Source organism: Burkholderia sp. DN3021 (assembly GCF_049805555.1).
Taxonomy (GTDB): Bacteria; Pseudomonadota; Gammaproteobacteria; order Burkholderiales; family Burkholderiaceae; genus Burkholderia; species Burkholderia pyrrocinia_C.
Window position 1 is genome coordinate 1 of sequence record NZ_JBNCAB010000054.1, and the last position, 48,196, is coordinate 48,196.

Annotated in this window: 38 protein-coding genes and 2 riboswitches; of the genes, 17 read left to right on the plus strand and 21 right to left on the minus strand. The window is 69.2% G+C overall.

Translation table 11 applies throughout. The features are described 5' to 3' along the window. The 8 genes from ACPUER_RS24035 to ACPUER_RS24070 form a co-directional block, all read left to right on the plus strand. On the plus strand, positions 1–625 hold a 625-nt coding region (locus tag ACPUER_RS24035; protein WP_425132313.1), incomplete at its 5' end, for an SGNH/GDSL hydrolase family protein. Between the two features lie 232 nt (positions 626–857). After that, entirely contained in the window at positions 858–1,910 is a 1,053-nt protein-coding gene (locus ACPUER_RS24040) for an oxidoreductase (RefSeq protein ID WP_425132314.1), read from the plus strand. Positions 1,911–2,063: 153 nt separating this feature from the next. Further along, positions 2,064–2,426 (plus strand): hypothetical protein, encoded by a 363-nt coding sequence (locus ACPUER_RS24045; protein ID WP_347064609.1) that lies wholly within the window; start codon positions 2,064–2,066, stop codon positions 2,424–2,426. Between the two features lie 114 nt (positions 2,427–2,540). Next, positions 2,541–2,643, plus strand: a riboswitch (glycine riboswitch). A gap of 32 nt (positions 2,644–2,675) precedes the next feature. After that, positions 2,676–2,809: riboswitch (glycine riboswitch) on the plus strand. 84 nt (positions 2,810–2,893) lie between these two features. Next, complete coding sequence (gene gcvT / locus ACPUER_RS24050; protein WP_425132315.1) at positions 2,894–4,012, plus strand: glycine cleavage system aminomethyltransferase GcvT; 1,119 nt, start codon at positions 2,894–2,896, stop codon at positions 4,010–4,012. Positions 4,013–4,129: 117 nt separating this feature from the next. Further along, on the plus strand, positions 4,130–4,510 hold the full coding sequence (gcvH, locus tag ACPUER_RS24055; protein ID WP_175962709.1) for a glycine cleavage system protein GcvH: 381 nt from the start codon (positions 4,130–4,132) through the stop codon (positions 4,508–4,510). 64 nt (positions 4,511–4,574) lie between these two features. Further along, positions 4,575–7,502: an aminomethyl-transferring glycine dehydrogenase gene (gcvP, locus tag ACPUER_RS24060; protein WP_175962708.1), complete on the plus strand. Its 2,928-nt coding sequence runs from the start codon at positions 4,575–4,577 to the stop codon at positions 7,500–7,502. A gap of 151 nt (positions 7,503–7,653) precedes the next feature. Then, the gene (locus ACPUER_RS24065) at positions 7,654–8,790 is read left to right on the plus strand and encodes an alginate lyase family protein (RefSeq protein WP_425132316.1); all 1,137 of its coding nucleotides are present in this window, start codon (positions 7,654–7,656) and stop codon (positions 8,788–8,790) included. Positions 8,791–8,820: 30 nt separating this feature from the next. Then, positions 8,821–10,209: an L-serine ammonia-lyase gene (locus ACPUER_RS24070; RefSeq protein WP_072445307.1), complete on the plus strand. Its 1,389-nt coding sequence runs from the start codon at positions 8,821–8,823 to the stop codon at positions 10,207–10,209. 66 nt (positions 10,210–10,275) lie between these two features. Here the strand turns inward: ACPUER_RS24070 and ACPUER_RS24075 are convergent, their stop codons facing one another. The 4 genes from ACPUER_RS24075 to ACPUER_RS24090 form a co-directional block, all read right to left on the minus strand. After that, the gene (locus ACPUER_RS24075) at positions 10,276–10,677 is read right to left on the minus strand and encodes a type II toxin-antitoxin system VapC family toxin (RefSeq protein WP_310139354.1); all 402 of its coding nucleotides are present in this window, start codon (positions 10,675–10,677) and stop codon (positions 10,276–10,278) included. Then, complete coding sequence (gene vapB / locus ACPUER_RS24080) at positions 10,677–10,913, minus strand: type II toxin-antitoxin system VapB family antitoxin (RefSeq protein ID WP_072445316.1); 237 nt, start codon at positions 10,911–10,913, stop codon at positions 10,677–10,679. The genes ACPUER_RS24075 and vapB overlap by 1 nt, the downstream gene beginning before the upstream one ends. A 252-nt stretch (positions 10,914–11,165) precedes the next feature. Next, positions 11,166–11,450 (minus strand): type II toxin-antitoxin system RelE/ParE family toxin, encoded by a 285-nt coding sequence (locus ACPUER_RS24085; RefSeq protein ID WP_175962704.1) that lies wholly within the window; start codon positions 11,448–11,450, stop codon positions 11,166–11,168. Beyond that, the gene (locus ACPUER_RS24090) at positions 11,447–11,908 is read right to left on the minus strand and encodes a hypothetical protein (RefSeq protein WP_175962703.1); all 462 of its coding nucleotides are present in this window, start codon (positions 11,906–11,908) and stop codon (positions 11,447–11,449) included. Before ACPUER_RS24090 ends, ACPUER_RS24085 begins: the two co-directional genes overlap by 4 nt. A 291-nt stretch (positions 11,909–12,199) precedes the next feature. Here ACPUER_RS24090 and ACPUER_RS24095 point away from each other — a divergent pair, with 291 nt between their 5' ends. Both ACPUER_RS24095 and ACPUER_RS24100 read left to right on the plus strand, forming a co-directional pair. Then, a complete protein-coding gene (locus tag ACPUER_RS24095) occupies positions 12,200–13,903 on the plus strand; it encodes a thiamine pyrophosphate-binding protein (RefSeq protein WP_425132317.1) in 1,704 nt (567 codons plus the stop codon). Further along, the gene (locus ACPUER_RS24100) at positions 13,900–14,994 is read left to right on the plus strand and encodes an ADP-heptose--LPS heptosyltransferase (protein WP_425132318.1); all 1,095 of its coding nucleotides are present in this window, start codon (positions 13,900–13,902) and stop codon (positions 14,992–14,994) included. Before ACPUER_RS24095 ends, ACPUER_RS24100 begins: the two co-directional genes overlap by 4 nt. A gap of 36 nt (positions 14,995–15,030) precedes the next feature. Here ACPUER_RS24100 and ACPUER_RS24105 read toward each other — a convergent pair whose 3' ends face one another. The 3 genes from ACPUER_RS24105 to exaC all read right to left on the minus strand — a co-directional run bounded on the left by ACPUER_RS24105 (position 15,031) and on the right by exaC (position 18,679). Further along, the gene (locus ACPUER_RS24105; protein ID WP_310139338.1) at positions 15,031–16,065 is read right to left on the minus strand and encodes a helix-turn-helix domain-containing protein; all 1,035 of its coding nucleotides are present in this window, start codon (positions 16,063–16,065) and stop codon (positions 15,031–15,033) included. A 211-nt stretch (positions 16,066–16,276) separates the two neighbouring features. After that, on the minus strand, positions 16,277–16,816 hold the full coding sequence (locus ACPUER_RS24110; protein ID WP_425132319.1) for a hypothetical protein: 540 nt from the start codon (positions 16,814–16,816) through the stop codon (positions 16,277–16,279). A 336-nt stretch (positions 16,817–17,152) separates the two neighbouring features. Continuing rightward, positions 17,153–18,679 (minus strand): acetaldehyde dehydrogenase ExaC, encoded by a 1,527-nt coding sequence (exaC, locus tag ACPUER_RS24115; protein ID WP_175962698.1) that lies wholly within the window; start codon positions 18,677–18,679, stop codon positions 17,153–17,155. Positions 18,680–19,014: 335 nt separating this feature from the next. Between exaC and ACPUER_RS24120 the strand changes: the two genes are divergently transcribed. Continuing rightward, positions 19,015–19,443: a pyridoxamine 5'-phosphate oxidase family protein gene (locus ACPUER_RS24120; protein ID WP_175962697.1), complete on the plus strand. Its 429-nt coding sequence runs from the start codon at positions 19,015–19,017 to the stop codon at positions 19,441–19,443. Positions 19,444–19,542: 99 nt separating this feature from the next. Here the strand turns inward: ACPUER_RS24120 and ACPUER_RS24125 are convergent, their stop codons facing one another. Then, on the minus strand, positions 19,543–21,153 hold the full coding sequence (locus ACPUER_RS24125) for an MFS transporter (RefSeq protein ID WP_425132320.1): 1,611 nt from the start codon (positions 21,151–21,153) through the stop codon (positions 19,543–19,545). A gap of 154 nt (positions 21,154–21,307) precedes the next feature. On the opposite strand from ACPUER_RS24125, the gene ACPUER_RS24130 reads away from it, so the two are divergent. Then, positions 21,308–22,192 (plus strand): LysR family transcriptional regulator, encoded by an 885-nt coding sequence (locus tag ACPUER_RS24130; RefSeq protein WP_425132332.1) that lies wholly within the window; start codon positions 21,308–21,310, stop codon positions 22,190–22,192. 30 nt (positions 22,193–22,222) lie between these two features. Here ACPUER_RS24130 and eutC read toward each other — a convergent pair whose 3' ends face one another. The 4 genes from eutC to ACPUER_RS24150 all read right to left on the minus strand — a co-directional run bounded on the left by eutC (position 22,223) and on the right by ACPUER_RS24150 (position 27,623). Further along, positions 22,223–23,017: an ethanolamine ammonia-lyase subunit EutC gene (gene eutC / locus ACPUER_RS24135; RefSeq protein ID WP_425132321.1), complete on the minus strand. Its 795-nt coding sequence runs from the start codon at positions 23,015–23,017 to the stop codon at positions 22,223–22,225. After that, positions 23,014–24,411 (minus strand): ethanolamine ammonia-lyase subunit EutB, encoded by a 1,398-nt coding sequence (locus ACPUER_RS24140; protein ID WP_425132322.1) that lies wholly within the window; start codon positions 24,409–24,411, stop codon positions 23,014–23,016. Before ACPUER_RS24140 ends, eutC begins: the two co-directional genes overlap by 4 nt. A 95-nt stretch (positions 24,412–24,506) precedes the next feature. Then, positions 24,507–25,919: an ethanolamine permease gene (gene eat / locus ACPUER_RS24145; RefSeq protein WP_175962693.1), complete on the minus strand. Its 1,413-nt coding sequence runs from the start codon at positions 25,917–25,919 to the stop codon at positions 24,507–24,509. A gap of 240 nt (positions 25,920–26,159) precedes the next feature. Next, positions 26,160–27,623 (minus strand): mechanosensitive ion channel, encoded by a 1,464-nt coding sequence (locus tag ACPUER_RS24150; protein ID WP_310139313.1) that lies wholly within the window; start codon positions 27,621–27,623, stop codon positions 26,160–26,162. A gap of 275 nt (positions 27,624–27,898) precedes the next feature. Here ACPUER_RS24150 and ACPUER_RS24155 point away from each other — a divergent pair, with 275 nt between their 5' ends. Then, a complete protein-coding gene (locus tag ACPUER_RS24155) occupies positions 27,899–28,777 on the plus strand; it encodes an AraC family transcriptional regulator (protein ID WP_425132323.1) in 879 nt (292 codons plus the stop codon). Between the two features lie 115 nt (positions 28,778–28,892). Here ACPUER_RS24155 and ACPUER_RS24160 read toward each other — a convergent pair whose 3' ends face one another. Then, positions 28,893–29,249, minus strand: a complete 357-nt coding sequence (locus tag ACPUER_RS24160) for a zinc ribbon domain-containing protein (RefSeq protein ID WP_425132324.1) — start codon at positions 29,247–29,249, stop codon at positions 28,893–28,895. Between the two features lie 10 nt (positions 29,250–29,259). Then, positions 29,260–31,827, minus strand: a complete 2,568-nt coding sequence (locus tag ACPUER_RS24165) for a heavy metal translocating P-type ATPase (RefSeq protein ID WP_425132325.1) — start codon at positions 31,825–31,827, stop codon at positions 29,260–29,262. Positions 31,828–31,908: 81 nt separating this feature from the next. On the opposite strand from ACPUER_RS24165, the gene cadR reads away from it, so the two are divergent. Both cadR and ACPUER_RS24175 read left to right on the plus strand, forming a co-directional pair. Then, positions 31,909–32,340: a Cd(II)/Pb(II)-responsive transcriptional regulator gene (gene cadR, locus ACPUER_RS24170; protein ID WP_152860574.1), complete on the plus strand. Its 432-nt coding sequence runs from the start codon at positions 31,909–31,911 to the stop codon at positions 32,338–32,340. A 68-nt stretch (positions 32,341–32,408) separates the two neighbouring features. Next, positions 32,409–32,981, plus strand: coding sequence for a PadR family transcriptional regulator (locus tag ACPUER_RS24175; RefSeq protein ID WP_096472151.1), 573 nt, complete (start codon positions 32,409–32,411; stop codon positions 32,979–32,981). Between the two features lie 45 nt (positions 32,982–33,026). On the opposite strand, the gene ACPUER_RS24180 is transcribed toward ACPUER_RS24175, so the two are convergent. The 4 genes from ACPUER_RS24180 to ACPUER_RS24195 all read right to left on the minus strand — a co-directional run bounded on the left by ACPUER_RS24180 (position 33,027) and on the right by ACPUER_RS24195 (position 37,348). After that, entirely contained in the window at positions 33,027–34,457 is a 1,431-nt protein-coding gene (locus ACPUER_RS24180; RefSeq protein WP_425132326.1) for an FAD-binding oxidoreductase, read from the minus strand. Positions 34,458–34,472: 15 nt separating this feature from the next. Further along, on the minus strand, positions 34,473–35,261 hold the full coding sequence (locus ACPUER_RS24185; RefSeq protein WP_034183849.1) for an ABC transporter substrate-binding protein: 789 nt from the start codon (positions 35,259–35,261) through the stop codon (positions 34,473–34,475). A 52-nt stretch (positions 35,262–35,313) separates the two neighbouring features. Next, positions 35,314–36,468, minus strand: a complete 1,155-nt coding sequence (locus ACPUER_RS24190; protein ID WP_347064589.1) for a pyridoxal phosphate-dependent aminotransferase — start codon at positions 36,466–36,468, stop codon at positions 35,314–35,316. Positions 36,469–36,679: 211 nt separating this feature from the next. Beyond that, on the minus strand, positions 36,680–37,348 hold the full coding sequence (locus ACPUER_RS24195) for a TetR/AcrR family transcriptional regulator (protein WP_425132327.1): 669 nt from the start codon (positions 37,346–37,348) through the stop codon (positions 36,680–36,682). Positions 37,349–37,468: 120 nt separating this feature from the next. On the opposite strand from ACPUER_RS24195, the gene ACPUER_RS24200 reads away from it, so the two are divergent. Together ACPUER_RS24200 and ACPUER_RS24205 are read left to right on the plus strand one after the other, a co-directional pair. After that, positions 37,469–39,121 carry an acyl-CoA dehydrogenase family protein gene (locus ACPUER_RS24200; protein WP_425132328.1) on the plus strand — a complete coding sequence of 551 codons (1,653 nt, stop codon included), beginning with the start codon at positions 37,469–37,471 and terminating at the stop codon, positions 39,119–39,121. Positions 39,122–39,171: 50 nt separating this feature from the next. Continuing rightward, a complete protein-coding gene (locus ACPUER_RS24205; RefSeq protein WP_425132329.1) occupies positions 39,172–40,680 on the plus strand; it encodes a class I adenylate-forming enzyme family protein in 1,509 nt (502 codons plus the stop codon). Between the two features lie 110 nt (positions 40,681–40,790). On the opposite strand, the gene ACPUER_RS24210 is transcribed toward ACPUER_RS24205, so the two are convergent. The 3 genes from ACPUER_RS24210 to ACPUER_RS24220 form a co-directional block, all read right to left on the minus strand. Further along, positions 40,791–41,930 (minus strand): branched-chain amino acid ABC transporter substrate-binding protein, encoded by a 1,140-nt coding sequence (locus tag ACPUER_RS24210; protein ID WP_105390381.1) that lies wholly within the window; start codon positions 41,928–41,930, stop codon positions 40,791–40,793. Between the two features lie 83 nt (positions 41,931–42,013). Continuing rightward, a complete protein-coding gene (gene putA / locus ACPUER_RS24215; RefSeq protein WP_425132330.1) occupies positions 42,014–45,946 on the minus strand; it encodes a trifunctional transcriptional regulator/proline dehydrogenase/L-glutamate gamma-semialdehyde dehydrogenase in 3,933 nt (1,310 codons plus the stop codon). A gap of 370 nt (positions 45,947–46,316) precedes the next feature. Continuing rightward, positions 46,317–48,196 (minus strand): primosomal protein N' (locus ACPUER_RS24220; RefSeq protein WP_425132331.1); only part of this gene is annotated, 1,880 nt, incomplete at its 5' end.

Sequence of the window (48,196 nt, forward strand, 5' to 3'; positions counted from 1 at the left end):
GCCCGAGGCGGCCGGCCCGCGCGACGGCGTGGCCGGCGACGGCCCGCCGCTGCGTGTGCTGGTGGTCGGCGATTCCGCCGCCGCGGGCGTCGGCGTCGCGACGCAGCGCGACGCGCTGTCCGGGCAACTGGCGAGCGAACTGGCGGCCACGCACCGCGTGAGCTGGAAGCTGCTCGCGCGCACGGGCCTGACCACCCGGGATCTCGTCGATTGGCTCGCCGCCGAGCCGGCCGAGCCGTTCGACGTTGCCGTGACGTCGCTCGGCGTCAACGACGTGACGGGCGGCGTGCCGCCGGCCCGCTGGCAGGCGGCGCAGGCCGAACTCGTCCGGACGCTCGCCGCGCGCTTCCGGGTCGGGCACGTGATCCTGTCGGCAGTGCCGCCGATGGAACGCTTTCCGGCGCTGCCGCAGCCGCTCGCGTGGTATCTCGGACTGCGCGCGAAACGGCTCAACGCGGCGCTCGCCGGCTGGGCCGCCGCGCAGCCGCATTGCACGTTCCTGCGGGTCGCGCTGCCGCTCGAACGCCATCTGACGGCTGCGGACGGCTTCCACCCAAGCGAAGCGGCATGCGCCGTGTGGGCCGCACAGGTTGCTGCCGCCGTGCGGCAGCGGGCGGGCGCATGACACGGCACAGCGCTCGCGCGCCGGCCGTTTGCCTCGAAGCCGGACAGGCAGCCACGCGCGCACGGTGCGCGGTCCCGCGCAAATGCCGGCTTCCTTTGCGCATGCGCCGCGTCTCCCCGCGCATTTCGCCCAACGCGCCAGTACAAGCGGCGGCGCCATGCCAAAATAGCCGGTCGTCCTCGCGCCGCCTCGGCGCGCCATCCTTTAATTTCCTTCGCAGCCAGGAATTGCCATGTCGTCATTGCTCAGGATTGGTTTGATGGGTTTCGGTTTCGCCGGCGCGACGTTCCACGCGCCCGTGATCGCCACGAGCGGCCGCACTGAAGTCGCCGCGATCGCGACGGGCCAGCCCGATCGCGCACAGGCTGCGTATCCGGGCGCGCGCGTCGTGCCCGACCTCGACACGCTGCTCGGCCTCGACGACATCGAATGCGTGGTGATCGCCACGCCGAACGACACGCACTTCGCGCTCGCGCGCCAGGTGCTCGAAGCCGGCCGTCACGTGGTCGTCGACAAGCCCGTCACGCTCACCGCCGACGAAGCACTTGCGCTTGCGCGGCTCGCGAACGCGCGCAGCCGGCTGTTCGCTCCGTTCCACAACCGCCGCTGGGACGGCGATTTCCTCACCGTGCGCCGCATCGTCGAATCGGGCGAGCTCGGCCGGCTGACCTGCTTTGCGTCGCACTTCGACCGCTTCCGGCCGACGCCGCGCACGCGCTGGCGCGAGGAGCCCGAACGCGGCGGCGGCCTGCTGCTCGACCTCGGCCCGCACCTGATCGACCAGGCGCTTGCGCTGTTCGGCGTGCCGGAAACGGTGAGCGCGACCGTCAAGACGCGCCGCGACAACGGCACGGCGCCCGATTTCGTGCACCTGCTGCTCGGCTATCCGGACAAGGACATCGCGCTGCATGCGAGCGCGCTGGCGGCGATCGAGCCCGCGCGCTTCACGCTGCACGGCACGCGCGGCAGCTACCAGAAGTTCGGGCTCGACACGCAGGAAGACCAGCTCAAGGCCGGCCTCACCGCGGACGACGTCGAGTTCGGCGGCGGCAACCCGCCCGGCCTGTTGCGCGTGCTCGACGGCGAAGTCGAAGTCGAGCGCCCGGTGCCGACGCTCGACGGCCAGTACGCGGAGTTCTACCGCGCGCTCGCCGCGTCGATCCGCGACGGCGCGCCGTTCCCCGTCACCGCGCAGGACGCCGTCGACGTGATGACGATCATCGAGCTCGCCGCGCAAAGCGAGCACGACGGCCGCCGGCTGCCGTTCGTGCGCCGCACGGTCTGACACCGCGCGCCGGCCGGTTGCGGCCGGCACGCGTGTGCCGGAGCAACCGGAACATTCGGTTACAAATGCCGGGGGAACGAAAGTCAGCGGTAGACCTGTCTGACGCGTTTCTCAAAAAAGTCGATCCGACACCAATCCGTCAGGAGAATGTTGATGCAACGGTTGATTCGCGCGGCGGCATGCTGCGTGCTGGTTTCCTCGCTCGCGGCCTGTGTCGTGCAGCCGCAGCGGCCTGCCCGGCAGGCGCCCCCGCCGCGGCCGAATCCGCAGGTCGTCGCGAACGAGCGCATGCAGGAGGTCCAGGGCCGGATCGACAACCTGCACCGCCGCATCGATGCGCGCGTGAACGGCGGCTACTACCCGCCGCCGTATGGCGCGCAGCTTCACCACCGCCTCGACGTGATCCGCCAGGAAGCGAACGACATGGCCGCGCAGCACAGCGGCGGCCTGTCCGGCGACGAGCAGCGCGTGCTGAACCAGGAACTCGACACGGCCGCGCGCGCGATCGGCGAGTAACGCGCCGGCGCCCGCCGGAGTGGAAAAAAGCGGCGGCACGGGTTGCCGCCGCTTGTCGCGAAGCGACATTCTTTTGCTCAAATTGACAAGGTCCAACCGCTCGCGTACAGTCGCCCGCACGCGTCGGGAGAGCGTGTGACCGCGTTGCTGAAACGCCGGTCGCGCCGCCGAAGGGGCACACCCGCAAACTCTCAGGCAAAAGGACCGACCGCGTCGGGGAATCCCGTCCGCGCATTGCGCGGGCCGCACTCCCCGCACTCTGGAGAGCGGCAGTAGCCCGCTGCGCACATGCTGCGCGGGCAAGCTGCCCACCGAAGGGGCGCGCGCTCGCCGGGCTTTGCCCGCAGTGCAATCTCTCAGGTATCGAGGACAGAGGGGCATGTACCGGATCGCTCGCAGCCCGTCGGCCGCGGCGGTCGGCACATGGCCGTTCTGATCCGCGCGCAAGCGCCTTGCCTGAGGCCTCGATGACTGCACTGAATCACACCCCGCTCAACGCCGCGCACCGCGCGCTCAATGCCCGCATGGTCGACTTCGGCGGCTGGGACATGCCCGTCAACTACGGCTCGCAGATCGAAGAACACGAAGCCGTGCGTACCGACGCCGGCATGTTCGACGTGTCGCACATGTGCGTCGTCGATTTCACCGGCAGCCGCGTGCGCGCGTTCTTCGAGCACGCGATCGCGAACAACGTCGGCAAGCTCAAGACGCCCGGCAAGGCGCTCTACTCGTGCCTGCTCAATCCGCAGGGCGGCGTCATCGACGACCTGATCGTCTATTACTTCACCGAAGAATTCTTCCGCGTCGTCGTCAACGCCGGCACCGCCGAGAAAGACATCGCGTGGTTCAACAAGCTCAACGAACAAGGCGGCTACGGCCTCACGATCGCGCCGCGCCGCGATTTCGCGATCGTCGCCGTACAGGGCCCGAACGCCCGCGAAAAGGTCTGGACGACCGTGCCCGCCGCGCGCGCCGCGACGAGCGAGCTGAAGCCGTTCAACGCCGCGCAGGTCGCCGGCACGCCGTTCGGCGATCTCACCGTCGCGCGCACCGGCTATACCGGTGAAGACGGCTTCGAGGTGATCGTCCCGGCCGTGCATGTCGAAGCGCTGTGGAACGCACTGCAGCAAAACGGCGTGCGCCCGTGCGGGCTCGGCGCGCGCGACACGCTGCGCCTCGAGGCCGGCATGAACCTGTACGGCCAGGACATGGACGACACCGTGTCGCCGCTCGACGCGGGCCTCGCGTGGACGGTCGACCTCACCGCACCGCGCGACTTCGTCGGCCGCGCCGCGCTCGAGCGCGACGGCACGCGCGCCGCGTTCGTCGGCCTGATCCTGCAGAAGGAAAACGGCAAGGCGGGCGGCGTGCTGCGCGCGCACCAGAAGGTCGTCACGCCGCACGGCGAAGGCGAGATCACGAGCGGCACGTTCTCGCCGTCGATGCAGGAATCGATCGCGTTCGCGCGCGTGCCGACGGCCGTCCAGGTCGGCGACACGATCCAGGTGCAAATTCGCGACAAGAATCTTCCCGCGCGCGTGGTAAAACTGCCGTTCGTGCGCAACGGCAAGGTCCTCGCTGCGTAACGGCCGGGGGGCCTCCTCCCGGGAAGCCGGGAGATGGCGCCCGGCGCAAACCACATCCGGCGCGCCCCGGCGGCGCGCCAGCAGAACGAATCACACCCTTTTATCCAGGAGCATCCGATGAGCAACGTCCCGGCCGATCTGAAATACACCGAAGAACACGAGTGGATCCGCACCGAGGCAGACGGCACGCTGACGGTCGGCATCACCGATCACGCGCAGAGCACGCTCGGCGACATCGTCTTCCTCGAACTGCCCGAAGTCGGCAAGTCGGTGACCGCGGGCGACGCGGTCGGCGTCGTCGAATCGGTGAAGGCGGCATCCGACATCTACTCGCCGGTGTCCGGCGAGATCGTCGAAGTCAATGGCGCGATCGTCGACGCGCCGGATCAGGTCAACGGCGACGCGTACGCAAGCTGGCTCTTCAAGATCAAGCTCGCGGCCGGCGCATCGACCGACAAGCTGATCGACGCTGCCGCCTACACCAAGCTGATCGACTAATTTCCTTACCCGAACCGCGCGGGGCCGGCCAGCCGCCCGTCCCGCGCGGGACCAGAGTCACGCCATGAAGCTCGAACACCCGGACCGCCTGATGAACCGCACGCCCCTCTCGCTCGCCGCGCTCGAAACGCACGACGCGTTCGCCGAACGCCATATCGGCCCCGACGCCGCCAGCCAGCAGGCCATGCTCGACACGCTCGGCTTTGCGTCGCGCGCCGCCCTGATGGACGCCGTGATCCCGGCCTCGATCCGCCGCGCCGAAACGCTGCCGCTCGGCCCGTTCGCGCAGCCGAAGAGCGAGGCCGAAGCCCTCGCCGCGCTGCGGGTTCTCGCGGACAAGAACCAGGTGTTCCGCTCATATATCGGCCAGGGTTACCACGACACGCACACGCCGGCGGTGATCCTGCGCAACGTGCTCGAAAACCCGGCGTGGTACACGGCCTACACGCCGTACCAGCCCGAAATTTCCCAGGGCCGCCTCGAGGCGCTCCTGAACTTCCAGCAGATGGTGACCGACCTCACGGGCCTCGCGATCTCGAACGCGTCGCTGCTCGACGAGGCCACCGCCGCGGCCGAAGCGATGACGCTGCTGCAGCGCACCGGCAAGCCGAAGTCGAACGTGTTCTACGTCGCCGACGACGTGCTGCCGCAGACGCTCGAAGTGATCCGCACGCGCGCGCTGCCGATCGGCATCGAGATCAAGACGGGCCCGGCCGCCGACGCCGCGCAGGCGAACGCGTTCGGCGTGCTGCTGCAATACCCGGGCGTGAACGGCGACGTGCGCGACTACCGCGCACTCACGGAAGCGATCCACGCGGCCGGCGGCCACGTGGTCGTCGCGGCCGACCTGCTCGCGCTCACCGTGCTGACGCCGCCCGGCGAATGGGGCGCGGACGTCGCGATCGGCAACACGCAGCGCTTCGGCGTGCCGATGGGCTTCGGCGGCCCGCACGCCGCGTATCTCGCGGTGCGCGACGAATTCAAGCGCCAGATGCCGGGCCGCCTCGTCGGCGTGACGGTCGACGCGCAAGGCAAGCCCGCGCTGCGCCTCGCGCTGCAGACGCGCGAACAGCACATCCGCCGCGAGAAGGCGACGTCGAACGTGTGTACCGCGCAGGCGCTGCTCGCGATCATGGCCAGCATGTACGCGGTCTATCACGGCCCGCACGGGCTGAAGACGATCGCGCTGCGCGTGAACCGCATCGCGGCGCTGTTCGCCGCCGGCGTGAAGCAGCTCGGCTTCGCGACCGTCAACGACACGTTCTTCGACACGCTGACGATCGACACCGGCGCGCGCACCGCGCAGGTTCACGAATTCGCGAAGGGCAAGCGCATCAACCTGCGCCGCGTGAGCGACACGCAAGTCGGCGTATCGGTCGACGAAACGACGACGCGCGACGACCTCGCCGATCTGCTCGACGTGTTCGCGCAGGCCGCGGGCGGCACCGCGCCGGCCGTCGACGCGCTGGACGCAGGCCTCGCCGGCGTCGCCGCGCTGCCGGCCGGCCTCGAGCGCACGAGCGCGTACCTGACGCACCACGTGTTCAACCGCCACCATTCCGAAACCGAAATGCTGCGCTACCTGCGCAGCCTGTCGGACAAGGATCTCGCGCTCGACCGCTCGATGATCCCGCTCGGCTCGTGCACGATGAAGCTGAACGCGACGTCGGAAATGCTGCCCGTCACGTGGCCCGAGTTCGGCGGCATCCACCCGTTCGCGCCGGCCGACCAGACCGTCGGCTACCGCGAGATGATCGACCAGCTCGAGCAGATGCTCGTCGCGGCCACCGGCTACGCGGCCGTGTCGCTGCAGCCGAACGCGGGCTCGCAGGGCGAGTACGCGGGCCTGCTGATCATCCACGCCTACCACGCATCGCGCGGCGAAGCCCACCGCGACGTGTGCCTGATCCCGGCGTCCGCGCACGGCACGAACCCGGCGTCCGCGCACATGGCCGGCATGAAGGTCGTGGTCGTCGCCTGCGACGCGCAGGGCAACGTCGACATCGCCGACCTGCAGGCGAAGGCCGAGCAGCACTCGAAGGACCTCGCGGCGATCATGATCACGTATCCGTCGACGCACGGCGTGTTCGAGCAGAACGTCCGCGAGATCTGCGAGATCGTCCATGCGCACGGCGGCCAGGTGTACGTCGACGGCGCGAACATGAACGCGATGGTCGGCCTGACCGCGCCGGGCCAGTTCGGCGGCGACGTGTCGCACCTGAACCTGCACAAGACCTTCTGCATCCCGCACGGCGGCGGCGGCCCGGGCGTCGGCCCGGTCGCGGTCGGCGCGCACCTCGCGAAGTTCCTGCCGAACCAGCGTTCGACCGGCTACGCGCGCGATGAAAACGGCATCGGCGCGGTGTCGGCCGCCCCGTACGGCTCGGCGTCGATCCTGCCGATCTCGTGGATGTACATCGCGATGATGGGCGCGAAGAACCTGACCGCCGCGACGGAAACCGCGATCCTCAACGCGAACTACATCGCGAAGCGCCTCGCGCCGCACTACCCGGTGCTGTACTCGGGCCCGGGCGGGCTGGTCGCGCACGAATGCATTCTCGATCTGCGTCCGATCAAGGATTCGAGCGGCATCAGCGTCGACGACGTCGCGAAGCGCCTGATGGACTACGGCTTCCACGCGCCGACGATGAGCTTCCCGGTGCCGGGCACGCTGATGGTCGAGCCGACCGAATCGGAATCGCAGGAAGAACTCGACCGCTTCATCGCCGCGATGATCGCGATCCGCGAGGAAATCCGCGCGGTCGAGGAAGGCCGCGCCGACCGCGAGGACAACCCGCTGCGTCACGCACCGCACACGGCGGCCGTCGTCACCGCGAACGAATGGCCGCACGCGTACTCGCGCGAGCAGGCTGCATACCCGGTCGCGTCGCTCGGCACGAACAAGTACTGGCCGCCGGTCGGCCGTGCGGACAACGCGTACGGCGACCGCAACCTGTTCTGCTCGTGCGTGCCGATGTCGGAGTACGCATAACGCGCGCCAGGCCCCGAGCCGTCCGATGGTGATCGCACCGCACGCAACTCCGTGTTGCGTGCGGTTTTTGCGTTCGCCGCTCGAACCGGTGCGCGTTCGTCCGCCAATCCGGCTAACATCACACGCGATCCAGCCAATGAAGGAGTTCCGCATGGTGCGTCCGATGTTTCCGGGCCATGGTGCAACGCAGAGTCGGCCGCGCGCGCGCCGGTTCGTGCCGATGCTCGTCGCGTCGCTGTCGTTCGCTGCCGCCGGCCTCGGCGCGTCCGGCAGCGCGCGCGCGGCGATGAATTTCTGCGCGGCGCCGGCACTGCAGGCGAGCGAGACGACCCAGGCCGAGCCGGGCGTGCAGGCGCTGATCCGCAGCGTCGACGCGCGTATCGGCGAGCAGCCGAAGGCGATGCCGCGCGTGCACACCGAGGGCACGCTGCCGCACGAAGGCATCTACGACCAGAGCGCCGCCGCGCTGAAGGACATGGACCTGATGCGCGATGCGGCGCTCGCGTGGCGCGTGACGAACGCGCCGCGCTACCTGCAGCTCGTCGACCGCTTCCTGTCCGCGTGGGTCGCGACCTACCAGCCGAGCTTCAACCCGATCGACGAGACGCGCTTCGAAAGCCTGATCATCGCGTACGACATGACCGCGAGCGCGCTGCCGGTGAAGACCCGCAACGCGACGGCCGCGTTCATCGCGAAGCTCGGCGCCGGCTATGTCGCGCAGATCGACGCGCAGAAGCGCCCGCTCACCGGCACCTGGCGCAACAACTGGCAGAGCCACCGGATCAAGCTGATCGCACTGTCCGCGTTCACGCTCGGCGACCGCAGGATGATGAACGCCGCGCAGCGGCTGTTCGTCGAGCATCTCGCCGACAACATCGGCCCGGACGGCAAGACGTGGGATTTCGAGGAACGCGATGCGCTGCATTACGCGGTGTACGACCTGCAGCCGCTGGTGACGGCCGCGCTCGCCGCGCGCCGCTTCAACCGCAACTGGCTGCGCGAGCGCGGCGCGAACGGCGCGACGCTCGAGGCCGCGCTCGACTGGCTCGTGCCGTACGCGCTCGGCGAGAAAACCCACGAGGAATTCGTGAATTCGCCGGTGCCGTTCGACGCGAAGCGCCGCGAGGCCGGCCTGCCGGGCTACACGGGGCAGTGGGACCCGAAAAACGCCACCGAACTCTTTCATCTGGCCGCGCGGCTGGACGGGCGCTACGCCCGCGTCGCGCAGCAGCTTTCCCCGACGCCGCCCGCATGGCTCGCCGCGTGCCTGCCATTGCAGGCGCGCTAGCACTACTCTTAAAGCAAGGCAGGTATCGAAATGGCAGTCAGCGTGTTTGACCTCTTCAAGATCGGCATCGGTCCGTCCAGTTCGCATACGGTCGGACCGATGCGCGCGGCGCTGATGTTCGTCCAGGGCCTCGAGCGCGACGGGCAGCTCGATGCGACGGCCCACGTGAAGGTCGAGCTGTACGGCTCGCTCGGCGCCACCGGCAAGGGCCACGGCACCGACCGTGGCGTGATGCTCGGCCTGCTCGGCGACGCGCCCGACACCGTCGATCCCGACACGATCGACGCGCGGCTGGAAGAGGTCCGCAAGTCGAAGAAGCTCGCGCTGCTCGGCACGCATCCGGTGCCGTTCGTGCTGAAGGAGAACATCGCGTTCTACCGCCAGGCGCTGCCCGAGCATCCGAACGGGATGAAGCTGCGCGCGTCCGACGCGAACGGCGCGGTGCTGGTCGAGCGCACCTACCTGTCGGTCGGCGGCGGCTTCGTCGTGACGGCCGGTGCGCCGAACACGAAGGTGCTGAGCGCGGCCGAGCAGATGACGCACCCGTTCCGCACCGGCGCGGAGCTGCTCGCGCTGACCGAATCGACCGGCAAGTCGATCGCGCAGCTGATGTGGGAAAACGAGCGCGCGTGGCACACCGAGGAAGAAACGCGCGACGGGCTGCTGAAGATCTGGGCCGTGATGCAGTCGTGCGTGTCGCGCGGCTGCGGGATCGGCAACCCCGATGCCGACGGCAACCTGCCCGGCCCGTTCCAGGTCAAGCGCCGCGCGCCGCAGCTGTACCGCACGCTGACGGGCAGCCCGGAGCGCGCGCTGCAGGATCCGCTGTCGATGATCGACTGGATCAACCTGTACGCGATCGCGGTCAACGAGGAAAACGCGGCCGGCGGCCGTGTCGTCACCGCGCCGACCAACGGCGCGGCCGGCATCATCCCGGCCGTGCTGCACTACTACACGCGCTTCACGCCCGGCGCGAACGAGCAAGGCGTGATCGACTTCCTGCTGACGGCCGCCGCGATCGGCATTCTTTACAAGCTCAACGCGTCGATCTCGGGCGCGGAAGTCGGCTGCCAGGGCGAAGTGGGCGTCGCCTGCTCGATGGCGGCGGGTGCGCTCGCGGCCGTGCTCGGCGGCACGCCGCAGCAGGTCGAGAACGCGGCCGAGATCGGCATGGAGCACAACCTCGGCCTCACCTGCGACCCGGTCGGCGGGATGGTGCAGATCCCGTGCATCGAACGCAACGCGATGGCGTCGGTGAAGGCCGTCAACGCGGCGCGCATGGCGCTGCGCGGCGACGGCTCGCACTACGTGTCGCTCGACTCGGTGATCAAGACGATGCGCGAGACGGGCGCCGACATGAAGACGAAGTACAAGGAAACGTCGCGCGGCGGGCTGGCGGTGAACATCGTCGAGTGTTGAGGCAGGACCCGACGGTAACGCGGGGCGAATCGATATCCCGCATTACCGTCGAACGCAGCCAACGCACTAATCGTTCAGCCAGTTTTCCATCCGCAGCCCCGGATAGCTCGCAAAATCCCGCTCGTTGTTGGTCACGAGGACGACATCGAGCGATACGGCATGAGCCGCGATCAGTTTGTCGAGATGATCCTTCTTCCGCTCGCGGGTTGCTTCACGGACAGGACCGTACGCTTGCGCAGCCGCGACGTCGAACGGCGCAACGGGAATATCGTCGATCAGCGCGGCAAGATTGCGGCGCTCCCGTGCAGGACTCGCACACACGGCGACGCCGTACTCGAGTTCGGCATACGTGATCGCCGACATCACGACGTCCCCTGTGTAGCATTGCGCGAATCGTCTTGCGACCTGCTCCGGCTGATTCTTCATCAGATAGATGCACATGTTGGTGTCGAGCATATAGCGCGGCATCACAGACCCTCGCGCTCAGCCTGCTCCTGATCGCCGCGTCCTTCGGACATGAAATCCGGCCCGAATTTCGCGAACTTCTCGAGCACTCGGGTCAGAGGCCGCCGCGTAGGCCGAATACGGATTTCGTCACCCACTCTCTCGATTTCCAGTTCGATATCGCTGCGCTCATAGGCAAGGTCCGCTGGAATCCGTACGGCCTGCGAGTTGCCGTTCCGAAATACCCTGGTGGTATGCATGTCGATCTCCCATCCGGATGTACGTCGGATGTACTTTAGGTCATTTCTGATCTCTTGTAAATCCATGTGTGTACATGATGATCCGCTCGGCAGAGGTGTGCTCAATGGGGTCGTGCCTCGATCCGTAAGCAGAACATTTGCACGTCCATCTTTCCCCTCCCGTCATGATGTTCCTCCGGTGCTCGAGGGCTTGATTCAGCCCCGTTCCGACACTTGGTGAATTGCATCGAGCACCGAGCCCGGGGCCATGCATCACGGCCACTGCCGCCGCGCACGCAATACGCGGAGAATCTCCACGATGTTGTCGGCCGGCCGGATCCGATACACGAGCACGTAGTTCGGCGCGACCACCAGCTCGCGCGTGCCCGCCACGCGCCCTTGCCGATACAGCTCGGCGCGCGCGGGCAACGCCGCGGCCCGCTTCTCCAACCGCTCGTCCAGCTCGAGCGCGGCCAGCGGGTCGTCCTGGCCGATGTAGTCCATGATCGCGGCGCGGTCCTCGCACGCCTTCGGATGCCAATGCAGCGCGAGGGTCAAGCAGCATTACCCCGCTTGCCCGCGATCCGTTGACGCAGCGCGGCACGGCGCGACGCAAACTCTGCGCTGACCTCGGCATCGGGAATCGACGGGCGCGGATCGTCCAGCGCCTGCTGCACCTGCTCGCGAAACCAGCGGTCGTGGACAGCCGCTTCATGGGCCGCTTTCAGCGCGGCCGCACGATCGGGCCGGGTCGCCCGGCCGGCTGCATCCGGGTCGAAATCCGACGCGTCCACATCGAACCGGCTGATGCCGATCTCGCGCAGAAACCCGACCAGCGTTTCAAAACGGCGGAACACGCGCACGTCGCCGCGCTTGGCTGCCAGGAGCCGTTCGCTCGCGCCGCAGCGGGCCGAAACGGCCCAGCCGTTGCCGTAGCCGATCACACGCGCGGCGCGCACGGCGCCGGCCTCGACGAGCTGGACGAGCGTCTTTTGATCGATCGTTTCGGTTGTCATGGTGGATTCTCGATTCCGTTCGTCATTCCGGGAAATTTTACTATTGAATGGCATCCCATTTTATTATTACTTGGTAGACGCGACATCGACGATCGAGAGCTGTATTCGTCTCGACATTCGTAGCCCTCACTTTTCCCTGTCGGGCGATCACGCACAAGCTGGCCTTTCGGCCAACCGCAACCGGCGAACGCGGGCGACGCGCCGTCCGAATCACTCCGTGTTCCGACACTTTTCACCGCCCCGCCGACAGGCGTAAGCTGTACGTCCCGCTACCCAGGGAGACGGCAGCCCATGTCGCATTCCAAGGATCTCGAGCCGCGCGCCACCACCGGTGCGCGACTGCTCGTCGATGCGTTGCTCGCCAATCACGTCGAACGCGTGTTCTGCGTGCCGGGCGAGAGTTTCCTCGCCGTACTCGATGCGCTGGCGGACGACACCGCGCGCATCCAGACGGTCGTCTGCCGCCACGAGGCGGCCGCCGCGAACATGGCCGAGGCCGTCGGCAAGCTGACCGGCCGCCCCGGCATCGCGTTCGTCACGCGCGGGCCCGGCGCGACGCATGCGTCGATCGGCGTGCACACCGCGTTTCAGGATTCGACGCCGATGATCCTGTTCGTCGGCCAGTGCGCGCGCGAGCACCTCGACCGCGAAGCCTTCCAGGAAATCGACTACCGTCGGATGTTCGGCCAGATGGCGAAATGGGTCGCGCAGATCGACGATCCGCGCCGCATCCCCGAATACCTGAGCCATGCGTTCCACGTCGCGATGTCGGGCCGGCCCGGCCCGGTCGTGCTCGCGCTGCCGGAAGACGTGCTGTCCGAAGCATGCGCGCCGCAGCCGGTCGTGCCGGCCGCGAAACGCGTCGCCGCCGCGCCGTCGGCCGCGCAGATCGACGAGCTGCGCGAGCGGCTCGCGCGCGCGGAACGGCCGCTCGCGATCGTCGGCGGCAGCGGCTGGACGCCCGACGCGTGCGCGAACCTGCGCAGCTTCGTCGAGCGCTGGCAACTGCCGGTCGCGTGCGCGTTCCGCTACCAGGACACGATCGACAACGCGCACCCGAACTACGCGGGCGACGTCGGGCTCGGGATCAATCCGGCGCTCGCGAAACGCATCCGCGACGCCGACCTGCTGCTCGTGATCGGGCCGCGCCTCGGCGAAGCGACGACCGGCGGCTACACGCTGCTCGACATCCCGAAGACGCGCCAGACGCTGATCCACGTGCACCAGGGCGCGGACGAGCTCGGCCGCGTGTATGCGGCCGACCTGCCGATCGTGTCGGGAATGCCCGAGATCGCCGCGCCGCTCGCCGCGCTCGAACCGCCCGAGCGCCCTGCGTGGGCCAGCACGGCCGCCGACGCGCATCGCGCGTACCGCGAATGGCATGCGCCGCTGCCGATGCCCGGCGACGTCCAGCTCGGCGACGTGATGGTGCAGTTGCGCGAGCGCCTGCCGCACGACGCGATCCTGACCAACGGCGCCGGCAACTATGCGATCTGGCTGCATCGCCACTTCGCGTACCGGCACTTCCGCTCGCAGCTCGCGCCGACGAGCGGCGCGATGGGCTACGGCATCCCGGCCGCGCTCGCCGCGAAATCGCTGTACCCGTCGCGGGCCGTCGTCGCGCTCGCGGGCGACGGCTGCTTCATGATGGCCGGCAACGAGCTCGCGACCGCGATGCAGTACGGGCTGAACATCGTCGCGATCGTCGTCAACAACGGGCATTTCGGCACGATCCGCATGCATCAGGAGCGCAACTACCCGGGCCGCGTGCACGGCACGGGGCTCACGAATCCCGATTTCGCCGCATATGCGCGCGCGTTCGGCGCCCACGGCGAGACGGTCGAGCGCACCGCCGATTTCGCGCCCGCGCTCGAGCGCGCGCTGACCTGCGGGCTGCCTGCGCTGATCGAGATCCGCATCCCGCAGGACGCCAGCACGCCGGCCGCTACACTAGAACAGATCCGCGAGCAGGGCCGCCGCGCACGCGGCGGATGACGGTGGAAACGCGCACAGCGCCGCGCGGCGGCGCGCTGTCGCACGACGACGCGCTCGTGCTTCCCGGCACGCTGCTCGCGCCGGACGGCACGCTCGTCGCGCCGTACGACATCGAGCACGGCGATGCCCGCGCCGTCGGCCACGTGCCGGCCGCGGCCGCGCTCGGCCTGCTGCACGCCGCGCACCGGCCGTTCCGGCTCGACTACGACGGCGCACGGCATGTGCACGTGATCAACGGGATGGGCGTCACGCTCGGCGATTCGGTGATCGGGCTGACCGCGCTCGCCGCACTGCGCGCGGCGCACGCGGGCCTGCGTTTCACGCTGTACCGGCCGGCCCGCACGCCGCGCTATGTCGACGCGCTGTATGCGCTCGCGGCCAACGTCGTCGCTCCATCGCGCACGCTGCCGTGCCCCGTCGACGCGCTGCCGGCGGACGCGCCGTGCATCGACGTCGGCAATCACCTGTACTGGCCCGCGTTCGCGCGGCTGCCAATGATCGATTTCTTCCTCGACGCGCTCGGCGCCGACCCGGCCGCCGTGCCGGCCGCCGCGAAGCGCAACCGCTGGCTCGCGCGGCTGCCGCTGCCCGCGCTGCCGGCCGCATGGCAGCGGCCGTACGTGCTGTTCTGCCCGAATGCGAGCACCGCGGTGCGCAGCGTGCCGCCCGCGCTGCGCGCGGCGTTCGTGGAACGGCTCGCGCAACGCTACGGGCTGCCGGTGGCCGGGTTCGGCCCCGTCGCGCATCCGGCCTACACCGACGTGAGCGGCGACGCTGCCGATACCGCGCGCTTCATCGCATGGATCAAGGGTGCAAGCCTGTTGTTCGCGCCCGACACGGCCGCGCTGCATCTCGCCGACGGTTTCGACGTGCCGACGCTCGCGTGTTTCACGACGATCGGGCCGGCGCTGCGCGTGCGCGACTATCCGCATTGCGTGCCGGTCGAACTCGACGTGCCGGCCGAATTGCACGGGCTGCATCGCAGCGAGCGGCCGGCCGATCTCGCGGCGGTCGAGGCCGCGTATCGCGCGATCGACTGGGATGCGCTCGCGTGGCCGGCGCCGCGCGAAGCGGCGGCGATCACCGGATAAGAAAACAGCACGCGGCAGCCAGCCGGAACGCCGTCGTCACCCCGCCGCGACCATCGCCGCGCGATCGCGCAGCGTCTCCGACGGCCGCTTGCCGAACAGCCTTCGATAATCGGTCGCGAACTGGCTGAGATGCCAGAAGCCCCACGCCTCCGCGACGTCCTGCACCGAGCCGGCCGCGCGGCCGCACAGGTCGCGCCGCGCGCCGTTCAGCCGCAGCGTGCGCAGATAGGTCGCGGGCGCCATCCCGAGCACGTCCTGGAAGCAGTATTGCAGCGTGCGCCGGCTCACGTGCAGCTGTTCGCACAGCTCGGGCACCCCGACCGGGCGCGTGCGGTGCGCAAGCACGTAGTCGCGCGCCTGCTCGACGATCCAGCGACGCGTCGACGGCGCGCGGCCGGCGCCGTCGTCGGCCGGTTGCGCACACGCATCGAACAGCGCGGCCAGCACCTCGGCCTGCAGCTCGTCGCGCTGCGCATCGGGCAGCGGGCCGGCCACGGCCACCGCGCCGTCGAGCCGGCGGCCGAGCAGCGCGCACAGGCGCGCGAGCCGCGCATCGCCGACCTGCATCACGCGCTGCGTGAACAGCCGCTCGTCGAGCGCGCAGCGTTCGACCTCCTCCGCATAGCGGCGCAGCACCTCGCCGCGCACGACGACGCCGTAGATCGAGAACTGCGCGGGCGTCAGCAGTTCGAATTCGACGTTGCCGGGCCGGAACGCGAGCGCGCCGGGCCCGATCCGGCATGCATCGACGCGTGCCGCGCCGTCGCACACGAGCGGGATGCCGAACCAGTACGCATCGCCGCGCACCTCGCATGCCTGGCGCAGCAGATGGCTGGTCGATTCGCGAAACAGCTTCATCGTGTCGAGCGGCAGCTCGGTCAGCGTGCCGACGAAGCGGCCGGCCGCGAGCTGGTCGTAGGTCTGCCGCCAGCCGATCAGGTTGCGCGCCTGCTCGTCCGCGTCGTGCGCGACGCTGACGACCGCCTGCCCGGCCAGCGCGTCGTCGCCTTGCGCGTTGCGACGCGTGTCTTCGGCCGTCGGTTCTTCGATACTCGCCACGTGTTGATCCATCGTGTTCTCCCTCGCCTGCCCGGAACCCCACCTGTCACGCAAGTCCCGTGCCGAACCGCGTGGCCCGGCGCACAACCCGTCATTTCACGCTGTCCGGCCGTTGTGCGCGATACGGGCGCACCCGAAGGCGGCGTGCCGCGCACGCCGCCGGTGCGATCCGCGCTGCGACCGCGCATATCCGCTGCCGTCGCCACCGGCTAACGAATACCGGCTACCCGGCCGGTTTCAGCCGCACGACCCGCGTGCCGCAGTTGCCGTACGCCTGCGCGACCGCCAGATCGACGATCGCGCTGCCGGTCGGCCAGGGCGCCGCTTCCGCTTCGGGCAAATCTGCGCGCAGCGTCGCGCGGCCGTTGATCCGGTATCGGATGCCGCGCACGAAATCGACGAACAGCAACCCGACCCCGCTGCCGTCGCACGCTGTCGCGTCGATCCGGCCATCGCCGTGTGCGGGCAACACGAACCGCAGCGTCTTCGTGTCGATCACGCGGACGACGGGCAGCAGGTCGCCGTTCGCGTCGCGCAAGCTCTGCACGATGTCGCAGGTCACGGGTGCGCGTCCCCCGCATGCAGTGCCGACGAACATGAACGGCTGCGTTTCGACGAACTGCCGCACGCCGATGCTCACGCGCGTCGTGACGGCGTCGCTCATCCGCTCGGCTTCGTCCGCCACGCCGAAGCGGTGCTGTGCGTCGAGTTCGCCCGCGTGGAATACGGGGTGGCGCGGAAAGGATCGGGGAAGGTCTGCCATGCCGGTTTTCGTTACACGCATCGGCGCACCGGGCCGCAGCGAACACGCGGCTGCCGGTATCTTTTCCGGCGCTGGCCGCGACGGTGCGAGGCCTGCGCCGGGTGTCGGATGTCGAAGTCGAAAATGGCGAAGTGCCGGCTGACCGGATGACAGGCAGTCAGCACATCGCACCCGCGTGTGCGCCGCTCGACGGTCGGGCAAACATCGCCCGGCCGTCGAACGTTCTACGCAGCCCGCGCATCGCGCGTGTTACCGCCGAACACCGGCAACCGTACGGCCGGCGCTGCTTTGCCGACCGGCCGGCCCCGGCGCTTCGCCATTGCCTTGACGATCAGGTCAGAAGAACCCGAGCGCCTCGGCCTGGTAGCTGACCAGCAGGCACTTCGTCTGCTGATAGTTCGACAACGCCATCTTGTGCGTCTCGCGGCCGATCCCCGACTGCTTGTAGCCGCCGAACGCCGCGTGCGCCGGGTACAGGTGGTAGCAGTTGGTCCATACGCGGCCGGCCTCGATCTCACGGCCCATCCGGTACGCACGCGTGCCGTCGCGCGTCCACACGCCCGCGCCGAGCCCGTAGAACGTGTCGTTCGCGAGTTCGATCGCTTCCTGCTCGTCCTTGAACGTCATCACCGACGCGACCGGCCCGAAGATCTCTTCCTGGAACACGCGCATCTTGTTGTTGCCGAGCAGCATCGTCGGCTTCACGTAGTAGCCCGTGCCGAGTTCGGCAGCCGGCGCCGTGCGTTCGCCGCCCGTCAGGCATTGCGCACCTTCGCCGCGGCCGATGTCGATGTACGACAGGATCTTGTCGAGCTGCTGCTGCGACGCCTGCGCGCCGATCATCGTCTGCAGGTCGAGCGGGTGGCCGGACTTGATGCGCTCGACGCGCGCGACGGCCTTCTCGATGAAGCGTTCGTAGATCGACTCCTGGATCAGGATGCGCGACGGGCACGTACACACTTCGCCCTGGTTCAGCGCGAACATCGCGAGCCCTTCGAGCGCCTTGTCGAGGAACGCGTCTTCCCGATCGAGCACGTCGGCAAAGAAGATGTTCGGGCTCTTGCCGCCCAGCTCGACCGTCGACGGGATCAGGCTCTCGGCCGCCGCGCGCAGGATGTGCTTGCCGACCGGCGTCGAGCCCGTGAACGCGATCTTCGCGATCCGCTTGCTGGTCGCGAGCGCTTCGCCCGCTTCCTTGCCGAAGCCGTTCACGATGTTGATCGTGCCGGCCGGGAACAGGTCGCCGATCAGTTCCATCAGCACGAGCACCGACGCAGGCGTCTGCTCGGCCGGCTTCATCACGACGCAGCAGCCGGCCGCGAGCGCCGGCGCGAGCTTCCACGCGGCCATCAGCAGCGGGAAGTTCCACGGGATGATCTGTCCGACGACGCCGAGCGGCTCGTGGAAGTGGTACGCGACGGTGTTGTCGTCGATTTCGGAGATGCCGCCTTCCTGTGCGCGGATACAGCCCGCGAAGTAGCGGAAGTGGTCGACCGCGAGCGGCAGGTCGGCCGCCATCGTCTCGCGCAGCGGCTTGCCGTTGTCGATCGTCTCGGCCACGGCCAGCAGCTTCAGGTTCTTTTCCATCCGGTCGGCGGCGGCGAGCAGCAGGTTCGCGCGCTCGGCCACGGACGTCTTGCCCCACTTGCGGCGCGCGGCATGCGCGGCGTCCAGCGCCAGCTCGATATCGTCGGCGCCCGAGCGCGGAATGCGGCAGAACGGCTGGCCGTTGATCGGCGACACGTTCTCGAAATACTCGCCCTTCACCGGCGCCACCCACTTGCCGCCGATGTAGTTGTCGTACTGCTGACGGTACGGGTATTCGACGTCGAGGCCCAGTTGTTTCAGATCAAACGGGTTCATACATGTCTCCTGTTCATCGTGCTTGTGTGAATGCAGCGCCGGTTGGATCGCGCTGCATCGGTTTACGCAACATGCGTGCCAAACGGACGGGAGCGGAACGAAAGCACGACGACCACGGCCGGCCCGCGTGCGCGCCGTGCGGTGTTCACGCACGCAGCACGGCGGGTGTGCCGATTCGGAACACCGCGACTGCGCAGCGGCGTGGCCGGTGTTCGGAATTTCCACAGCGGCTGTGCCGGACGGCACGGACATGCAGACTGCGACGCGTGGCATGTCGCTTGCGTGCGAATCGCGCATCCCGTCCATACGCAGCGGCGTTCGCGCCGACCGACACCATGAGCGACTCCGGCCCCCTGACCGACGACGCCGTCGCGTTCATCCGCGAGCAGGTGTTCGTGATCGTCGCGACCGCCGACGCGGCGGGCGACAGCGACTGCTCGTACCGCGGCCGCCAGCCGCGCGCCGACGGCGCGTTCGAGCCGCTCGTCGACATCCCCGACCGCCGCACGCTCGTGCTGCCCGACTTCGCAGGCAACAACCTGTTCAACACGATCGGCAACCTGCTCGTGAATCCGGCCATCGCGCTGCTGTTCGTCGATTTCATGCGCCAGACGACCTGGCTCGTGCGGGGCCGCGCGACGATCGACGAGGATGCGGAAAGCCGCGCGCATCTGTGGCCCGACGCGCGGCGTTATGTGGTGATCGAGGTGGAGCACGCGCAGGCGCGCGCGGATGCGGCGCTGCCGCCGCTCGTGCTGGCGTGATGCGTTTGGCGGATCGTCAGCGTGCGGATGCGCTCATGACGAAATGCGCCGGCGCTCCGGCTGCCATTACCTGAACGCCCATGCTCGACGACGCAACGCTCAACGCCCGTGCGTCTCCGCACAAGCCGGTTCGATCCGGCTGCGCGCCGGCGCGTCGGCTGGCGCATGCCCGTCCGCGTCGTCGCCCGCTTCAGCCGCCGGCCGCCCGCCGAGAAACACGAACACCACCACCGCGCACAGCACCGTGACGACGGCCAGCCCGGTCAGCAGCCGATCAAACGCGTGCGTATAACTCGCAAGCAGCGCCGCGTGACCGACACCCGGCAACGCAGCAGCCGCACCCGCGAGGTCGCCGGTCGCGAGCCGCGCGGCCGCACGCAGCGTCGCGTCGGGCGTGCCGGCGGCACCGGCCGCCTGCCGCAGCCCCGTCTGCGCGAGCGCGGCCAGCACCGCGCCGACGATCGCAAGCGCGATCCCCTCGCCGGCCACGCGCGTCGTGCTGAAGATCCCCGTCGCCATCCCCGCGCGCTCCTTCGGCACGACGCTCACCGACAGCCCGTCCATCAGCCCCCACGGCATCCCGGCGCCAACCCCGATCGCCAGCATCGGCGCAATCGCCGCCGTCCCCGCGCCGCCGCGCAGCGCGACACCCAGCCACATCAGCCCGCCCGCCGCGACCACCAGCCCGAGCGCCGAGATCACGCCGGCCGACAGCCAGCGCGTGAGCGTCGCCGCGGCGAACGGCACGACGAGCATCGGCGCGGAGATCGCGAGCATCAGCCAGCCGGCGTCGATCTCGCTGAAGCCGTCGATGCCGATGAAGCGCAGCGGCAGCACGACGAGCAGCACGATGTAGCAGCAGCAGGTCGACACCGGCAGCACCTGCACGCCGACGAAGCGCGCGATGCGGAACAGCGACAGGTCGAGCATCGGCCGCGCGACGCGCGTCTCGATCGTCACGAACGCGCATGCGCCGAGCGCCGCGCCGGCCAGCAGCACGATCACGAGCGCGCTCGTCCAGCCGCGCGCGGGCGCCTCGATCACGCCGAACGTGAACAGCGTCAGCGCGGCGGTGAACGCGGCCGTACCGGGCCAGTCGAGCCCGGTCGCATGCGGGTCGCGCGACTCGCGCATGCGCGGCAGCCCGAATGCGAGCGACAGCACGCCGGCCACCGCGCTCGTGACGAAGATCGCGCGCCAGCCGTAGTGCCCGATCAGGCCGCCGGCCAGCACGGGCCCGAACGCGAGCCCGATGCCGAAGGTCGTGCCGAGCAGGCTGAACGCGCGCGTGCGCGCCGCGCCGTCGAACTCCTGCGCGAGCGCGGCCGTGCCGCCCGCGAGCGCCGCGGCCGCCGCGAGCCCTTGCGCGGCGCGCAGCAGGTCGACCGCGAGCATCGACGGCGCGAACGCGAGCGCAACCGACATCAGCGTGAAACCGCCGACGCCGATCGCGAACAGCCGCTTGCGGCCGAACTGGTCGGCCAGCGCGCCGGCCGCCATCAGGAAACTGCCGAACGCGAGCATGAACGCGTTGGTGATCCAGTTCATCGCGACCGTGCCGCCATGCAGGTCGCGGCCGATCGCCGGCGTCGCGACCGCGCCGCCCGAAAACGACAGCGGCAACGCGACGGCGGCCATGCAGACGGCGGCCAGCACCCACGCGCGCCGCCGCGCCGAAACCGCCGATATGGCTGAAAACGGATGATCCATCATCGCTCCTCGAAAAGCCGGCGCGGATGCGCCGCCAGAGCGACAGAAGATAAATCCGATTCAATCCGTGAAAAACCACGCGAAGTTCCACATATAACGGACTAAAATTCCGCAATTCACTTGCCGCGCCCGTCGGCGCATGCACTTCGATTCGATGGAAAACCTGACCGGCATCGTCGCCTTCGTCCGCACCGCCGAAGCGCTGAGCTTCGTCGCGGCCGGTCGCGCGCTCGGCATCTCGGCGTCGGCGGTCGGCAAGACGATCGCGAAACTCGAGCAGTCGCTCGGCGTGCGCCTGTTCAACCGCACGACGCGGCGCGTCACGCTGACCGAAGAGGGGCGGCACTTCTACGAACGCTGCCAGCGGATCCTCGAGGATTTCCGCGATGCGGAAGCGACCGTGACGGCATCGGCGCAGCGCCCGCGCGGCAAGCTGCGCGTGAGCCTGCCGGTGATCGGCTACCGCTTCCTGCTGCCGGTGCTGCCCGAGTTCCGGCAGCGCTATCCGGACGTCGAGCTCGATCTCGACTTCAACGACCGGATGGTCGACGTCGTCGAAGGCGGCTTCGACGCGGTGATCCGCAGCGGCCCGCTGTCGGATTCGAGCCTGATGTCGCGGCGGCTCGGCCCGTTCGCATTCGTGCTGTGCGCGACGTCCGCGTATCTCGCGCAGGCAGGCACGCCGCACACGCCGCGCGATCTCGAAGCGCACGAATGCGTGCGCTACTGCTTCCCGACCACCGGCAAGCTGCAGGACTGGGCGCTCGCGGCCGACGACGGCACGCCGCTGAAGCTGCGCACCGCGATGACCTGCAACAACATGGAAGCGCTGCGCGGCACCGTGCTCGCGGGGCTCGGCATCGGCTACATGCCCGATTTCCTCGCGCGCGACGCGCTCGAACGCGGCGAGCTCGTGACCGTGCTCGACGACTACCGGATCGCGCCGGGGCAGTTCTCGATCGTGTGGCCGTCGAGCCGGCAGTTGTCGCCGAAGCTGCGCGTGTTCGTCGATTTCCTGTGCGAGCGGCTGTTCAGGTAGCCGCCCGGCACGCAGTCGCGCAGCGCGCCGTCACGTTGCCCCGATCCGCTCCGCTTGCGCCGGCGGCAGCAGCGCGTCGCTGTCGTCCTTCAGCCCGACGCCCGTCAGCCCGAGCCTGCGCGCATGCGTCATCAAGTAATGGAGCTTGTGCGCGGCGGCCGCGTGCGGCAGCCCTTCGGGCCGCACGTTCGAGATGCAGTTGCGCAGCGCGTCGTGGCAGCCGACCTTCGGCGCCCACGTCAGATACACGCCGAGGCTGTCGGGCGAGCTGAGCCCCGGCCGTTCGCCGATCAGCATCGCGACGACCTTCGCGCGCAACAGCTCGCCGATCTCGTCGCCGAGCGCGACGCGCGCCTGCTTCGCGACCACCACCGGGCCGATCCGCCAGCCGTCCGCGTCGAGCCTTGGCCGCACGGCCTGCAGCAGCGGCAGCGCCTGCTTCGCGGCCGCGAACGCCGACAGCCCGTCGCCGACCACGAACACGACATCGGGCGCATCGTCGAGCGCCGCGCCGTAACCGGCGAGCAGCCCGCGGCTGTCATCGGAAAGCTTGCGGCCGAGATCGGGCCGGCGCAGATAGTGGTCGCGGTCCGGCGCGGCGCTCTGCACGCCGAGCGTCGGCAGCAGGCCGGCCGCCTCGATCTCGCGCCGCAGCGCATCGGCGTCGAGCGGCTGGTGCACGGCGTCGCGCGCCTGCGCATGCGACAGGTTGAAGGCCAGCAGCGGCGCGGTCGGCAGGCTGTTGCCCGCGCGGCCGAGCGCGATTCGCGCGTTCGTGAACGACTTCAGCTGGCCCCACGGATTCTTTTCGACGGCATCGCTCATGCTGACAACCCCATCCAGTCGTTCGCGCCGGCCAGAAGCGGCACGCGGGCCGTCGCAGCGCGCAACGCGCCGTGCGCATCGGCGATCTCCATCGTCTCCAGCCACTCCTCGAACTCCGGCGCGCGGCGCAGGCCGAGCACCTCGCGCACGTAGAGCTGGTCGTGGAACGACGTGCTCTGGTAGTTCAGCATCACGTCGTCCGCGCCCGGAATCCCCATGATGAAGTTGATGCCGGCCGCACCGAGCAGCGTCAGCAAGGTATCCATGTCGTCCTGGTCGGCTTCCGCGTGGTTCGTGTAGCAGATGTCGCAGCCCATCGGCACGCCGAGCAGCTTGCCGCAGAAGTGATCCTCGAGCCCCGCGCGGATGATCTGCTTGCCGTCGTACAGGTATTCGGGCCCGATGAAACCGACCACCGTGTTCACGAGGAACGGCTCGAACTTGCGCGCAACGGCATACGCGCGCACTTCGCAGGTCTGCTGGTCAACGCCGTGATGCGCGTTCGCCGACAACGCGCTGCCCTGGCCCGTCTCGAAGTACATGAGATTGTTGCCGACGGTGCCGCGCTTCAGCGACAACGCGGCCTCGCGCGCCTCGCCGAGCAGCGCGAGCGAGATCCCGAAGCTCGCGTTCGCCTTCTCGGTACCCGCGATCGACTGGAACACGAGATCGACCGGCGCGCCCTTCTCGATCGCCGCGATCGTGTTGGTCACGTGCGTGAGCACGCACGACTGCGTCGGCACGCCGTAGCGTTCGCGGAACCCGTCGATCATCGCCAGCAGCTTCACGATCGCCGCGAGGCTGTCGGTCGCCGGGTTGATGCCGATCATCGCGTCGCCGCAGCCGTACATCAGCCCGTCGAGCATCGACGCGGCGATCCCCTTTACGTCGTCGGTCGGGTGGTTCGGCTGCAGCCGCACCGACATCCGGCCGGCCAGCCCGACCGTGTTGCGAAAGCGCGTGACCACGCGGCGCTTGCGCGCGGCCGCGATCAGGTCCTGGTTACGCATCAGCTTCGACACGGCCGCGACCATCTCGGGCGTGAGGCCCGGCGCGATCCGTTCGAGCGCCGCGCCGTCGGCCGCGGGCGACAGCAGCCAGTTGCGGAAATCGCCGACGGTGAGATGCGAGATGTCCGCGAACGCGGCAGCGTCGTGATCGTCGACGATCAGGCGCGTGACCTCGTCGTCTTCATACGGGATCACCGCTTCGTTCAGGAACGCCTTCAGCGGCACGCCCGCGAGCGCGATCTTCGCGGCGACGCGCTCCTCCTCGCTCGCCGCCGCGACGCCGGCGAGCTGGTCGCCGGAACGCAGCGGGCTCGCCTTCGCGAGTAGCGTCTTCAGGTCCGCGAAGCGGTACGTGCGCGGACCGATCGTCTCCGTATAGGACATCGTGCGAGTCTCCTTCCTTGCCAAAAGCCGACGGCGCGCCCGTTCGACGGGGCGCGCCGGATGCCGTCAGGAACGGCCGTTCACCTTCGCCATGCTCACTCCTCCAGCAGCGCGTCGCCGGGCGCGCTCGCGCGCTGCGAACGGGTCGCGAGGAAGTACGCGTAGCCCACCGCGAGGAAGCCGACGAACACCAGCGCGACCAGCCCGTTGAAGTACACCATCGTACCGAGACAGACGAGCGCCGCAAGAATCGCGAATGCCGGGAAGATCGGGTACAGCGGCGCGCGGAACGGCCGCGCCATGTTCGGCTGCGAGCGGCGCAGCTTGAACAGCGACGCCATGCTCACGATATACATCACGATCGCACCGAATACCGACATCGTCACGATGTTCGCGGTCAGCGTCTGGCCGCCGAACTGGATCAGCTCGTCGCTGTAGATCGCCGCGATGCCGACCACGCCGCCCGCGAGGATCGCGCGATGCGGGGTCTTGAAGCGCGGATGCACCTTCCCGAGCCATTCAGGCAGGTAGCCTTCGCGGGCCAGCGCGAAGATCTGGCGCGAATAGCCGAGGATGATCCCGTGGAACGACGCGACGAGCCCGAACAGCCCCAGCCACACGAGCATGTGCATCCAGCCGCTGTTGGCGCCGACGATGTACTTCATCGCCTGCGGCAGCGGGTCGTTGATGTTCGCGAGCTTGGTCCAGTCGCCCGCGCCGCCGGCGAACACCATCACGCCGATCGCGAGCGCAACGAGGGTCAGGATCCCGGCCACGTAGGCGATCGGAATCGAGCGCTTCGGGTTCTTCGCTTCCTCGGCGGCCATCGCGACGCCCTCGATCGCGAGGAAGAACCAGATCGCGAACGGGATCGCCGCGAACATCCCGTGGAATGCGCCGACGCTGAAATGATCGGCGCCCGACCAGCCGCCCTTCATGAAGTTGCTCCACGTGAAGCCCGGCGACACGACGCCCATGAACACCAGCAGTTCGAAAATCGCGAGCAGCGTGACGACGAGTTCGAACGTCGCGGCGATCTGCACGCCGACAATGTTCAGCGCCATGAACACGAGATACGCGCCCATCGCCGCGTGTTTCGGCTCGAGGCCGGGAAACTGCACGTGCAGGTATGCGCCGATCGCGAGCGCGATCGCGGGCGGCGCGAACACGAACTCGACGAGCGTCGCGGCGCCGGCGAGATAACCGCCCGTCGGGCCGAATGCACGGCGCGCATACGCGAACGGGCCGCCCGCGTGCGGGATCGACGTCGTCAGCTCGGTGAAGCTGAAGATGAAGGTCGTGTACATCGCCGCGACGAACAGCGCGGTGACGACGAAGCCCAGCGTACCGGCGCTCGCCCAGCCGTAGCTCCAGCCGAAGTATTCGCCGGAAATCACGAGGCCGACCGCGATGCCCCACAGTTGCCAGGTCCCGAGCGTCTGCTGCAGCGCGGGCTGGCCGGACGACTTGGCGCCGGCGGCGGGCCGGCCATTCGACTCTGCTTTCATCGGACTCTCTCCTCAAATGCGCCGGGCCTGACGGCCTGCGCGACTGAGAATCGATGCTAGAGAGTCATTAAACGACGTGTTATCGAAATTCGGCAAAGATCGCGGCTGACATTTCGCTGACGGAAACGCCGAGCCCGGCCGCGCGACGCGCTCCGATGCACCGGGCGCGCACGCCTGACCGCCCCCTGCGGCCACCGCCGCCGGCCGCGCGAAGCGGCCGGACAGACGCGCGCGGCAGGCTTACTGGCCGCCGCTGCGCTGGTTGAACCAGCGGTCGAGCAGCTTGCCGGCCGCTTCGCGGCCGCCGAGGCCGAACGACAGCGCGACGGCCACCGCGATCGCGCCGAGCACGAGGCCGAACGCGAGCTGGACGATCTCGTTCGCGATGCCCATCGCGCGCAGCCCCATCGCGAACACGAGGCCGAGGATCGCGAATTGCGCGATGCGCGCGAACAGCACGCTGTGCTCGCGATCGGCCTGCTCGATCACGCGGCGCGCGAGGCCCGCGAGCCACACGCCGATCACGAGGATCACGCCGCCCATCAGCACATGGCCGCCGAATTCGATGAACAGCGTGACGACGTCGCGCACCTGCGAGAAGCCGAGCCGGTTCGCGGCTTCGACCGACGCGAACAGCATCGCGAAGAACACGATCAGCCGCGCGACCAGCACCGACGGCTGCAGGATTCCCGAGAACACGCGTTCGACGCCGAGCACGGCCGGCAGCCCGTCGGCGCCGGCGGCTTCCAGCAGCTTCTGCGCGAGCGACGCGACGAAGCGCGCGAAGTAGAACGTGACGAGCACGATCACGATCGCCGCGACGATGTCCGGCACCGCGCCGAGGAACTGGTTCAGCATGTTGGTCGCGGGGCCCGAGATCGCGTCGATCTTCAGCGCGTCGAGCGCGGAGATCAGCGTCGGCACGAACACGAACACGTAGACGATCGTGCCGATCAGGCTCGACACGCGCACCGGCGTCGGGCTGTCGAGACGCTGCGTGAGGCGGTCGGCGCCGGCGGCGACGAGCAGGTTCGTCACGAGGCCGCGCAGCACGCGCGCGACGACCCAGCCGACGAAGCCGATCACCGCGGCCGCGAACAGGTTCGGCACGATCGCGAGCAGCTTGTCGACCATCCCCTGCACCGGCGACAGCAGCCCCGACAGCGCGAACGACGCGAGGATCGCCGGCAGGAACATCAGGATCACGAGCCAGAACAGCACGTCCCCGAGATAACCGCTCATCGGCTGCATGCCCGTGCCTTCGGACAGCTTGTCGTCGATCTTGCTCGCCTTCAGCGCGCGGTTCGCGAGGCTGCGCAGCAGCGACGCGATCAGCCACGCGATCAGCGTCAGCGCCGCGCCGCCGATCAGGTTCGGCAGGTAGTCGACGATGTGCGTGACGAGCAGCGAGAACGGATTGGAAACCGCGTACAGGTTGAGCACGTTGAAGATGCCCACCGCGGTGACGAGCAGCACGAGCCAGAACAAGCCGCCTGCGATGATCCGCTCGACGTACGCGCCCTGGCCGGTGCTTTCGTTGATCCGCTGATCGACCTTCAGCGCGCTGAGCAGGCGCAGCGCGCCGGCCCGCGCCACCACCGCGATCAGCCAGCCGATCACCAGGATGCCGATCGCGCCGGCGATCTTCGGCAGATATCCGCCTAGCGTGGTCTGCAGCGACGTGATGAAGCTGGAAGCATCCATTTCTTGTTCTCCCGAAAAACGTGGCGTTGCGATTGAACATCGACGAACTACCTGCGTACTTCGAATGGTGTGCGTTGCCGCTTGAGCAACTTACCCGAGAAAAATGACGCCTTCACCCGATTTCACCGTCTTTAACTTTAGTCATAGATCGCACGGGGACAAGACCCCATTTCGGCAAATAAAAAGGGGCGGATTTGTCGACCGCTACGCATTTCCGCAAGATTTATCCATTCGGGCCGTGCTACCGTGGCTTCGGTTCTTGCCCGGACACGCCGATGACAGTCGAAACGAAAACCGACAAACCCGCGTGGGTCCGCTATGCGGCCAGCGTGGCGCGCGTCCACGAATACATCCGCGTGCACCTCGACGGCCCGCTCGACCTGAACCGGCTCGCCGAAGTCGCGTGCCTGTCGCCGTATCACTGGCAGCGCGTCTACCGCGCGCTGTACGGCGAGTCGATCGTGCTGACGGTGCGGCGGATGCGGATCGTGCGCGCATCCGAGGATCTCGTCTGCACGGCGCGGCCCATCGACGAGATCGCGCGGCGCGCGGGCTACGGTTCGACGCACGCGTTCGCGCGGGCGTTTCGCGACGCATACGGCGTGCCGCCCGCGCAGCACCGGCGCACGGGCGTCCACCGGCCCATCTATCCGCTACAGAGAGGAGAGGAAGACATGTTCAAGCATGAAGTCGAGATCCGGCGCCAGCCGGAACTGCGCGGCTACGCGGTGGCGCACACCGGCGCGTACCTGAAGGTCGGCGACGCGTTCGCGCGAATCGGCGCGTGGGCCGGGCAACACGGGCTGATCGGCCCGGGCGCGAAGATGATCGGGATTTTCTACGACGATCCGGACACGACACCGGAAGCGCAGTTGCGCGCGAAGGCCTGCTTCATGCCGGCCGACGGCGCGCCGGACGTCGAGCCCGTGCCGCCCGTCGAGCGTGCGACGGTAGCGGGCGGCGAATACGCGGTGCTGCTGCATACGGGGCCGTATGCGGACCTGAAGACCGCCTACCAGTGGCTCTACGGCGACTGGCTGCGTCACTCGGGCCGCGAGGCCGCCGACGCGCCGCCGTTCGAGCTGTACCTCAACACGCCGATGGATGCGGCGCCGGCCGACCTGCGCACCGAGATTTACCTGCCGTTGCGCTGATCGAAGGGCCGGTGCGCCGGGGCGAGCCGGCGCGCTGTTCCAGGGCGATGTCCGTTGCGGGCGCCACGCCGTCGTTGGCGGTTCCGATGCCGGCAACCAGGCCGGCGATTGCGCGTTAGCCGGCCTGCGTCCCGCAGCCCGGGCAGAAGCGCGCGTCGGCGGCCAGCGCCGCGTGACAGCGGCTGCAAGCCTTGGCGCGCTGCGACGCGCCGCACTGCGCGCAGAAACGCGCATCCGCCGCGTTGAGCGCACCGCAGCCCGCGCAGGCGAGCTGGCTCAGCGGCATGTTGCCGCCTTGACCATCGGCCGGCGCCTGCCAGCCCCAGCCGTGACGATCGCGACCGCGCGCATCGTGGCCGCCGTGCCCGTCCCGGCGCTGCCCGCCGTGATGCCCGCCACCGCTACTGCTGTTGCCGTGCCCGCTGCCGTGGCCACCGCCGTGCCCACCCAGGATCCGTTTCAGAAAACTCATCGCACGCTCCTCAACGCGTGGCCTGCGCGCCGCCGAACGCGCCGGAGGACGACAGCAGCCGCAAGCCGTTGGCGACGACGATCAGGCTCGCGCCCGCGTCCGCGAATACCGCCATCCACATCGTGCCGAGCCCCGCGACCGCGAGGCCGAGGAACACGATCTTCACGCCGAGCGCGAAACCGATGTTCTGCACCAGCACGCGGTGCGTCGCGCGCGACAGCCGCACGAACGCGGGAATCTTGCGCAGGTCGTCGTCCATCAGCGCGACGTCGGCCGTCTCGATCGCCGTGTCGGTGCCCATCGCGCCCATCGCGAAACCGATGTCGGCACGCGCGAGCGCCGGTGCGTCGTTGATCCCGTCGCCGACCATCCCGACCGCACCCGCGCCGCCGGCCGACAGTTCCTCGACCGCCGCGAGCTTGTCTTCGGGCAGCTGGTTGCCGCGCGCGTCGTCGATGCCGGCCTGCTGCGCGATGGCTTGCGCGGTGTGCGGGTTGTCGCCCGTCAGCATCGCAGTGCGGATGCCGAGCGCATGCAGGTCCGCGATCGCCGCGCGGCTCGTGTCCTTGATCGTGTCGGCCACCGCGAAGATGCCGAGCACGCGCGCGTCGTCGACCAGCACCACGACGCTCTTGCCCTGCCGCTCGAGCACATCGAGCTTCGTTTCGAGAGCCGGCGAGCAGCGCTCGAGTTCCTCGACGAGCCGATGGTTGCCGAGCCAGTAGCGCGTGCCGTCGATCGTGCCGCGCACGCCGCGCCCGACCAGCGCTTCGAAGTCCTGCACATCGGCGAATACCGCCGTTCCGGCGTCGCGCGCCGCGGCCGCGATCGCCTGCGACACCGGGTGATCCGAGCGCGCGGCGAGGCTCGCGCCAAGGTGCCGGACCCGCTCGGCATCGGCGCCGGACGCATGCATGTCGAAGTCGGTCTGCACCGGCTTGCCGTGCGTGATCGTGCCGGTCTTGTCGAGCGCGAGCCATGCGAGTTTGCGCCCTTCTTCCAGATAGACGCCGCCCTTCACGAGAATCCCGCGCCGCGCGGCGGCCGCGAGCCCCGATACGATCGTCACGGGCGTCGAGATCACCAGTGCGCACGGGCACGCGATCACGAGCAGCACCAGCGCGCGGTAGATCCAGTCGTGCCACGCACCGCCCATCACGAGCGGCGGCACCACCGCGACCAGCAGCGCGACCGCGAACACGATCGGCGTGTAGACGCGCGCGAACTGGTCGACGAAGCGCTGCGTCGGCGCCTTCGCACCCTGAGCCTCCTCGACCGCATGGATGATCCGCGCGAGCGTCGAGTTGGCCGCAACGGCCGTCACGCGGTATTCGAACGAACCCGCTTCGTTGATCGTGCCTGCGTACACCGCATCGCCGGCCGTCTTTTCGACAGGCAGGCTCTCGCCGGTGATCGGTGCCTGGTTGACCGTCGAGCGGCCGGCGACGACTTCGCCGTCCAGCCCGATCCGCTCGCCCGGCTTCACGCGCACGACCGCGCCGAGCGCGACCTGCGCGGCCTCGATCGTGCGCCACGATCCGTCGGCATCCTGCACGGTCGCGGTGTCCGGCGCGAGCTGCATCAGGCCCTGGATCGCATTGCGCGCGCGGTCGAGCGACTTCGCCTCGATCAGCTCGGCGATCGTGAACAGCACCATCACCATCGCGGCTTCCGGCCACTGGCCGATCGCCATTGCACCCGTCACCGCGATGCTCATCAGCGCGTTGATGTTCAAGTTGCCGTTGCGAATCGCGATCCAGCCCTTCTTGTACGTGGTGAGCCCGCACGCGAGCACCGCCGCGAGCGCGAGCGCCGCCGACAGCCACACCGGCAAGCCGGCCCAGGTCGCCCCCTCGGACGCGATCGCGGCTACGCCCGCCAGCGCCAGCGGCCACCACGGCTTCGCGGGCGCGTCGGCGATGCGCGCCGCCGGTGCGCCGGCCGATGCGGCCTCGGGCGTCATCCCGAGCGTCCGGATCGCGCTTTCGATCGCCGGCTGGGCGCCCGGCACGTGCTCGACGGTCAGCATCCGCTGCATCAGGTTGAATTCGAGCGCCGACACGTCGCGCATCCCGCCGAGCTTCTTGCGGATCAGCGTTTCCTCGGTCGGGCAGTCCATCTGCATGATCCGGAACGCGGAACGCACGTGGCCCGACGCGGTCGCCTGCGCGACCGGCAGCGGTGCGAGCGTCAGCGCGGCAGGTGCGCAGCAGTCGCCGGCCGTGTGATCGTGGTCGTGGTCGTGGTCGTGGTCGTGGTCGGCATCGGCGGCCCCCCCCCCCCCCCCCCCCCCCCCCGCGCCGTGTACATGCGCGTCGCCATGTGCATGATCGTGGCCCGCATCGCCGTGCGAACACTCGGCACCGTGCCGATGCGCGCCGCCGTGTGCATGGTCGTGATCGTGCCCCTCACCGCCGCCGTGGCCGCGCGATGCGGCGTCGCCGTGCGCGTGCTCGCCGGCCGCCGGCACCTCGTCGGCAACGGTCGCCGCGTGCGTGTCGCGCGCGTCGGCGCAGCACGTGTCGGCGCCGCCGGCATGGCGGTGTCGTGGGTCGTGGGTACGCTGGGCGTCGGTCATGACAACCTCCTTTATGGCTTGACGGTGTAGAGTTAACACCCTGAAGCCACTACAAGGTCAACCCTTACACGGGAGATAGGCATGAAGATTGGCGAACTGGCCAAAGCGGCCCGCTGCACCCCCGAAACGATCCGTTTCTACGAAAAAGAGGGGCTGATGCCGGACGCGGAGCGCACCGACGCGAACTACCGCAACTACACCGACGTGCACGTCGAACGGCTGCGCTTCATCCGCAACTGCCGCGCGCTCGACATGGCTCACGACGAGATTCGCACGCTGCTGCAGCTCACCGACACGCCGGCCGACCGCTGCGATTCGATCAATTCGCTGCTCGACGACCACATCGGACACGTCGACGCGCGCCTCGCGGAACTCACGCATCTGCGCGACCAGCTCACCGAATTGCGTCGCCAATGCGTTGGCGAACATTCGGTCGAGGATTGCGGAATCGTGCATGGTCTCGCGACGATGGAAACCGTCGCGCCGGCCGCGAAGCGCTCGCACCTCGGCTGAAACCCTTGTGAAATAAGATAGTCTGATTGAAAATAGTTATATTCTTACTAGATATAGCATAACTATTTATGTCAACGAGCCGCCCGTCCCCGCTCGCGCTGGCCGTCCTCGCGACGCTCACCGAAACGCCGATGCATCCGTACGGGATGCTGCAGCAACTGAAGGCCCGCGGGTACGACGAAGTCGTCAACGTGCGGCAGCGCACGAGCCTCTACCAGACGATCGACCGGCTGCTGCGCGACGGGCTGATCGCCGTGCACGACACCGAGCGCGACGGCGCTTTCCCCGAGCGCACGCTGTATGCGCTGACCGAAGCCGGGCACACGGCGGGCCAAACGTGGCTGCATGCGCTGCTCGCGGAGCCCGCGCGTGAATTTCCGGTGTTCGGCGCCGGCCTCGCGTTCCTGCCGCTGCTCGACGCAGAAGATGCGCGGCACCAGCTCGAACTCCGGATTGCCCGGCTCGACGCAGAACGCGAGCGCCTGGAAGCGCTGCGCAACGCCGCGCAGGCCGACCAGGTGCCGCGCCTGTTCCTGCTGCAAAACGAACACGCGCTCGTGCTGCTCAATGCGGAGCTCGACTGGGCGCGCAGTGTCGTCGAACACCTGAAGATCGGCGCGCTGCGCTGGGTGGACGGCTGACCAGTAACGAAGGCCGATTCCCGCCAGCAACGGGAATCGCCGCGGTCAAAGCACCTTGCCGGGATTCAGGATGCCGCGCGGGTCCAGCGCGGCCTTCAGGCATCGCATCAGCCCGATTTCCGCGTCGCTGCGCGTGTGCGCGAGATAAGGACGCTTGAGCGCGCCGATCCCGTGCTCGGCCGACACCGAGCCGCCCATGTCCCGCACCACCGCGTACACGCAGTGATCGAGCGCGTCGGCGTCCGCGTCGGTCATCGTGGCCAGCGACACGCCGATATGCACGTTGCCGTCGCCGACGTGGCCGAAAAACAGGCACGTGAGCGCCGGCCAGCGCACCCGCAGCGCCGCCTCGCAGCGTTCGGCGAACGCGCCGAGCTCGCCCGTCGGCAAACTCACGTCGAAGTTGACGAGCTGCGGCAGCGCATCGATCGCGAGGCCTTCGCGCAGCGTCCACAGGTCGCGCGCCTGCCGCTCCGACGTCGCGAGCACCGCATCGTCCACGAGCCCTGCTTCGATCCCCGCCGCGAGGCCGGTTTCCAGCGCTCGATGCGCATCGCCGCCCGGCGCGCTCGTCGCGCACTCGATCAGCACCGCGAAACCGCCGTCACCCGCGAATGGCCCAGTGACGCCCGGCGTGTGGCGCGCGACGTAGTCGTAGAACGCCGGCCACATCGCCTCGAAGCTGACGACCTCGGGCAGCGTGCGCACGCGGTTCCACAATCCGACCACCGCGTCGTAATCGCGCACGCGGCAGAGCGCGGTGGCCGGCGCGGCGAGCAACGGATGCAGCCGCAGCACGGCGCGCGTGACGACGCCGAGCGCCCCCTCGCTGCCGATGAACAGCTGCTTCAGGTCGTAGCCCGCGTTGTTCTTCAGCATCCGGTTCATCGACGACACGACCGTGCCGTCCGCGAGCACGGCCTCGAGCCCGAGCACCTGCTCGCGCATCATCCCGTAGCGGATCGCGCGCGTGCCGCCCGCGTTCGTCGCGAGCATGCCGCCGATCTGGCACGAGCCGCGCGCGCCGAGATCGACGCCGAACGTGAAGCCCGCCGCTTCGGCGGCTTCCTGCACCGTCTGCAGCGGCGTCCCGGCGCGCACGGTCATCGTGCCGGCCGCCGCGTCGAGCGCTTCGATGCCCGCGAAGCGTTCCATCGACAACACGACCTCGCCGCCGAGCGCGACCGCCCCGCGTGCGAGCCCCGTCAGCCCGCCTTGCGGCACGACCGGCTGGCCGAGCCGCGCGCACAGCGCAAGCGTGCGCGACACGTCGTCGACGCTGCGCGGGCGCACCAGCGCACGCGGCCGCACGCCGGCCGGCTCGTTGTACGCGGTGAAGTAACGCGGATCGATGTCGGCCGCGCGCGTGACGAGCGCGTCGCCCAGTTCGGCGACGAGCACGGCATCGAGCGCATCGTCCGACAATGGCGCGCCGCCCTGTTCGCCGCCCACGGCGGCCGGGTTCGGGTTCTGCATTGCGCGCGGCCCCGCTTACTTCGTCGAGATGTCAATATCGCCGAAATACTTCAGGCCGAGCGACTTCACCGTGCCGTCCGCCTTCAGCTTGTCGATCGCCGCGTCGAGCTTCGCCTTCAGCGCGTCGTCGCCCTTGCGCAGGCCGAATGCGATGCCGCTGCCGAGGATCCGGTCGTCGTGCACGGGCTGGCCGACGAACGAGAAGCCCTTGCCGTCCGGGCGCGACAGGAAGCCGCGCTGGCCGGACGGTGCGAGCACCAGTGTCGCATCGAGACGGCCCGCCACGAGGTCCGCATACGCCTGGTTCTGGTCCTGGTACGCGACGACCGCGACGCCGGCCGGCTCCCAGTGCGCCTTCGCGAAGGTTTCCTGGATCGACGCCTGCAGCACGCCGACGCGCTTGCCCTTCAGCGATTCGGGCGTCGGCAGCAGGCCGCTGCCGGTGCGCGCGATCAGCTGGGTCGGCACGCGATAGATGATCGTCGTGAAGTCGATCGCCTGGCGCCGCTGCTCGGTCGCGTTCATCGCCGAGTTGATCGCGTCGAACTTGCGGCCCTTCAGCGCGGGAATCAGGCCGTCGAACGACGTCTCGACCCATTTGCACGACAGCTTCGCCGTCTGGCAGACGGCATTGCCGACGTCGATGTCGAAGCCCTGCAGGTCGCCGTTCGGCGCTTTCGATTCGAACGGCGGGTATTGCGCCTCGAGGCCGAAGCGCAGCGTCTGCGTATCGGCGAGCGCCGCGCCGGAGCCGATTGCGCACGCGAGTGCGAATGCGAGTTTCAGGGTTGCCGTGTGCTTCATCGTGATCTCCTGGGTCTGGTCGATGCGACGTCCTCGTCGCCGGTTTCATTGCTTACAGCGAACGCAGCCGCCGCGCGCCTTCGACCAGCGTCGCGTCGTCCTTCGAAAAACTGAGCCGGATCACGCCGGCGTCGGTGCCGTCGGTATAGAACGCCGACAGCGGAATCGTCGCGACGCGCGCGTCGCGGATCAGGCGCAGCACGAAATCGCTGTCGCTTTCGTCCGAGAAGTGCCGGAAGCGCGCGAGCATGAAGAACGAGCCTTCGCTCGGCAGCAGCTCGAAACGCGAATCGGCCAGCTCGCGTGCGAGCAGGTCGCGCTTGGCCTGGTAGAACGCCGACAGGCCGAGATAGCTGTCCGGCCGCGCGAGGATCTCCGCGAACGCGACCTGCATCGGCGTGTCGGCAGCGAACACCATGAACTGGTGCACCTTGCGGATCTCGTCCATCAGCTCGGCGGGCGCCAGGCAATGACCGACCCGCCAGCCGGTCACGTGGAACGACTTGCCGAACGACGACACGATCACGCTGCGCTCGGCCAGCTCGCGGTGGCGCGCCACACTCTGGTGCAGCGCGCCGTCGAATACGACGTGCTCGTAGACCTCGTCGGACAGGATCACGATGCCGGTGTCGCGCGTGAGCTGCGCGAGCCGCTCGAGATCGTCGGCCGAGAACACGGTCGCGGTCGGGTTGTGCGGCGTGTTCACGATGATCATCCGCGTGCGCGGCGTGATCGCCGCGGCCACCTCGTCCCAGTTCACGCGGAAATGCTCGGGCGACAGCTTGATCGCGACCGGCGTCGCGCCCTGCAGCCGCACGATCGGCGCATAGCTGTCGAACGACGGCTCGAAATAGATCACTTCGTCGCCCGGATGCACGAGCGCGCTGATCGCCGCGTACAGCCCTTCGCTCGCGCTCGCGATCACCGTGATCTCGGTCGCCGGGTCGTAGCGCGTACCGTACAGCGCCTCGGTCTTCTCGGCGAGCCGCTCGCGCAGCGCCATCACGCCGGCCATCGGCGAGTATTGGTTGTGCCCGTCGCGCATCGCGCGCGCGACGCCTTCGACGAGCGCCGGATCGGGCGCGAAATTCGGCGCGCCCTGCGACAGGTTCAACGCATCGTGTTGCGCGGCCAGCTGGCCGATCACCGTGAAGATCGTCGTGCCGACGTCGGGCAGTTTCGAACGGGGCGCGGTGGCGCTTCGCATGACTCCTCCTTCTGATGTCCTTCGGGCTGGCCCGCGCGACACGCGCGGCCCTGCATCTGCCGCATGATTTAGCCCCAGCCAATATCGGCGGACAATCGAAAGTTCGTCATGGCGGCCATGCATTTTTCTCATGGCTTACGGTGTGAAGCACGCAGCGGCAAGGCTGAACTGCCGGCCTGATATGCGAATCAGGCATTACCCGTAGGGGATGCTACGCGTCCGCCGCCACCAGATACGCGAGCAGCACGGCCCGCAGCTCGCCGCGCAGCGCGGCGAAGTCGAGCGCGGGCCCGAGCGTCAGCAATGCCTGCGAGAGGCCGCCGTAGCAGACCGTATGCGCCATCCGCGCGAGCCCGTCGAGCCGCGCGGCCGGCGGCGGATCGGCCGCGTGCGCGAGCGCGTCGCGCCACAGCGCGACATATGCGTCGTAATGCCGGCGGTATGCGGCGAGCGGCGACACCTGCCGCTCCAGCGCGAAGAACGCGCTCCACAGCGCGGCGTCGGCGCCGATCGCGTCGACCTGCAGGTCGACGAGCGCCATGGCGAGTTCGGCCCGCGGCGCGCCGCGCAGCCGCTCCGCCGCATCGCGCAGCCGGTCGGCCATCGCCAGCACATGCCGGTGGATGCAGAGCGCCGCGAGGCTCTGCTTGTCGCCGAAATACTCGTAGAAGGTGCCGATGCTCACGCCCGCGACGGCCGCGATCTCGCGGATCGTCGCCTTCGCGTAGCCGCGTTCGAGCAAAAGCCGAACGAACGCCTGCTGCAGCGCGTCGGAGCTCGCCTGCGCGCGCGACTGGCGCGGCCGGCGGCGCAACGCGGGCGCGGGTTGCGCCGCCGGCTGGCCGGGCGGCGCCGGAACCTGAACATGTCGCGGCGGCATATTTGCTACTCTGGAATTCAGCAGGGAATGCGTTTACCGGGAGCCGGAACCAGCGCCGCAGCGCCACCCGTGTTGCATGACGCCGGCCGCCCGCGAAGCATGAGACCGGAGACAACCTCGATGACCGAATCGACTCACGCCGTCACGAACCAGTTCGACGAACTGGTCGACTATAACCTCTTCGCGACGGACATCGCGCTGCGCGACGCGCTCGCCCGCGCCGGCGCCGACTGGGCCATGCCGCAGCTCGACGCGTACGGCGCGCGGCTCGGCAGCGCCGACACCGCGCAACTCGCCGACGAAGCGAACCAGCATCCGCCGGAGTTGAACGCGTTCGACCGGCGCGGCCGGCGCATCGACCGCGTCGATTTTCACCCGGCGTGGCACGCGCTGCTCGGCCAGTACCGCCACGAAGGCTTCGTGTCGCTCGCGTTCCGCGACACACGCCGCGGCCGCTGGGCCGCGACCGCGGCCGGCTTCTACCTGCACGGCCAGATCGAGGCCGGCACGCTGTGCCCGGCGACGATGACGCAGGCCGCGATTCCCGTGCTGCAGAAAGAGCCCGCGCTGTGGAACCTGCTGCGCGACAAGCTCTACAGCGACGACTACGATCCGCGCGACGTGCCGGTCGCCGCCAAGCGCTCGATCTGGTTCGGCATGGGGATGACCGAGAAACAGGGCGGCTCCGACGTGCGCGCGAACACGACGCTCGCCACGCCCGTCGGCGCGGGCGGGCGCGGTGGCGAATACCTGCTGCGCGGCCACAAGTGGTTCTTCTCCGCGCCGATGTGCGATGCGCACCTCGTCGTCGCGCACACCGAAGGCGGCAGCCCGTCGTGCTTCTACGTGCCGCGCTGGCGGCCGGACGGCACGAAGAACGCGGTCGAGATCCAGCGGCTGAAGAACAAGGTCGGCAACCGCAGCAATTCGAGCAGCGAGATCGAGCTGAACGACGCGTGGGGGATCATGCTCGGCGACGAAGGCCGCGGCATTCCGACCATCATCGAGATGGCCACCTACACGCGGCTGGACTGCGTGCTCGGCAGCGCGGCGATGCTGCGCCAGGGCGTCGTGCAGGCGATCGCGTACACGCGCCAGCGCCACGCGTTCGGCCGCGCGCTCGCCGAGCAGCCGCTGATGCGCACCGTGCTCGCCGATCTCGCGCTCGAAAGCGAAGCGGCGCTCGCGCTCTCGATGCGTCTTGCCGACGCGTTCGAGCGCGACGACTCGCCGCGCGAACGCGCGTGGAAGCGCATCGTCACGCCCGCCGCGAAATTCTGGGTCTGCAAGCGCGCGGTCGAGCTGACCGGCGAGGTGATGGAAGTGTTCGGCGGCAACGGCTACGTCGACGACGGCCCGATCGCGCGGCTGTTCCGCGAGGCGCCCGTCAACTCGATCTGGGAAGGCTCGGGCAACGTGATGTGCCTCGACGTGCTGCGTGCGGTGTCGCGCGAGCCCGACTCGGCCGCCGCGCTGTTCGCCGAACTCGCCGACCTCGGTGCGGGCGAACCGCGCATCCGCACGGCGCTCGACGCGCTGCGCGCGATGCTTGCCGCGCCGGCCGACACGCTCGAGGCATCGGGCCGCGTGTTCGCGCAGCGGCTCGCGCTCGTCGCGCAGGCGTGCCTGCTGCGCCGCGATGCGCCGGCGGCCGTCGCCGACGCGTTCGTCGCGACGCGGCTCGCGGCGCCCGACTGGGGCCGCATCGCGGGCGGCTTCGATCCGCATGCGCTCGACGTCGCCGCGCTGCTGCAGCGCGCGTATCCGGCCTGACGCCGGTTCGCTCGCCTGAGTTCGCCTGCGTTCGCCCCGCCCGGAGCCCCATGAACCTCGTCGCCGCCCTCGACCGCGCCGCCCGCGCGACGCCCGACAAGCCGTTCCTCGTCAGCGAATCCGCGACGATCACCTATGCCGCCGCGCGCGAGCGCTCGCACCGCGCGGCGGCCGTGCTGAGCGCGCTCGGCATCGCGGCCGGCGACCGCGTCGCCGCGATGTGCTTCAACACGCCGGCCTTCGTCGACCTGATGTTCGGCGTGTGGCGGCTCGGCGCGACGTTCGTGCCGGTCAACCACAAGCTGCAGGCGCCGGAAGTCGACTACGTGCTCGAACACAGCCGCAGCAAGGCGCTCCTGTTCGACGTGGCGCTCGCGCCGGTGGTCGAACGCATCGTTCATCCGGCGCGGCGCCTCGTGACCGAAGGCGAGCTCGACGGCGTGCCGTGCTTCGACACGATGAGCGTAACGATGGACGGTGTCGCGGGCATCGAACCGGCCGACGGCGACATCGCGCAGATCCTCTATACGTCCGGCACGACCGGCCGCCCGAAAGGCTGCGTGCACAGCCACCGCACCGTGACGCTCGCGGCGATGTCGGCGGCGCTCGCGACCGGCATCGGCCGCAACGAGCGCACGCTGGTGGCGATGCCGATCTGGCATTCGTCGCCGCTCAACAACTGGTTCGGCGGCACGCTGGTCGCGGGCGGCACCGTCGTGCTGCTGCGCGAATACCATCCGTTGCGCTTCCTGCAGGCCGTCGAGCGCGAGCGCGTGACGCTGTATTTCGGCGCGCCGGTGTCGTACACGCTGCCGCTCGACACGATCGACGGCTTCGCGGCGTTCGACCTGTCGAGCGTGCGCGCATGGTTGTACGGCGGCGGCCCGATCGGCGCCGCGCAGGCCGAACGGCTCGCACGCGCGTATCGCAGCGACGCGTTCTTCCACGTGTACGGGATGACCGAAACGGGGCCGGCCGGCACGACGCTGTATCCGGACGAGCAGATCGCGAAGGCCGGTTCGATCGGCCGCCACGGCGGCCCGGGCGTCGACCTGCGCGTCGTGCGGATGGACGGCATCGATGCGCAACCGGGCGAGACCGGCGAGATCTGGCTGAAGGCCGACAGCATGATGCTCGGTTATCTCGACGATGCGGCCGCGACGCGCGCCGCGTTCGCGCCGGGCGGCTGGTATCGCACCGGCGACGTCGCGCGGATCGATCAGGATGGCTACCTGTTCATCGTCGACCGGCTGAAGGACATGATCGTGACCGGCGGCGAGAACGTCTATTCGAAGGAAGTGGAGGACGTGCTCGGCGCGCATCCGGACATCGCCGAGGCGGCCGTCGTCGGCGTCCCGCATCCGGACTGGGGCGAGACGGTCGTCGCGCACGTCGTGATGCGCGCGGGCGCGGCGCCCGACGCGGACGCGCTGCGCGCGTTCTGCAGCGAGCGGCTCGCCGCGTACAAGATCCCGCGCGAGTTCGCGTTCGCGCAGGCGCTGCCGCGCACACCGACCGGCAAGCTGCAGAAATTCCTGCTGCGCGTGCGCAAGGAGTAGCGCCCGCTCACGCCCCATTGAAAAAAGCCACCAGGCCCGACGGCCCGGTGGCTTTTTCGCATGATCGGCCGGGCAGCGACGTGCGCCGCCGCCCGCGAGTCACAGGCTGCTTACTTGCCGCCGATGCTCTTCAGCGGCTTCCACTCGCCCTTCTCGACCTTGTACATCGTGATGCCGCCGTTCTTCAGGTCGCCCTTCGCGTCATACGCGACGTGCGTCGACGTAACGCCCGCCATGTCGCTCTTCGCGAGCACCGGCAGGTACTTCGCCGGATCGGTCGAATCGGCCTTCTTCATCGCGTTGAGCATCGCCATCGCGCCGTCGTATGCGTACGGCGAGTAGGTCTGCACTTCTTCGCCGAAGCGCTTCTTGTACTTGTCGGCGTAGGCCTTGCCGCCAGGCATCTCTTCGAGCGGGAGGCCCGCCAGCGAAGCGATCGTGCCTTCCGACGCGTTGCCCGCGATCTTCAGGAACGTCGGCGTCTTCACCATTTCGCCGCTCATCAGCGGTGCCGCGATGCCGAGCGCCTTCATCTGCTTGACCATCGGCGCTGCCTGCGAATCCGCGCCGCCGTAGTAGACGAGGTCCGGCTTCGCCGCCTTCAGCTTGGTCAGGATCGCCTTGAAGTCGACTGCCTTGTCGTTCGTGAATTCGCGGTCGACGATCGTCGCGCCGCCGGCCTTCGCGGCCTTCTCGAACTGGTCGGCGAGACCCTGGCCGTAGGCCGTGCGGTCGTCGACGATCGCGATCTTCTTCATGCCGAGATCCTTCGACGCGAACGTGCCGGCCACCGAGCCCTGCTGCGTGTCGGACGTCATCATGCGGAAGGTCGTCTTGTAGCCTTGCTGCGTGTATTCCGGTGCCGTCGCCATCGCGATTTCCGGAATGCCCGCGTTCGCATAGATGCGCGAAGCCGGGATCGTCGTGCCCGAATTGAAGTGGCCGAGCATGCCCTTGATGCCGTCGTCGACGAGCTTCTGCGCCACCGTCGTGCCCGTGCGCGGGTCAGCCTGGTCGTCCTGCGTGCTGAGCACGAACTTCACGGGCTTGCCGCCGATCTTCGGGTTCGTCGCGTTGAAGTCTTCCAGCGCGAGCACGATCCCGTTCTGCATATCCTTGCCGTAGTGCGCCTGCGCGCCCGTCATCGGCCCTGCGTAACCGATCTTCACGTCATCCGCATGGGCCGTCCCCGCCAGCGACATGACCGCGACGAACGTCGCGCCTGCCACCTTTTTCATCGTGTGTTGCATAGCATCTCCTTGGTACCAGGGTAAATGAAGCGGCTTCGGGATCGCCTTGCCGCTTCTTTGTTTGATCCGAACGGCAAGGATGATCAGCCGATCGTCATCAAATTCGCATTGCCGCCCGCCGCGGCCGTGTTCACGCTGACCGAGCGCTCGGTCAGCAGCCGCTCCAGCGCGTAGTCTTCCGCGTCGCCGTTCTCGAACGCGCCCACCGACACGCCCTGCACCGACACGATCGGGCCCGGCCGCTGCGCGACGTCCTTCACGAGCGTCTGCAGTTCGTCGCTGTCGCCTTCGAACAGCACCGCGTCGAACGCCGCGTCGGCCTGCTTGCGCACGGCCGCGTGCGGCTTCAGCGACGCCGGCAGCGCGGCGACGAGCGCCTCGCCGGCCGCGCCGGCGAACAATGCGCGGTTGCCGGTCGCGAGCACCGCCGCGAACTGCGCGCGCGCGCCGCCCGGCGTCGCCGCGACACACAGCACCGTGCCGCGCGGGCCGAGTGTATACGTGTTTCGCTCGCCCGTCGGGCCGGTCAGCACCGCGGTCGCGCCGGCCGGCACCTGCGCGAGATAACCGTCGCAACGCGCGGCCAGCGCCGGTTCGCGCTGCTCGATCAGCCAGTCGCGCAGCGTGGTCAGCGCCGCCGCCGGGTTGCCGCGCGCGTCGCCTTCGACCGCGCCGTCCGCCACCAGCGTCTGCGCGAGCGAGCGCGGCAGGCCCGACGGACGCGTCGCGAGCAGGCGCTGCAGGTACAGCGCGCCGCCGGCCTTCGGGCCCGTGCCCGACAGCCCTTCGCCGCCGAACGGCTGCACGCCGACCACCGCGCCGATCACGTTGCGGTTCACGTAGATGTTGCCGACGTGCGCGTTCGAGATCACGTGTGCGATCGTCTCGTCGATCCGCGTGTGGATGCCGAGCGTCAGGCCGTAACCCGTCGCGCGGATCTGCTCGAGCAGCTTGTCGAGCTGATTGCGGCGATAGCGCACGACGTGCAGCACGGGGCCGAACACTTCACGCTTGAGCTCGTCGATGCTGCCGATCTCGATCAGCGTCGGCGGCACGAACGTGCCGTGCACGCACGCATCGGGCGCCGGCAGTTGCGTGACCGCGTGGCCCTTGTCCTTCATCGCCGCGACGTGCGTGTCGATCGTCTGCTTCGCTTCGCCGTCGATCACCGGGCCGACGTCCGTCGACAGCCGGTCGGGGTTGCCGAGCGCGAGCTCGTGCATCGCGCCCTTCAGCATCGTCAGCGTGCGGTCCGCGACATCGTCCTGCAGACACAGAACGCGCAGCGCCGAACACCGTTGACCGGCCGAATCGAACGACGACTGCATCACGTCCGCGACGACCTGCTCCGCGAGCGCCGACGAATCGACGATCATCGCGTTCTGGCCGCCCGTTTCCGCGATCAGCGGGATCGGCTTGCCGTCCGGGTCGAGGCGAGCCGCCAGCGTCTTGTTGATCAGGCGCGCGACTTCGGTCGAGCCCGTGAACATCACCGCGCGCGTGCGCGGATCGGCGACCAGCGCCGCGCCGACGGTCTCGCCGTCGCCCGGCAACAGTTGCACCGCGCCGGCCGGCACGCCGGCCTCGCGCAGCAGGCGCACGGCTTGCGCGGCGATCAGCGGCGTCTGTTCGGCCGGCTTCGCGAGCACCGTGTTGCCGGCTGCCAAGGCTGCCGCCACCTGGCCCATGAAGATCGCGAGCGGGAAGTTCCACGGGCTGATGCAGACCACGGGGCCGAGCGGGCGGTGCGTGTCGTTCGAGAATTCGTCGCGGATCTGCGCGGCGTAGTAGCGCAGGAAGTCGACCGCTTCGCGGATCTCGGCGATCGCGTTCGGCAGCGACTTGCCGGCTTCGCGCACGATCAGGCCCATCAGCGTATGCATCTGCGCTTCGAGCAGGTCGGCTGCACGCACGAGGCAATCGGCACGCGCGTCGACCGGCGTTGCCTGCCAGATCGGCGCGGCGGCCACCGCGTGCGCGAGCGCCGCGCTTACGTGTTCGGCCGTCGCTTCGCTGACCGTGCCGACCGTGTCGCGCTGGTCGGCCGGGTTGCGCACGTCGCGGGCCGGCGCGTCGGCGAGCGCGTCGTCGGCGAGCATCGGCGCCGCGCGCCACGGGAAATGCGCGCTCGCGAGCAGCGCGGACGACAGCGACGCGAGACGGTGTTCGTTCGACAGGTCGAGGCCCATCGAGTTGGGACGCTCGTCGCCGTACAGGTTGCGCGGCAGCGGGATCTTCGCGTGCGGCGCGCCGAGCGGCACGACCTTCATCGCTTCGTCGACCGGATCGGCGACCAGCTCCTTCACCGACACGGTTTTATCGGCGATGCGGTTCACGAACGACGTGTTCGCGCCGTTTTCCAGCAGGCGGCGCACCAGGTACGCGAGCAGCGTCTCGTGCGTGCCGACCGGTGCGTACACGCGGCACGGACGATTCAGCTTGTCGCGGCCCGTGACTTCCTCGTACAGCGGCTCGCCCATCCCGTGCAGGCACTGGAATTCGTACTGGCCCGGGTAGTAGTTCTGGCCCGCGAGCTGGTAGATCGCGGCCAGCGTGTATGCGTTGTGCGTCGCGAACTGCGGGTAGACGGCGTCGGGCGCCGCGAGCAGCTTCTTCGCGCACGCGAGGTACGACACGTCGGTGTAGATCTTGCGCGTATAGACCGGATAGCCTTCGAGGCCGTCGACCTGCGCACGCTTGATCTCGCTATCCCAGTACGCGCCCTTCACGAGACGGATCATCAGGCGGTGACGGCTGCGGCGCGCGAGATCGATCAGGTAGTCGATCACGAACGGGCAGCGCTTCTGGTAGCCCTGCACGACGAAGCCGATGCCGTTCCAGCCCGCGAGATCCGGATCGAAGCACAGCGCCTCGAGCAGGTCGAGCGACAGTTCGAGCCGGTCGGCCTCTTCCGCGTCGATGTTCAGGCCGATGTCGTAGCGGCGCGCGAGCAGCGCGAGCGCGCGCACGCGCGGCAGCAGCTCGCTCATCGTGCGGTCCTGCTGCGAGCGCGAATAGCGCGCGTGCAGCGCCGACAGCTTGATCGAGATGCCCGGGCCCTCGTAGATGCCGCGGCCGCCGGCCGCCTTGCCGATCGCGTGGATCGCCTGCTCGTACGACGCGTAGTAGCGCTGCGCGTCCTCTTCGGTCGTCGCCGCTTCGCCGAGCATGTCGTACGAGTAGCGGAAGCCGCGCGCTTCGTACTTGCGGCTGTTGGCCAGTGCTTCGGAGATCGTCTCGCCGGTGACGAACTGCTCGCCCATCAGGCGCATCGCCATGTCGACGCCCTTGCGGATCAGCGGCTCGCCGCCGCGGCCGATCAGGCGCGTGAGCGCCGACGACAGGCCCGCTTCGCTGTTGGTCGTCACGAGCTTGCCGGTGATCATCAGCCCCCAGGTCGCCGCGTTCACGAACAGCGACGGCGCGTGGCCGACGTGCGAGCGCCAGTCGCCCTTGCTGATCTTGTCGCGGATCAGCGCATCGCGCGTCGCGCGATCGGGAATGCGCAGCAGCGCTTCGGCGAGGCACATCAGCGCGACGCCTTCCTGGCTCGACAGCGAGAACTCGTGGATCAGCCCTTCGACGCCGCCGCCCGAGCTCTTCTCGCGCAGCGCCTCGACGAGCTTCGTCGCCAGCGCCTGCGCGTCCGCCTGCAGGTTCGCGGGCAGGCGCGCCTGGCCGAGCAGGAACGGCACGCATTCCGGCTCGGGGCGGCGGTACGCGGCCGTGATCGCCGCGCGCAGCACCGATTGCGGCTGCACGTTCTGCGCGAACTCGAGGAACGGATGCGGCGAGTTGTCGTCGTCGCCGTCCGCAGCCTGACCGTCGGCGAGCTCCGTGACACCACTGTGGCCCGACAGCTCGGGCGGCAACTGGCCGTGCTCGATCCGCTCGAGATACGCGAAGATCGCCTGCTTGATCAGCCAGTGGGGAGTGCGCTCCAGACGCGCGGCTGCGTCCTTGAGGCGCGAGCGGAGAATGTCGTCGACTTTGACGCCGAGAGTCGTGGTTGCCATGGTGGGTTCGTGCGCCGGTGCGAGCCCGGCAATGTGGTGTGAGAGGATGCGCGAAATCCTACGGCACGCAATAAAAAGGTGCAACCAAATTGAGAGATGGGTTGCACCCTTGAGTTAGTCAATATAATCAGCCACTTAGAAGGTTGCAACCTAGGGGTTGCCCGCGGTCCGGGGATCGGTGTTTTCCCTGATCGAACCGATTCGACATGCGCGTGCAACCCCCGGCGCGCACGGCGGCGGACGAAAACGGGTTGCACTGGGTGTGGCGGCGAGTGAGCCGCCTGATATGAGTGCGCGACGAGAGACGGTTCGGAGGGGCCCGGCGGCCCGGGCTTCAATGCGGAAGCGCGACGGCTGCGCGGGGCGCCGCTCAGATATCCAGCGGATCGACTTCGACGCTCCACCGCAGCACGCCCTTCAGCGCACGCAGCTCCGGCTGCCATGCGCGCAGCGCATGCTGCAGCGCCGCTCGCGATGCGCTTTCGAGCAGCAGCTGCGCACGGTGGACGTTCGCGACCTTGACGATCGTCATCGGCACCGCGTCGTACACGGTCACGCGATCGGCGCCCGGCAGCCCCGGCAACGCGGCTGCGGCCTGCAGCAGGAACGCGAGCGCCGCGTCGAGCGTGCGCCCTTCGGCGCGCAGCAGCGCCTGGTAGACGAACGGCGGCAGGTGCGCGTCGCGGCGCTCGCCGAGCGTCGAATTCGCGAAGCCGACGTAATCCTGCCGCCCGAGCGCGTGGTACAGCGCGTGACGCGGGTAGCGCGTCTGCACCATCACCTCGCCCGGCAGCCCGGCGCGGCCCGCGCGGCCGCTCACCTGCATCAGCTGCGCGAACAGCCGTTCGCTCGCACGGAAGTCGTGCGAGAACAGCGCGGTGTCGGCATTGAGCACGCCGACCAGCGACACGCGCTGGAAGTCGTGCCCCTTCGCGATCATCTGCGTGCCGACGAGGATGTCGACCTCGCCCGCGTGCACGTCGGAAAAGAGCGCCTGCGCACTGCCCTTGCGGCGCGTGCTGTCCGCGTCGATCCGCAGCACGCGCGCGCCCGGCACGGCCTCGGCGAGCGCCTCCTCGATGCGCTGCGTACCGCGCCCGAGCGGCGCGATGTCGACGTTGCCGCACTCGGGGCACGACCGAGGAATGCGCGCCTCCCAGCCGCAGTGATGGCAGCGCAGCGCATGCTCGGGCTTGTGCAGCACGACGTACGCGCTGCAGCGCGGGCAGCCCGCGACCCAGCCGCAGGCGTCGCACGCGAGCTGCGGCGCGTAGCCGCGCCGGTTCAGGAACACGAGGCTTTGCTCGCCGCGCTCGAGCCGCGCCTTCAGCGCCGCGACGAGCGGCCCCGACAGCCCGCCCATCGACGCGCGCCCGCGCCGCCGTTCCTCTTCGAGATCGATCAGCCGCACGGTCGGCAGCGTCGCGTCGGCCACCGCGCGGCGCGACAGCGTGAGCCGCGTGTAGCGGCCCTGCTCGGCCTGCCACCAGGTTTCGAGCGACGGCGTTGCCGAGCCCAGCACGACCGTGATGCCGAGCTGCTTCGCGCGCCACACGGCGAGATCGCGCGCCGAGTAGCGCAGCCCTTCCTGCTGCTTGTACGCGGGCTCGTGCTCCTCGTCGACGACGATCAACGCGAGCGTCGGCATCGATGCGAGCACCGCGAGGCGCGTGCCGAGCACGATCCGCGCGCGGCCCGTGTGCGCGGCGAGCCAGTTGCGCGCGCGCTCGCCCTCGGCGAGCCCGCTGTGCAGCGTGACGATCGCGTCGTCTGCGAGCGCACCCGCGAAGCGCGCGCGAAACGCGGCCTCGAACTGCGGGGTCAGGTTGATTTCCGGGACGAGCACGAGCGCCTGCGCGTCCGGCCGCGCGTCGAGCAGCGATGCGAGCGCATGCAGATAGACCTCGGTCTTGCCGCTGCCCGTCACGCCGTGCAGCAGGAACGGCGCGAAACCCTGCGCGGCGCGGATCGCGTCGAGCGCCTCGGCCTGCTGGTCGGTGAGCGCCGGCGGCACAGCTCGTCCACCGGTTGTCGACAGGTTATCCACAGCTTTGGGCACAGGCGCGTCGTTCCAGCCGATCTCCTCGACGTCGACCCAGCCGCGCACCGCCCAGTCATCGAGCGTCGCGGCCGCCTTCGGATGCAGCGCGCGCGCGTCGGGCAGCCCCAGCGAGCCGGTGTCGACGAGCGCCTGCGCGAGCCGCCGCAGCGCGGCCCCGCGCGCGGGCAACGCATCGGGCAGCACCGCAC

Bases quoted from the DNA above. Each gene is read 5' to 3' on its own strand.
- ACPUER_RS24160 (WP_425132324.1), bottom strand. From the start codon at position 29,249: ATGAGTTTTCTGAAACGGATCCTGGGTGGGCACGGCGGTGGCCACGGC.
- ACPUER_RS24185 (WP_034183849.1), bottom strand. From the start codon at position 35,261: ATGAAGCACACGGCAACCCTGAAACTCGCATTCGCACTCGCGTGCGCA.
- ACPUER_RS24205 (WP_425132329.1), top strand. From the start codon at position 39,172: ATGAACCTCGTCGCCGCCCTCGACCGCGCCGCCCGCGCGACGCCCGAC.
- ACPUER_RS24130 (WP_425132332.1), top strand. From the start codon at position 21,308: ATGGAAAACCTGACCGGCATCGTCGCCTTCGTCCGCACCGCCGAAGCG.
- ACPUER_RS24125 (WP_425132320.1), bottom strand. From the start codon at position 21,153: ATGGATCATCCGTTTTCAGCCATATCGGCGGTTTCGGCGCGGCGGCGC.
- ACPUER_RS24175 (WP_096472151.1), top strand. From the start codon at position 32,409: ATGTCAACGAGCCGCCCGTCCCCGCTCGCGCTGGCCGTCCTCGCGACG.
- cadR (WP_152860574.1), top strand. From the start codon at position 31,909: ATGAAGATTGGCGAACTGGCCAAAGCGGCCCGCTGCACCCCCGAAACG.
- ACPUER_RS24190 (WP_347064589.1), bottom strand. From the start codon at position 36,468: ATGCGAAGCGCCACCGCGCCCCGTTCGAAACTGCCCGACGTCGGCACG.
- ACPUER_RS24100 (WP_425132318.1), top strand. From the start codon at position 13,900: ATGACGGTGGAAACGCGCACAGCGCCGCGCGGCGGCGCGCTGTCGCAC.
- ACPUER_RS24110 (WP_425132319.1), bottom strand. From the start codon at position 16,816: ATGGCAGACCTTCCCCGATCCTTTCCGCGCCACCCCGTATTCCACGCG.
- ACPUER_RS24065 (WP_425132316.1), top strand. From the start codon at position 7,654: ATGGTGCGTCCGATGTTTCCGGGCCATGGTGCAACGCAGAGTCGGCCG.
- ACPUER_RS24195 (WP_425132327.1), bottom strand. From the start codon at position 37,348: ATGCCGCCGCGACATGTTCAGGTTCCGGCGCCGCCCGGCCAGCCGGCG.
- eat (WP_175962693.1), bottom strand. From the start codon at position 25,919: ATGAAAGCAGAGTCGAATGGCCGGCCCGCCGCCGGCGCCAAGTCGTCC.
- ACPUER_RS24095 (WP_425132317.1), top strand. From the start codon at position 12,200: ATGTCGCATTCCAAGGATCTCGAGCCGCGCGCCACCACCGGTGCGCGA.
- ACPUER_RS24045 (WP_347064609.1), top strand. From the start codon at position 2,064: ATGCAACGGTTGATTCGCGCGGCGGCATGCTGCGTGCTGGTTTCCTCG.
- ACPUER_RS24070 (WP_072445307.1), top strand. From the start codon at position 8,821: ATGGCAGTCAGCGTGTTTGACCTCTTCAAGATCGGCATCGGTCCGTCC.
- putA (WP_425132330.1), bottom strand. From the start codon at position 45,946: ATGGCAACCACGACTCTCGGCGTCAAAGTCGACGACATTCTCCGCTCG.
- ACPUER_RS24105 (WP_310139338.1), bottom strand. From the start codon at position 16,065: ATGGATCAACACGTGGCGAGTATCGAAGAACCGACGGCCGAAGACACG.
- eutC (WP_425132321.1), bottom strand. From the start codon at position 23,017: ATGAGCGATGCCGTCGAAAAGAATCCGTGGGGCCAGCTGAAGTCGTTC.
- ACPUER_RS24140 (WP_425132322.1), bottom strand. From the start codon at position 24,411: ATGTCCTATACGGAGACGATCGGTCCGCGCACGTACCGCTTCGCGGAC.
- ACPUER_RS24165 (WP_425132325.1), bottom strand. From the start codon at position 31,827: ATGACCGACGCCCAGCGTACCCACGACCCACGACACCGCCATGCCGGC.
- gcvH (WP_175962709.1), top strand. From the start codon at position 4,130: ATGAGCAACGTCCCGGCCGATCTGAAATACACCGAAGAACACGAGTGG.
- ACPUER_RS24120 (WP_175962697.1), top strand. From the start codon at position 19,015: ATGAGCGACTCCGGCCCCCTGACCGACGACGCCGTCGCGTTCATCCGC.
- ACPUER_RS24040 (WP_425132314.1), top strand. From the start codon at position 858: ATGTCGTCATTGCTCAGGATTGGTTTGATGGGTTTCGGTTTCGCCGGC.
- ACPUER_RS24155 (WP_425132323.1), top strand. From the start codon at position 27,899: ATGACAGTCGAAACGAAAACCGACAAACCCGCGTGGGTCCGCTATGCG.
- ACPUER_RS24180 (WP_425132326.1), bottom strand. From the start codon at position 34,457: ATGCAGAACCCGAACCCGGCCGCCGTGGGCGGCGAACAGGGCGGCGCG.
- ACPUER_RS24090 (WP_175962703.1), bottom strand. From the start codon at position 11,908: ATGACAACCGAAACGATCGATCAAAAGACGCTCGTCCAGCTCGTCGAG.
- ACPUER_RS24150 (WP_310139313.1), bottom strand. From the start codon at position 27,623: ATGGATGCTTCCAGCTTCATCACGTCGCTGCAGACCACGCTAGGCGGA.
- exaC (WP_175962698.1), bottom strand. From the start codon at position 18,679: ATGAACCCGTTTGATCTGAAACAACTGGGCCTCGACGTCGAATACCCG.
- vapB (WP_072445316.1), bottom strand. From the start codon at position 10,913: ATGCATACCACCAGGGTATTTCGGAACGGCAACTCGCAGGCCGTACGG.
- gcvT (WP_425132315.1), top strand. From the start codon at position 2,894: ATGACTGCACTGAATCACACCCCGCTCAACGCCGCGCACCGCGCGCTC.
- gcvP (WP_175962708.1), top strand. From the start codon at position 4,575: ATGAAGCTCGAACACCCGGACCGCCTGATGAACCGCACGCCCCTCTCG.
- ACPUER_RS24075 (WP_310139354.1), bottom strand. From the start codon at position 10,677: ATGCCGCGCTATATGCTCGACACCAACATGTGCATCTATCTGATGAAG.
- ACPUER_RS24200 (WP_425132328.1), top strand. From the start codon at position 37,469: ATGACCGAATCGACTCACGCCGTCACGAACCAGTTCGACGAACTGGTC.
- ACPUER_RS24210 (WP_105390381.1), bottom strand. From the start codon at position 41,930: ATGCAACACACGATGAAAAAGGTGGCAGGCGCGACGTTCGTCGCGGTC.